Below are 57671 nucleotides of genomic sequence, written 5' to 3'. Positions count from 1 at the left end.
TAAAGTATTCATATTCGTTATGTTTTAAGTTTAATTTTAAAAATTAAGGTTTCTCAAAAGTAAGACCATAATTGGGTACTGACATATGATTAAAGTCATAGAAAATTTACTTTTTCAGCCCTTATTTTGTGGTTACTTAAGTAAAAGGCATGGAAAATTTAAAAGAGAAGATTCTCCAACTAAAAAAGGAGAAGAACGCCGTGATTTTGGCTCATTATTACCAACAACCCGAGATACAGGAAATCGCCGATTATGTTGGAGACAGCTTAGGATTATCGCAAGAAGCCGAAAAGGTAAATGCTAATATTATCGTATTTGCCGGTGTTCATTTTATGGCTGAAACCGCCAAGCTACTTAATCCAAAGAAAAAGGTTTTATTACCCGATTTAGAAGCAGGTTGTTCTTTGGCGGAATCTTGTCCACCGGAGATTTTTAAAAAATTTATCGAAGCACATCCCAATCATATTGTAATTACATATGTAAATTGTTCGGTCGAAATTAAAGCCTTAAGTCATTTGGTTTGTACTTCTTCCAATGCGGAAAAAATTGTGAATTCAGTTCCCGAAAACATTCCTATAATCTTTGCGCCGGATAAAAACTTAGGGAACTATATCAATAAAAAAACAGGCAGAAAAATGTTGCTTTGGGATGGAAGTTGTGTTGTTCACGAGGCCTTTTCTTTAGACAAATTAATTGCATTACACAAAGAACATCCGGACGCTGCCATCATTGCACATCCGGAATCGGAAGCACATATTTTGGAAACGGCGAGTTATATCGGTTCTACCTCAGGCATGATTGCGTATGCGAAGCAAAGTCCGAAAAACAAATTCATAGTCGCCACCGAAGCCGGAATTTTATACAAAATGCAGGATGAAGTACCGAATAAAATACTAATTGCTGCGCCGTCAATAGAGGACAATACATGTGCTTGCAGTGAATGTGCCTACATGAAACTCAATACGCTTCGCAAAGTTTACGATTGTTTGCTCACAGAATCTCCGGAAATTAAAGTGCCCAAAAAAATTGCAGACAAAGCCATTATTCCTATTAAACGAATGCTTGAATTGTCCAAATAATGAAGATAACAACTGATTATCTGATATTAGGTTCGGGTATAGCCGGATTGACGGTAGCCATCAAACTGGCGGAACAATTTCCGGATCGAAAAGTGTTGGTTGTCACCAAATCCAATGAAGACGAATCGAATACTAAATATGCACAAGGTGGCATAGCCGTAGTGATTGACAGCGTAACCGATGATTTTGAAAAACACATCAACGATACGTTACTTTGCGGAGACGGTTTATGTGATCGAAACATAGTTGAAATGGTAGTAAAAGAAGGGCCAAAACGTTTAGCAGAATTAATCCAATGGGGAACACAATTCGATAAAACTGCCGACGGAACATTTGATTTAGGCAAAGAAGGCGGTCATTCCAATAATCGTGTGGTCCATTTTAAAGACCAAACCGGACTGGAGATAGAAAGAGCTATTTTGGTAAAAGCCCATCAGGGAAAAAATATCGAAATTCTTGATTTTCATTTTGCGATTGATTTAATGATGCGTGCTGATGTTTGTCACGGTGCTTATGTTTTGGACGAAAAAAGCAATGAAATTATCACGATTCGTTCTCGTTTTACCGTTTTGGCTACCGGCGGTATAGGTCAGGTTTACCAACAAACGACCAATCCGAAAGTTGCCACCGGCGATGGTATTGCGATGGCGATTCGGGCTAAAGCGATTATCAAAGATATGGAGTTCATTCAATTTCATCCTACAGCTTTGTATGCGCCCAATTCGGTTTCAACTTTCTTGATATCGGAAGCGGTTCGCGGTTTTGGAGCACATTTGAAAACCAAAAATGGTCATCGTTTTATGTTTGATTATGACGTTCGAGGCGAATTAGCTTCACGCGATATTGTCTCGAGAAGCATTGAAACCGAATTAAAAAAATCAGCGGACAATTGTGTTTACTTGGATTGTACGCATTTAGACAGAATTGAATTCCAAAAACATTTCCCAACTATTTATCAGAACTGTTTATTAGAAGGCTTTGATGTAGCAAAAGATTGGATTCCGGTGATTCCGACCCAACATTATTTGTGTGGAGGTGTTGTGGTAAATCGTCATGGGCAAACCTCAATCGAAGATTTATTGGCTTGTGGTGAATGTTCCCGAACCGGTTTACATGGTGCCAATCGATTGGCTTCCAATTCACTTTTAGAAGCGTTAGTTTATGCACATCAAATTTTCAACTATTTAAGCGAAATGGAGGTTAATCTAAAAGAAACTAAAGTTGATTTCCAAGATTTTTTTTATCGAAAAGGAAATTTGTTAGCGTCCGATTTTACCAAAATAATTAGAGAAAAGTTGCAAAATGTCATGCAACAAAATGCCGGGATTGTTCGAAATGACACCGATTTAAAAAATACTTTAAAGCAGTTGCTGGCTTGGAAAAATGAATGTCGAAAAATAGAACAAGAGCATTCTGTCACTAAAGATTTTTTGGAACTGAAAAATTGTATAGAAGTGAGTATTCCGATTGTGGCTTATTCGCTGAAACGAACCCAAAACAGAGGAAGTTTTTTTAAAGAAGGCAAAACTATAAACCTCCAATTCTAACCAAACTACCCAAAACTAACATGACAACACCAATAATGCTAATCGTCACAATTTGAACTGCTACAGGTAACAAATGTTCGGATTTGACTTTTGGAAAGACAAACAGTTGGGCATTAATCGCCATTCCGACTGAAATAAAAAGCAACAATAATTTAAGCGATACAATTTTCTCAATGCCATTGGAAAATGAAAACCATTGGGTAAACGTAACGTCATAATGATACGCCATTGCAATTCCGCTAAATAGTAAAATCACTAAAGAAGGTAAACCAACGGGTTCGAATTTATTTTTAAAATTAATTAAAATTGAAGCGTCTTTCTTTTTCAAAGCTTCGGGTAAATACCGAATAGTCAAAAATAGATGTCCACCAACCCAAACGGTTGCAGCCAATAAGTGAAAAATTAAGATAATCTGGTGTTGCATTAGCTCAACGTTTTAAACATCATGGCGGCTGAAATATTCAGTGCGCGGTTTTTGATTTCTTCGGCTTTTGGTCCTTCAAAAAGCTTGTCAACGGTTTCGGTAAATAATTTGTTCCAATGTCCAAAATGATTAGGGTTCATTGCACTTTTTTGGTGTAACTCTTTGTGTTTCGCCATCGGATTGCCTTCATAATTTCCGGTAAAGAAAAGAATATTTTCCCAAAAGTTATACATTTTGGGCAAATGGGTTTCCCAATTGACATGGGCGACATCGTTGAATAAATAGCCAATTGTATCGTCTGTTTTTACTTTTTCGTAAAAGGTGTTGACCAATTTTTCTATGTCTTTTCTATTTCTGATATCGGTTTTCATGTTACAAATCTTTTTTATTGAATTTTTTAAGCGAAATAAAAAACGGAACAATCGCCCACAGACAGAGCAGTGAGAATGAAACTGCCAAACCAACATTTGTGCCGAAGAAGTCTTTGAAAATCGCGCCGGTGTAACCCATCATAGCCGATACATCCAAGTGCATCAAAATCTGAATTCGGGCCAAGTCTATCGGACTCAAAGCGGTTATAGCTACCATTGCATTTTCAATAGGGTAATCGGCCAATTGGAACAACAAAAACAAAACAATACCGTCAAAAAGCAAGGCAAAAAACAGCCAAGTCATAATGGCAATGCCGATGCCTTTCGCTTTGTCGCGTGTGAGTATCGAACTCAAAAATGCCAAAGCCACAAAAATGACCGAAATCAAACAGCCGATAGCTATCATCATCAGTCCAACACTGTCGGGTGCATTAACCAGTAACGGAATTCCGGCACCAATACCAAATGCTAAAACCATGGAAAGTGATAAACCAAGAAACAAACTCGTCCAAATTTTGCGGCGTTTGATGGGTTGGCTCAGTAATAATTCGATGAATTCTGAACAGTTGTACAGGTAAATGGTGGAAAACAAAATGGAAACCAACGGCACGGTGAATAAAATCACGTTGAGTATGGTCAATAACCCTTTGGCAGCATTGTCTTCTAAGGCGAAAGAACTCCAAGAAAGTGCGGCCAAAATCAAAGTATAAGCCAACACGATTTTGTTCTTCAGTATGTCGAGTAAGACGATTTTAATGATTCGGTTCATGTTGGTTGTTTTTTAAGATTTTAGCAATCGCTCTGGAGATTTTATCCTCTTTAGTAGAAGCTTTTAAGTCTTCTATTTTTTGGTGGAAATGTACTTTGCCTTCTTGCATAAAAATGATTTCGGTAATCAAATCGTCTAATTCGCTGAGCAAATGCGACGTGATGAGAATTAGTTTTCCTTTTTCTTTTTCTCGGATGATTTTTTCTTTCAGAATTTCGGAAGCCAATGGATCTAAACCGGCTGTTGGTTCATCCAGAATTAACACCTCTGGATTAAAGAGAAAAGCCAAAACTGCGCTGACCTTTTGTGTAGTTCCGCCTGAAAGAGTTCGCATTTGTTTGTCGAACATTTTGTCCAATTCAAAAGCGTGAATTAAATCTTCGTCTAATGTGGTAGAAGTGTTTCGCACTTTTTTAATCATATCGATAATTTGACCGATGGTCATATTGTCGGGATAGCGTCCTATTTGCGGCATGTAGCCGATATTTTCTCGGTACAAATATTCCCCGAGGATGGATTTTCCGTTGACTATTATCGAACCGTTATCGGGTAAAACCATGCCTAAAATGGCCTTGATTAAAGTTGTTTTTCCGCAACCGTTTGGGCCGATTAGTGCAATGCATTGACCTTTTTGAAACGATAGGTTGATGTCTTGGAGTACGGCTAACTTGCCGAATTTTTTATCGATGTTTTGTATGTCAATCATAATGGAAGTGACTTCATTAATGGCTTATTGTCTATAAAATTATCAGGGGTTATGCTCGGTAAAACTTTTTCAGATTTGTCTAAAAGCGTAATCATAAAACTTCGGAATAAAATCATGGCCGATGGATTGTTTTCGGTGAGAACGGCAAACAAACTTAGCGGATGATAGGGCACATCACCAATTCCGTCTTTGTTTAAATCATAGCCTTCATATTTGTCCCAATAATTGCCGTTGAAGGTGTTGAGCACTAAACTTCCGTTGGTGCTGATGTCAAAAGTGTTGCCAATATAATTGTTGTTTACTATTTCATTTTCCATGCAACTGGCTTGGATTTTCATGCCCCAACCATTGGCTTCAAAGAGGTTTTTTTCGACTTTAACTCGGGAAGTACCTTCCATGTATATTCCTGAAGTGTTTCGTGCAAAACGATTGTTGAAAATATAACTGTCGGCAATCTCTTTGAGTAATAAACCGTAAGCAGAATCACCCCAATTTTCCTCAAAATAATTATTGAACATCTTTACGTTTTTGGTAAACATTACGGCAACTCCGGCACCGTTTCCTTTGAAAACATTGGTGATGTAAGAATCATCATTGGAAAACATAAAATGCAAACCGTAGCGAATGTTATAGTTGGCAATATTTCTCCAAATGACGGATTGGGTTACAAACTCAAAATAAATGCCGTCGCGATGACCAGAGATTCTGTTGCCTATGATTTGCAAGTGCTCACTTTTCCAGCAATGAATGCCGTTTCCAATGAGTTGTTCTTGTTTACCATAAGCTTTAACTGTATTGTTTTTGATGACACTATTTTTGCAGTTTTGCAGGTAAATACCAAAAAAATTGTTGTCAAGTATATTATTTTCTATTCTAACAAAACTTCGGTCGTAGACTTTAATCCCACATGGGTCGTCTAAAGCGGCGTGGCCTGAATTAATGATTTTGAATCCTTTTACAATGACACTATCGGCGGTAATCGAAAGGACTTCTGCTTTGTTTTGTCCATCGAGTGTCGGATAGTTTTTGCCTAAAAAAGCAATTTTTTTGGTGATGATAATATTACCTTCTTTATAAACTCCTTGGGTAACGATGATGGTGTCGCCATCGTTAGCCAATGCCAAAGCTTGTTTGATAGTTTTGACAGGATAGGTTTTCCCTACGGTAATGGTTTTGGCATTACTGATTAGGCAAAAAAAGAATAATATATAAATTAAATTTTTCATTTATTAGCGTTGTACACTTCAGACCAAGTGGTGGTTTGGGCTTCGAGTTTTTTGCCAAATTCGTTTTGTTCTTGCGCTGAACGGAAGGCAGCTATGTTACCTCTCATGGGCGAATTAATTTTTCCGCCTATGATGAAATGAGCGGTTTCGGCAGGAATGAGTGTGTTGTCTTTCAAATAATCATTGACAAAGAAAGACTGGTAAGGAACAACGGTATTAGATTTGGCGAATTGCACCATGCAAGTCAAGTCATCAAACTTGTAATACCTACCTTTTTTGGTGATTAATTCAGCTCCGAATTTACCATTTGAAATCGTCATCTTGCAGAAATCGCAAGTATCTGTATTGATTTTGATAGGCTTTGGTTCATTGGAACTGCATGAAATCAAGGTTAATAATGTGATACATGCAAAGGCTATATTTTTCATGATTTTTTGTTTTTATTAAACTTATATTCTTTTAGTACCACCAATAATAATAAAACGCCTGCTGCGGTCAGCATCCAACCACCTGTGTCGGGGATGGAGTAGGCACCGAAGTTTAGCAGTTGTTTATAACCAATAAGTGGTGGTTGATAAGCCATTCCCGGTACTCTGATAGCGGCATTTGGGTCGAGGTTGTGGCCGTACTCGTAATTCCATCGGTAGAAATCTACTGCGGCTAAGGCAATAAAAACTATGTATGAAATTAGGAAAGCCAGCACCGCTTTTCTTTTGGCTATAAAAATCAACAAGATTGAAATAAGGGCAAAAGCACTAAAGATGTAAGGCAAAACCTTAAACTCAAAAAAGTTTTCGGTGTGCAAAGTTGCCATGCCGATGTAGTGATTCAATCCGTTGATGATATCTACATCACCGCCTATTTTATTGGCGTGTAATTTGAGAACGAGTCCTTCAGGATATTGTGGTGCTTCGAGTTGGATTTGCCACATTGGAACAAATAATGCGCCCGTAAATAATAGTCCTGTTATCAAAAGCAATGTTTTGGACAAACCAGAAATTTTTAAATTTTTCATAGCATTGGAGAAAAAAAGGGAACAAATAAAATCTGTTCCCTTTGGTTAATTTTATTTGGTAGCCTTTGGTATGTTGGTTCCAACACTATAGGTGATGGGAACATTACTTCCGGCTGGAGAAACCCTAATGTATCCTGACATTTCTTGGTGTAATGCGCTACAGAAATCGGTACAATACATAGGCCATATCCCCGTTTTTTTAGGAATCCATTTCAGGGTTGCGGTCTCACCCGGCATAATCAACAACTCTCCGTTGTCGGCTCCTTTGATGGCAAATCCGTGTGGGACATCCCAGTCTTGTTCTAAGTTGGTTACGTGAAAATACACTTCGTCACCCAGTTTAATACCTTCAATATTGTCGGGTGCAAAGTGAGAACGTATTGAAGTCATCCAAACATCGACTCTGTTGCCTTTGCGAACTACTTTGGCTTCTTTTTCACCTTTGGCTACAAAAGGATGGTTGTTGTCGGCAATTTTATAGAATTTCAATTGACCGTTATTTCGAATCAAATCGGCTGGTGCGGCTTGTGCATAGTGTGGCTCACCGATGGTGGGAAAGTCTAAGATTAACTTCATCTTATCGCCACTGATGTCATAAATTTGAGCCGATTGAGCTAATTCAGGACCAGTTGGTAAATAGCGGTCTTTGGTAATTTTGTTGTAAGCGATTAAGTATTTTCCAAATGGTTTTTTACTGTCACCACCAGGGATGCACAAGTGTCCTACAGAATAGTAAGTCGGTACTCGGTCTAAAACTTTAAGTGTTTTAATATCCCATTTGACTACTTCAGAAGAGACAAAGAAAGTAGTATAAGCATTTCCTTTTCCGTCAAATTCAGTGTGTAATGGTCCTAAACCGGGTTTTTGAACTTCACCGTGTAACGCAGCTTCGTATTTTACTACCGGAATTCCACCATAGTCACCTTCGAATTGTTTGTTTTTGATGGCGCCCATCAATTTATCGAAACTGAATACCGGAATCAAAGCGGCCAATTTACCGGAACCTACGATATATTCTCCTGTTGGATCTACGTCACAACCGTGTGGTGATTTCGGGCAAGGAATCATGTAACAAATATCTTTTAAGGCAGCGGCATCTAGCACCAATACTTCATTTTTCATTACAGAGGTAGCGGTATGGGTTTTATCATCCCATTTGTTGTGAACATATTTTACCGACTGTTTTTTCCCTTTTCCGGCTTTGATGTATTCTTCAGCTTTTTTCCAATTTACAGCCATAATAAAGTCTTTATCACGTTGCGAAGCATTTACTTCTAGCAAAGTATTGGCTTGTTCAGTGTTGTAGCAAGAGAAGAAGAACCAACCATGTGATTTTCCCTTCCCTGCGTGAGAAAGGTCAAAGTTTACCCCTGGCGTTACGATTTGGAAAGCTAAGTCCATTTCGCCCTCTTTTCCCACTTTGACAAAACTGATATGACCTTTGAAGTTTTCTTTGTAAGTATTAATAGCTACATCTCCATTAACATAATCCGGTGGCACACTAAATCGAGTTCCTGCTACCACATATTCGGTGTTTTCCGTGATGAATGGAGAAGAGTGATTTCCGGCACTATTAGGTAGCTCAATGATTTCTGCAGTTTTGAATGTTTTCAAATCAATACGAGCAATACGCGGGGTATTATTGGCATTACCAAAAACCCAACGACCATCAACTTCACCATTAGTTTGTGACATTTCGGTATGGTGTAAATCGTCCCAAGGCACAAATCCGTTGGAAGTATTTAACATTGGTTTGGTTTCTTCGCTGTATCCCCAACCTTTTTCAGGGTCAACGGAGAACACCGGAATTACTCTGAACAATCTTCCACTTGGAAGGCCATAGACACTCAGCTGTCCGCTAAAGCCACCGGAAACGAAGTTATAAAATTCATCATATTTCCCGGGCGCTACGTAGGCTTTTTGAGCAGCATCACCACTCACAGCATCTCCCGAGTTTTTTGGCTTACAGGAAGTGAACAAAGCACTTCCCAGAGCAATTGCAAAAATTGCTTTCACAAACTTATTTTTCATTATAATTGATTTTAATAAGATTGGTCAGAACTTTCACGGGTTAACCAATCTTTGGTTTTGGTTTATTTTACACCATCATTTTTACGCATGTACTCTAAGATGTGTCTGGCATCATCATCAGTAAGGGCTTGATTTGGCATACGCACCAAACAAATTTCTAATTGCGCCTGAACTTCGGGGTCTTTGTCAATCATTGGGTCAGGATTGGTAATGAAGTTCATAATCCATTCCGGTTTTCTTCTTTCGGTTACCCCTTTCCATCCCGGACCAACTAATCTTTCATCGGTCATTTTGTGACAAGAAGTACATTTAACTCCGGCAACTTCTTCACCTTTGGTAGCCATAGCCTCATCTAATGCAGCGCCTAGTTCTACAGTTGTAAATTTACCCTCGCCTCTTTTTGGGTCATAAGTTGATGGGTCAGTAGCGGTTGTCTCAGTTGCACTTGGGTCAGCTGCCGGATTATACTCTTCTGTTTCTTTTTCCTTTTTCCCACAAGCTATTAGAAGGGAAAAGGCGAGCGGAATTAAAAATAATTTTTTCATGATAGGTATATTAAAATTTCTTAAACAAATTTCGACATTAAACAACTGTTAATTTTATGATTACAGTCATAGTTGGGAAGAAACTTTTTTTGATGATTTTATAAGGGAGTTATTAAAGATAAGAGTGAAAAAAAAGCGAATTTGCACTCAGAAAGTATAGAAACAAGTTGACTTTTTAAAAATATTCTACATAAATACTATCTTTACTTTTCAAATCACTATCATGCTTACCCAAGACATTAAAATACTTCATATCGATAGCAATCACCCCTTATTATGGGAACAATTGGAACAAGCAGGTTTTCAAAATGAAGCCGATTTTTCCTCTTCTAAAGCTGAAATTGAAGCCAAAATTCATCACTATCATGGCGTTGTCATTCGCAGTCGATTTAAAATTGACAAGGCTTTTTTAGACAAAGCCACTAATCTCAAATTCATAGCTAGAGTTGGGGCCGGATTAGAAAGCATTGATTGTGATTATGCAATTTCTAAAAACATTAATTTGATAGCAGCTCCGGAAGGCAATCGAAATGCGGTTGGCGAACATGCTTTGGGAATGCTTTTATCTGTAATGAACAAACTCAATCGCGCGGATAAATTAGTGCGCGAAGGCAAATGGATACGCGAAGGCAATCGTGGGTATGAACTTGAAGGCAAAACTGTTGGACTCATCGGTTATGGCAATATGGGAAAATCATTTGCGAAAAAACTAAGAGGTTTTGATGTAGAAGTGCTATGTTATGATATTCTTCTCAATGTAGGAGATGTCTATGCCAGGCAAGTTTCCCTTTCTGAATTGCAAGCCCAAGCCGATGTTTTGAGTTTGCACATTCCATGGACGCCGGAAACCGATAAAATCGTTAATGCCAATTTCATTAATGCTTTTGCGAAGCCTTTATGGTTTATCAATACTTCACGAGGTAAAAATGTAGTGACCGATGATTTGGTTGCGGCTTTAGCATCAGGCAAAATTTTGGGTGCCGGATTGGATGTGTTAGAATACGAAAAGTTGTCGTTTGAAAATCTTTTCATCGATAGTGAAAAGCCTAAAGCTTTTGAGTATTTATTACAAGCAGAAAATGTTTTATTAACCCCACATATCGCCGGTTGGACCTTTGAAAGCCATGAGAAATTGGCGCAAACTATCGTGGATAAAATTATTCAATTACGAATTACGAATTAAAAATTACGACTCGTTTTTGAAGAAAAGAAAATAATAAACTAATCCCTTTTGATTATGAATAAAGCTAGTTATTACTTGGTGTTGATTGTTGGAATTCTAACTTTCATTCAATTTTTCCCTCATGCGTTTATGGGAATGCCGGCCGTTTTAGAGCACATCAAAAAAGGAGAAATTCAGCCTGTTGCCGCACAAGGGATGCAAATGATTTGGCTGTATTCTTCGATTATGATGTTGCTTTCCAGTATTTGGTTGTTCTTTTTGGCAAAGCCAATAAAAGACGGCAAACACGTGGCAAGATTGCAAGTATTGTACATGAGCATCGGCTTTTTAGCCTTTGGACTGGGCTGTAGTTATATAGCGCAGGAAGTTTTTAACCCTTTGTTTTTCTTTACGGTGGAAGGGATTTTACTTTTATTAGCAGTCACTATTTTTTATAAAAGAGAAGCAAATGAGTAAGGATGATTTTAAAAGAGTAACGGGTTTGGGTGGGTTTTTCTTTAAAAGTGAGAATCCAAACGAAATCAAAGATTGGTATAAAAATCATCTCGGCATACCAACTGACCAGTACGGCTGGACGTTTTGGTGGAAAGACAAAGACGGGAATGATTGTTCAACGCAATGGTCGCCTTTTGAGGCCAAGACTAACTATTTCAATCCCAGCGAAAAACCATTCATGATGAACTTTCGTGTACATGATTTAGAGGCTTTGCTGAAAATTTTAAAAGAAGAAGGTGTAACAATTGTAGGCGAAATGGAGACTTATGATTATGGAAAATTCGGCTGGATATTAGATCCTGAAGGCAACAAGATTGAGCTTTGGGAACCTATCGATACCGCCTTTTTATAATAGTTTTTCTAGGGATAGTATTATTTTATAAGAATTTTATATATTAGACCCATCAATTAACATAACCAACAAAACAATATTATGGAAGCACAGAAAGTGGACATGTTTATGATGATGAACGCAAAGTATTTTGAAAGCCATCATTTGAACGCTGTTAGAGAAAAATTATTAAGCCTTGACGAATCAAAATGGGGTTTAGTGCAAACACTTCAGTTTAAAGAGCCAACTACGTCATTAATTGTATCGCTTTTAGGCGGACAATTAGGCATTGACCGTTTTATGATTGGTGATACCGGAATGGGAGTGGCCAAGCTTTTAACGTGTGGAGGTTTGGGAATTTGGGCGATTGTAGACTGGTTTTTAATCATGGGTGCTACTCGTGAGAAAAACATGGAAGCTTTCCAAAATACATTCTATTAATAAATGACCCGGAATAAGTTATATTCTTTGTTGCTTATAGCTTGTTTAGCGGGATTTATTTATCTTTTTTACTCCATTCAAAAGGAACAACAAGAAACAGTTGGAGTGTGTATCATTAAAAATGTGACCGGTTATGCTTGTCCGTCTTGTGGTACCACTCGAGCTGTAACTTTGCTTTTGGAAGGTAAAATAACAGAATCTTTAGTACTCAATCCCTTTGGAATAATTGTTGCATTTATCATGACAGTTTTACCAGTTTGGGTATTCACCGATATTGTTTTAAAAAAAGAAACTTTTTTTTCAGCATACAAAAAAACAGAAGTTATTATCAGAAAACCATGGATTGCCATTGTTTTAATGCTGTTAGTATTGCTCAATTGGATTTGGAATTTATATAAAAATCTATGATACAAGAAACCACTTTTGCCTATAAACCGGGCGAACACGAATGCGAAAAATCATCGAATAGTTACTTGATGTCTTTAGTAGCTTTAATCGCCGGATTGCCTTTGCCGATAATCAACTTGTTGGCCACTTTCTTTTTCTTTTTAGCGAATAGAAAAGGTACATATTTTGTGCGTTGGCATTGTACGCAAGCCTTATTGTCACAATTAGCCTTATTGGGAATTAACAGCGCCAGCTTTTGGTGGACTGTTTCTATTTTGTTTTCCGATGAAAAAGCCAGCAATGAGTACTTTGCTTATATTTTTACCGTAATCCTATTTAACTTATTGGAGATTTTTTCAACGATTTACGCTGCAGTACAAACCCGAAAAGGGAAACATGTACAGTTTTTGTTCTTTGGCAATATTACTAACTTAATTTGTAGACCATAATGATAAAGAAAACCATTTTTCAGGGATTAATTATAGTAATGGGATTTACCGCAGTATGGTTTGGGTTTTCCCAACTCGATTTCATGAAGTTTTTTGAAGTGAGAGAAAGGACGACTAATCTTGAAAACAAATTAGGCGATATGATTTGGAGTGAGATTTCTTATACTGAAGAGATTGTCACCAATGATACCATCGTAAAAACATTAGACAGTTTGATTATTCCGTTATGCAAAGCCAATGACATCGAACGCGATTCATTGAAAGTTCACATCATAAAGAAAGATGAAATCAATGCTTTTGCGTTACCCAATAACCATTTGGTAGTCTATACGGGTTTGATTGAAGATTGTAAAAGACAAGAAGCATTACAAGGTGTTTTAGGTCATGAAATTGCTCACATCGAGAAAAACCACGTGATGAAAAAACTCTCTAAAGAATTAGGATATTCTGTTTTAATTGGAGCCAAAGGCGGAGCAGTGGCCAGAGAAATTTTAAAAACCTTAACGTCTTCAGCTTATGACAGAACTTTGGAAAAAGAAGCCGATATTACTAGTGTGGACTATATGATAAAAGCGAATATTAATCCAAAGCCCATGGCCGATTTTATGTACCAAATGGCTATGGACAGTAATGTAAACAAAGCCATGTATTGGATTTCAGATCATCCGGAATCAGAAGAACGCGCCAAGTATATTTTGGAATACATCAAAGGCAAAAAGCTTAAAAGTAAAGCCACACTTTCTGATAAAGATTGGAAAGCTTTTCAAGAACAGGTAAGATTAGAATAACAAAAAAGGCAACTCATTGAGTTGCCTTTTTTTATCACTATTTATAATTCTTCTCTTTTCGCTCCAACTCTGCTTGGAATTCTTCCATAACCGGTTTTACCGTGCTTTCGGGTAAATCGGCGATTCTTATGTACATTAATCCGTCAACCGCATTGTTGAATAATGGGTCAACATTGAAGGCTACTACGCGTGCATTCTGCTTGATGTATTTTTTAATTAATACAGGCAATCTTAAACTTCCCGGTTCTACTTCGTCAATGATTTTGTCGAATTTGTTTAAATCGGATTCTGTTTCATTGAAGACAAAATCTTTGTCGGCATCTTTTAGTTTTACCTTAAATTCTTTCTTCGGGTGAATGTATTGCGCCACATAAGGATCGTAATAATGCGACTTCATAAATTCAATCATCAGCGATTTCGAAAATTCTGTAAATTGGTTACTGATACTCACGCCGCCAATCAAATATTTATGTTCCGGATAACGCAATGTTGTGTGTACAATGCCTTTCCAAAGCAGGAATAGCGGCATTGGTTTTTGTTGGTAATCATTCACAATAAAGGCTCTTCCCATTTCGATAGATTGCTCCATCATGCCATACAATTCCGGTTCAAAACGGAACAAGTCTTGCAGATAAAATCCTTCGATGCCATATTTAGGAAATATTTCAGAACCCAATCCCATGCGATACGCGCCCGCAATTTGCTGGTGTTCATCATCCCAAAGAAACATGTGATGGTAATAATTGTCGTATTGGTCTAAGTCGATGGATTCATTGGTTCCTTCACCAACCGCTCTAAAAGTGATTTCGCGCAAACGCCCGATTTCGTGTAAAATATTTGGAATTTTATCGGCGGTTACCAAGAAAACCATGTAGTTTTTACTGTGTAACAAACGATAATCACCTTGTTTCAACACTTCAACTTCTTCTAAAATTTTGTCGTGATTGGCTGGTTTTACAATCTGTTTCGGACTCTTAGGCGTTTTTAAATTCAGGTTTAAATTTAAGTTTTGCGAACTCAATAATTTAGATTCTTCATTAAAAGAATTGGCCAACATATAAGTCTTTCGACGTAAAAATTCTGAATATTCTTCTATGGTTTTGTGTTCGTTTTGTTCGGCTACTGAAATCGGTTTTCCGATACGAACTTTAATCACACGGTCTTTTTGGGTCAATAATTCTGAAGGCAATTTAGCTGTTCTGAGCGTCGGATTTATTTTAGACAAGAAGTAAAAGAAGCGACTGTTCTTTGCATGAAAATAGATCGGAACTACCGGAACTTGAGCTTTTCTGATTACTTTAATCGCGCCTTCTTCCCAATCTTTATCAACCACCAATTGTCCGTCTTTATAAGTCGAAACTTCTCCGGCAGGAAACATACCTAGTGGTTTTCCATCACTCAAATGACGTAAAGTTTCCTTAATTCCAATCACACTAGATTTAGCATCTTTGTGATTTTCAAAAGGATTGACCGGCATGATATAAGGTTTCATTGGTTCGATACGATGCAAAAGGAAATTGGCGATGATTTTAAAATTCGGTTCTCTTTCGAGCATTAATTTCAATAACAAAATACCATCAATGCCACCAAGCGGATGATTGGAAATCGTAATGTAAGCACCGTCTTTAGGCAATCTTTTTAAGTCATCTTCCGGAATTTCGAACTTGATTTGGAACTCGTCCAAAATAGCATTCAAAAATTCCACTTCGCTCAAATGTTTGTTTCGGTCGTAGATTTTGTTTAAGGTTGAAATCTTCAAAGCTTTCATTAGTAGCCAGCCACAAAAAGTGCCGAAAACCCCATATTTATCAGCGTTTATTGCTTTTGCAACTTCTTTAGCAGTAACTAAACCCATGTATACCTTTCGTTTTTGAGTAAGAAACAAAGATAGTAATTCTGCTGAAATAGCTTCGAGAAAAAACAGAAAACAGCCGTTAAACTTTAATTTTTTATTATGCTTTTTGGGTTTCAAATGTTTGTGTTTTTAGCTACTTTTGACCCAAGGCCTTTTTGCCGAATTGAATGAAGTTAAAAACTAATGTAAAGCTTAATGAGAATTATTTCTTATAACGTAAACGGCATTCGTGCAGCTATTTCAAAAGGATTTTTGAACTGGTTGCAACAAGCCAATCCCGACATCATTTGTCTGCAAGAAATAAAAGCAACACCGGAACAAATTCCGTTAATAGATTTTGAAATTTCAGGATATCCTTATCACTACTGGTTTCCTGCGACTAAAAAAGGCTATAGCGGTGTGGCCATTTTATCTAAAATAAAACCGAATAATGTCGTTTTCGGCACCGGAATAGCGCACATGGATTTTGAAGGTAGAAACCTTCGTGTTGATTTTGATGATTTTTCGGTGATGAGTTTGTATTTGCCTTCCGGAACCAATTTCGAAAGATTGGATCACAAATTCATGTACATGGATGACTTCCAAAATTATGTAGACGAATTAAAAAAGGAGATTCCGAATTTGATTATTTGTGGCGATTACAATATTTGTCACGAAGCGATTGATATTCATGACCCAATTCGCAACAAAACCGTTTCCGGATTTTTACCGGAAGAACGTGCTTGGTTAGACAAATTTATGAAAAGTGGATTTATAGACACCTTCAGATTTTTCAATAAAGAACCTAATCATTACAGTTGGTGGAGCTATCGTGCCAATGCTAGAGCCAATAACAAAGGATGGAGAATTGATTATTGTTTGGCTAGCGAGCCGATGAGAAATAGGTTGAAAAGAGCTGTGATTTTGCCCGAAGCCAAGCATTCAGACCATTGTCCGGTTTTAGTAGAAATTGATTAAGAATAAAGAAAACAGACTTAAAAATAGTAGCATGATAAAAAAAATAGTTTTAGGAGTAGCCGCATTGACTTTGATGTCTTCCTGTGTTTCCAAAAAAATCTACAATGATTTAGAGAACAAATACACCGATTTAAAGAAAGAGAATCGTTCATTAGCGGATGAAGTAGATGAATTGCACAAAGCAAATGCGGAGTTTGATTCGGTAAACAAATCGTTGACCGCAGAGTTGACAAAGCTCAAAGCCGATAGAGATAAATTGCAAGCAGATTGTACAGCGACTGCTAATAATTTAAAGACTTTGCAAGAATCTTATTCAGCGTTGGAGAAAAACAGTAATGATGCTTTGGAAACCAATATGAGCAAAAACCGTGAATTGTTAGCGCAATTGGAAGCCAAAGAAAAAGCGCTGGCTGCCGAGCAAGACCGTTTGAATAAATTGAGAGACGAATTGGCTTCCAGCACGCAACGCTTAAACGAATTGGAAAGCATGATTGCCGCTAAAGACGCCAGTATGAGAAAACTAAAGGAAACTTTGTCGAAAGCCTTGAATGCTTTTGAAGGTAAAGGTTTGACGGTGGAACAGAAAAACGGAAAGGTTTATGTTTCGATGGAAAACAAATTGTTGTTCCAAACCGGAAGTTGGGCTGTAGGTTCAGAAGGTAGAAGAGCAGTAGTTGAAGTGGGTAAAGTATTGGCACAAAATCCTGATATCACCGTGTTGATTGAAGGTCATACCGATAATGATAAAATCCTTGGAAGCATTGGTGGCGGAATCGAAAGCAATTGGGATTTATCGACTAAAAGAGCTACAGCGATAGTGAATATTTTAGGTGAAAATACCGGAATTCAGAAGAAGAATTTAACTGCTGCCGGTCGTGGTGAATATGCACCGATTATGACAAATGATTCACCGGAAGGTAAAGCCAAAAACAGAAGAATAGAAATTATTTTGACACCAAAATTGGATGAGATTTCCAAAATGTTGAATGAGTTTTAAAATAAAGGTGCGGAAGTGCTAAGAAACTAAGGTTCTGAGATTTTCTCGGAACCTTTTTTTGTTGTAAACGTTTCCAAAAAATGTGTTAAGCGCGCCAAATTAACGAGTCTAATATTTTACTTTTGCCCTGCGAAAAATCTATACGAATGAATTACACTACATTACCGAATACCGATATAAAAGTCAGCAAAATATGTTTAGGAACGATGACTTTTGGCGAGCAAAACAGTGAAAGTGATGCTCATGCTCAATTGGATTATGCTGTCGAAAAAGGCATTAATTTTATAGACACAGCCGAAATGTATCCGATTGCAGCTCGTCAAGCGACTCTTGGTTTAACAGAAAAATATATTGGCACTTGGTTAAAGAAATCAGGAAAGCGTGATGATTTGGTTATAGCCACCAAAATTGCCGGACCGAATCGTGGGATGGAATACATTCGAAAACCATTGAATTTTTCCAAGCAAAATATTCACGAAGCGGTAGACTTAAGTTTAAAAAATCTGCAAACGGATTATATCGATTTGTATCAAATGCACTGGCCGGAGCGTGTGATGAACATGTTTGGTCAACGCGGTCTTTCAAAAACAGACAATCAATGGCAAGATAATTTCTTTGAAGTGTTGAGCGTTTATGATGGTTTAATCAAAGAAGGGAAAATCAAACATATTGGAGTTTCTAATGAGAATCCGTATGGTGTCATGAAGTTTATAAGTGAAAGCGAAAAACACAACTTACCAAGAATCGCTACCATTCAAAACCCTTATTCATTGTTGAATCGGTTGTTTGAAGTGGGTTTGTCTGAAATTTGTTTGCGTGAAAATGTAGGTTTGATGGCTTACTCGCCATTGGGATTTAGCTTTTTAACCGGTAAGCATTTGAACGGGATTCAACCGGATTCCAGATTAGGTTTGTTTCCTCAATTCAGTCGGTATTCTAATGAAAATTGTCACAAAGCCACGAAGCTTTATCAAGAATTAGCGCAAGACAACGGATTAACTTTGACCCAAATGGCTTTGGCTTTTGTGAACCAACAGGATTTTGTGATGTCAACAATTATTGGTGCTACAACAATGGAACAACTTCAGGAGAATATTGCTTCTTTTGAAGTACAATTATCTCCTGAAGTTGTTGCCGGTATAAACAAAATTCAAGCGGTAATTCCTGATCCGGCGCCTTGATTATTTAATTGTTTCATGAGCATAAATATATTATTAGGACAATAATATTTTTTAGTTTCAGTCTTATTATTCAACTGCTATTTGATGGCTTTCTATTTGATCATTTATATAAATTTTTAAAATGTAAATGCCTTTAATCAGCCCATTAACAGAAAAGGTTGCTTTATTTTCTTTGATTTCAACTTTTGATTTTGAAATCCCTAAAACGTCAAACAATTCCCCCGAAATTATCGCTCCATTTTCTGGTTGGATCTCTTTGGTTCTTAAATCGATATTTACAATATCTTTTGAGGGATTTGGATAAATCTTGTAAACGGATTGACCTTGTTTATGATAAAAAGGAAGTTCAACGATTTCAAAAGGAAATTCAACCCATTCGCTCCAACCACAAGCATTTTTTGCTCGGAATCTTAAACCGGTTTGGCCAGTGCCCATAGGACAAATTTCGCGGGAGTCTTTGGTTCCGGTAAGCATTATTAAATTGTTTAAGGGAGCCCATTCCCAATTTGAATTGGTGTTAATTTCCGAGGAGGTTAAGCCCCCAAATACAGCTTTAATCTTGTTAGAATCGTTTAATTCAGGAATTGAATAACTGTAGTCGCCTCCGGGACTTAAGCAAAGAGTTTGAATGGTATTGGCAGTTCCATAGACAATTTCATTGAATGTTGGAGATCCAACCCAAATTGTTTTGTTTAAGATTTGTCCATTTTGAAAAACAGCGGTTATGGTACCTTGACCGTTCTCCGTTCCTTTGACAACAATATTATAATCTGATTGGCTAATCAATTCTAAATTTGGACTAATCGACCAATTAATTACTGCACTCGGAACAGCGCAAGGATTTGTAAAACTATAGGTAGTGGTGGTATTTAAACAAATTTTGTCCAAACCAACCAATATATTGGGCTCTACTGGGAAATACGGCACTTGAGGTTGACCCGCTAATTCTTTAAGAAGCCAATTGACACTTTCTTTTGTAAATGAGGTATGTTGGGTATTTTTGCTTAAACCAAAATAACTATCAAAAGGGGTTAGGTTATTTGTCGGACATTTTAAGTTTGTATTCAAAGGGTTCGCCCAATTTTGATTAGGTTGTAAATGACCCAGAGCTGAAAAAGAAGGTATAAAAGAATGGATTGGATTAAATTCGTGTAAATACCATTCTGATCCTCCTAACATTTGGCTGATACTATAAATAAAATTGTTGATGGATAAATTGTTTAAAGACCAATTAGTCAACGGATAAGTTCCCGGGACCGGATTTGTATTCTGAGTCGGATTAGCAATTTCACTTTGAGCACCAAAATGTCCTCCAGGAACGTTATCCATATTGCCTCTTGGGTTATAATTTGGTGCTTTTGTAGTTCTATCATTAAATAGCTTTTTGAATCTTGCTATTTTTGAATCTGCGCTACCGCTTGTTGGAAGAAAGTTAGCTTCCAAGGAAGCAATATGAATTCTGAAAGTTATTGAACCAAATGGCGAACTTATGTTAACTCTTTGAAAGCCTCTTAAGTTTAAAACCTTTTCATTATCATTGGCAAAATTATAAAATGGTTGTCCGTTAGATGTGATAGTTTCTTTAGATCCTGAAAGCGATCCATTAACCAAAGATATTTTTCTCAAATTCATTGGCCAACCATTTGAATTAGTGAGACCGTTTGAAAATTGATTGTTATAATGTCTTTGAAAAAATGAATTCCCTCTGTTGTTAGGCATTCCTTGAGAAGTTGTTTGCGCATTTAAAAAATTCTGATTTACCAGATGATAGCTTGATCCTTCTCTGTGGAATTCGATTAATTGTTGCTGTGCTGCCGGTGAAGACAAATCTTTTTCATAAAAAGCTTTAGCTTCGTGACTACTGTTTTTTACTAAATTTAATAATGCTTGATCTCCTAAAGGTATGTTAGCTCCAAGATGTGGGCTGTCAATGCTTACCCATAAATAAGTGTTGTGGGGGATATTGTTTTTCTCCATATATGCTAATGCATATCTTGAAATTTGTCCTCCCATGCTAGGACCAATAACAGCAATATTGTTAGTGCTACCATTATTGATTAATAATTGTTTTGTTTGAATTAATAGTTTTACTAATGCCATTGCATTGCTTTCTATATAGTAGGCTCCACCATCAATTGAAACTGTTTGACCATTTTGTAAATTGGTTGTAGTGTATTTTGGGTGATTGACCATGATTACGTCATATCCTAAAAGGCGTAACTCAGGGAGTAGGAGCTTTTTAGATGGGCCGTTATAATACTCCATTAAATCAACCATAGCTCTATGTTTCTCTGAATCAAATACACCATTGGTAGTGTTTCTTGCAGCACAATCGGGAATATTTTCACAATCACAGTCTTCAATCTTGCGTTTGTCTCCGGGATCAAAACCATCAATAATGATTATTGGTTTTCTTATTTTTTTATCCGTATTGGTATTGCCATAAAATACACGATAATCAATCTTTGCCTTTATTGTTGGATCTCCGGCAACATAACCGGTAAATGGAATATCAGCTTGTAATTGAAAGTCTTGTTTGTAAGGATCAGTGGCGAAACAGCCTGCCGTGGCATCTCTTGAAGTACTATCAACAAATTGAAAGAAAATTTTACCATATGTTGTGAGAGTCGTATTATCAGAATAGGTAATAGTGAACGTGCTTATTTTTTCACCACTACTCGTGTAGTTCACCGTTATGTTTTGATTGGTTAGTAGTTGAGAGCTAATTAAAGTTCTATTTATGCCATCACCAAAATTAGCCACTAAAGTTTTGATGTTTTTAGTTCCATTCTTGAAGTATAAATCATTCCTGATTTTATAAATTACAGAGGTACCGGAAACATAATCTTTGGTTGGCGCTATAATACTGGTGTTTAGCATGTAAAAAGGAACCTTACCACTAATTTGGACAAATTTGTTTGTTGAAGTATTGAATGTTAAACCTCCTTGACTAGGATTGTCTTCATTATAATTCAAGATGTGATACTGAGTATTCAATATGGATAAATCAACTTGATTTTCGGCAGTAGTTGTGGCAATTAGATTTTTGAAATTATCGAGTGTCGTGAATTTTGTGCCATTACTTGCGCGATTCATTTCATCAAGCGCTTGTTGGAAATAATTAAAGTTTGCAGTATTAAAGTTTGTTGTAGAATTAAAGTTATAAATATTAGCTATTTGTATAACTCTTTCGTAAATGATACCACTAGTTACACTAGTTTGATTGATGTTCGACAGTTGCTGGTCTAAACTTATGTTTTCTCCGGCAGGAATAGTTTGAGAATTAGCTTCAAGAAATAGAAATGAAGCTAGCAGAAAATAATAGAATTTTTTCATACTTTTGTTTGCTTTTGGGTTAGTAAAATTGTTTTATTAATCTAATTTCGGGTTGCTATTCCACTAGCAACCCTTTTTTTATGGGAAAACTATATTTGGTAAAGTGTAGCCATTTATATCGAATCGACCATTGGTTATTTCTATAATATCTTCCGGATTACTAGAGTTTTTAACACGACAACTGAATGTGCCTGAGACTATTCCGTTTGTAAAATCATATCGTGTGATTTTAATTGTTCCTGAGTTTTCAAAAGACCGGTAATATTGATAACTATTTGTTGATTTATTAAATACTTTACAATGTAAATAAGTGTGATTTAATCCGTCAACATTACTCATTCCGTTTGATTCGTTAATAATATAATCTGCTACTCCAATCTGATATAAATTATGAAGGTGTATTAACATACGAGTTGTTTTTTCACTCTTGTAATCTCTTATATCGATTTCATTATAAGCACCCTCAGGATAACCTCCTAAGTAACTTAGCCCAGGATCATTTCCAGACCAAGTTCCGGTGCCATCTCTCGGAATAAATAGTTTGCCGTCTATTAAGCATCCAAACGTATTGGCGCCTGTTTGGGTAATTGCAGGTAGTAGTGATTCTGGATTACTGTTTGAATCCTCATTGGAGCATCCCGCTACAATAGTGAGTAATAATAAGGTTATTAATTTTTTCATAGGTATTGTTTAAATGTTAATAATGATTTATTCTGTTATCAAAATAAGTTTATGTGAGCGAAATGATTTCATTCACTCAAACGATAAGATTTTGTTTTAAACAAAATTCTAATCTCTATCATTAAATGAATTCTAGTTTAGAGTAAACAATCTTATCGTATTATCTATAAGTATGATAGATCTATATAAGACTAAAGTGGTAAACGTCTTAAAAGGACTGAATTGAAATTTTGTATTTCAAATATAGTAGAAAATTATTACAAATAAAATAAATTTCTTATATTTTTCATTCTTTAGATTTGTATCCTTCAATAAGATAACAAGTTGTGCAAAGAAAAATAAAAATACACCTATATATATTTTATGATTTAACAAATTAAATCACTCAAAATTATTTATATTTGTAGTAAATTTCTATTTAATTTTAAATAATTTTAAACCGAAAATGAATAAATTATGGAAATTGGAATTAAGATTAAGCGGTTAAGAGAACGTGCCAAAATTTCTCAAATGGAGCTTTCAACGGTTTTGGGGATTTCACAAACTAAACTTTGTAATATTGAAAGCAATGAAGATAAATCGATTGATTTTATCTTGATGAATAAAGTTTGCCACTATTTCAAGGTAGGATTCAATTATTTTTTGGAAGAGATATCAGAGTTTGAGGATCAAAAGAAAAATGGATTATCGAATAGTGATTGGCAAAACAATTTTCCGGAACGTATAATTGAGCAAATTAATGCTTTGATAGTGGACAATAAAGTAAAGGAAAAACAAATTGAAGAATTGTTGGCGAAAATTGCTGAATTGCAAAGCAAAAAATGACTGCTCGAAAAGCAATTCTCTTTAATAATAGATGCTCAAAAGAACTTTCTTCTCTGAACCATCCAATATTTTTTCAAGTCGGTTGAAGAATTTTTCATTCACCATTGGACAACCTAAACTATTACAAATAGGTTCCAAAGATTGTTCATAAGGCACTTTACTGTAGTAATGTAAGACGATATAACGGTCAAAAGCCTTGCTGTTGGTTTTGTCTAAACCATATAATTTATAAGCCTTCCCAAACTTCCCAACATAATGATGTCCAATGGAATATTTACCTAAAGAAGTAGTATTTGAATCGGGAACATTACTAAATTTCAGTTGACCTTCGATTCCGGTTTCTGAACCTGAACCATGCGCAACCAAACCTTGGTCTACAATCGTGCTTTCTTTTAAATTATAAATAAAAAAGCGATTTTTTCCCGAATTAATTTTCATGTCGATAAAGAAGGCAACTTCCTGATTGTACTGAGTGTTTTTTGAAACAAAAGCCTTGATGCTGTCAACTTGTTTTTTCAATCTTTCATTAGTGAGGTTACTTTTAATATGATTTGATGTAGTCATACTGACCTTCTTTTTAAGTCCAAAATGATATCCAAAACAAAGCACCATAATTGTAAAACAGCCCAGAAATATTTTCTTCATACCAAATTTATTCGACTACCAATTTAGATTGAAAATAGTTTCCATTTAGACTTTTCACTTCCACCAAATACATTCCTTTGGCTATACTTGAAATATTTATGGAATTGATTTCGCTGTCAATAAGATCTTGACTTAAAATGGTTTTGCCTGATAAATCGATTATTTTTACTGATTTTAGTCCGATAGTGCTATCATTTTTCAGAAACAAATCTGTTTTAGCAGGATTAGGATAAAGGCGAATATTATTTTGAGTAAAAGTATCCGTGTCTAATGAAGTATCAATCAATTTATAAATGGTACCACCATTCGCGACATATAATTCTCCGTCTTTGTCTTCTCCAAAAGTGGTAATGGTACTAGGAGCATTGTAAGCCCAAGTGAGGTTGCCCAAAGCATCAATCCATCCTATTTCTGCAGTACAATAATCAGCAAAGAAATATTTATTGGCAAAATTCGGATAAGTAGCTCCGGTATAAAAATAACCACCGGTTATCGAACACCTGCCGGTTGAACCATGTGTGTAAACTGAAATAGGTGCTACGGTATTGGCATAAGTCGGACAGCTTCCTGAATTGTTGTATGCAACGTTGCCTTCATAACAACGCCATCCATAATTTAAAGCCGTATTGGGTAAAGGTGAAGCGGTTTTATTAACTTCTTCTATGGCATTTTGTCCTACATCTGCAATCCATAAATCACCATTCAAACGGTTAAAAGAAAACTTCCAGGGATTGCGCAAACCTATTGCCCAAATTTCATCGTTACCGGCAATACCAACATAAGGATTGGTTGGCGGAATTCCATAAGGAGAAGCCGAATCGACATCGATTCGCAACATTTTCCCTAAATTTTCATTGATGTTTTGTGATCTATTTCCCGGATCGCCACCACTACCGCCGTCACCCGTTCCTATATATAAATAACCGTCGGAACCAAATTTTACAGAACCACCATTATGATTACCGAAAGGTTGTGATATGGTCAATAAAACCGTTCCACTGGAAGCATCCGCTATGTTTGGATCAGTTGAAACCGTATAACGAGCAATTACGGTAGCGCCATCACTGGCACGAGTATAATTCACATAAAAGTAACCATTAGTAGCATAATTGGGATGAAAGGCTAAACCTAATAAACCTTGCTCGAAACCGCTACTGTTTATTATAGTGGATAGATTGATAAAGGGCGTTGCATTAACCGTTCCATTGGCATTTATAATTCGGATTAAACCGCCTTGTTGCACCACAAACAATCGAGCATCATTGGCCGGATGAGCGATTTCAACCGGTGAAGAAAACCCTGTGGCAAAACTTTGAAGCCCTATAGTTTGGGCGAAAGAACAAATGGTCAGAAGACCAAAAAAGAAAAGGAATAGCTTTTTCATAGTAGGTTGTTTTTTATTTCATACAGTTCGACCTTCGGTCTCGAGTGGTAAAGTTAGAAATAAAACCATTACAATCAAAAGGTTATAAAAAACGCAACCGGAAATGACTGCGTTTAAGATGAAAAATATTAATTGAGTTGTTGTAATACAGTTTTAAATTCTGCTACAGATGTCTTTTTGAGTTCTAAACCAATAGTAGCATCTTTATCAATTACAATTTCTTTGGTGGCAAAATACACTTCGTTTTCTACACAACTAAAAGCCATGAGTGTGGCTTTTCTGCCAACGGGAATTCCACCTAAAATTAGTTTGTTGTTTTTGTCTATGTAACCCGACATGATAGAATTAATGTCTTTAAAAACCAATCTGATTTCAGGTTTGTATTTTAAATCGATGTCGACCAATAAATCGGTTTTGTCTTTTATTTCATAGAAACGATCGCAGTTGATCCAGCCTAATTTTGTTGAGGTTAAAATGGTTGTGCTTATCGCTTTTACTTTTTCTGTGTCGGTTGTGGCTCTATTAAAAGATTTTTTTTTAGGGCTTTCTCCATATACAGTATCTCTTTGAGTTCTGCCATCCGAATAGAAAACAGCATAAGTTGACCAATTTTCTTCTTCTGTTGTTACAAAGTTATCGTTTGTATTCCAATCAACTGTCTTGTCCTCTTTGGGGTAACCATAAAATGTTTGCATGTCATTCGGATTGTCTTTAGAAGCAAACTCAAGGGTTATTTCAGCACCTTTTTTAAGTTGCAATTCATCGCCTTTGGAAGTAGCTTTGATGTAAACCATTCCGCCACTTTCGAGCATTATACCGTTTGACATTGTATGTAAATTTGCCGCTACAGCATCCGATTTTTTGTAAAATTCTTGAAGCTCAATATCGATTTTACCAATGGCAAATTTCCCGTTGGCTTTTTTTAATGAATTTTTAGGAATGGTAATTTTTGTACCTTCTTTACCGGTAATCGTAATGACTTCGTTCGATTTTCCTGTGAAAAATTGACTTTCCTTTTCGAATTGGTTAAAAATAGTATTGGTGTATTCTTTTTCAGTGAAGACAAAAGTGATTTCCACTCTTCGGTTTTGCTGTTTGCCGGTTTCGTTTGCATTTTCGGCTATAGGTTTGTTTTCTCCATCAAATTTTAATTGGATTTTTTCCCCAGGAATACCTTGGGATACCAAATAATTCAAGACTTCATTCGCTCTGTTTTTCGACAAAGTGATATTGTATTTCGAATGACCATCAGCATCAGTATTGCCGTTTAGCTCAACCGATTTTAATTGGCTGACCTCCAGTTTTGAAACGACAGCTTCCAATTTTGACTTTGCATTATCGGTTAAAAAGAATTTATCATAATCAAAAAGTACGGTTTCTTTAAGGTTTTGTGCAAAGCCAACGGCAGAAACCAAGAAGGCTAATAAGACTAGTCTTTTCATGATAATTAAATTATGGTCATATTACTGAGAGCAATTATAACGCAAAAAGGTTGGAATTAGTATTGTAATTTTTAAAAATCAAAATCGTCTACGCTCAAACTATCATTTTGAACGGCAATGGGTTTTTGTTTGAGGTACATTCTTGCCGGTCCTGAGATATCTAAGGCAAAATTGCCAATGGTATCGCTGACCGTAATAAGATTTCGTTTAAACATCAATCGCATCAGAAAATCGTTTTGCTGTTGGGCATAAGGTTTGAGTTTTTCGGTATTCTCTAAACGCGACATGAAGCCTTTAGGTTTTGGGATAATACTGGCCAAGAACAAGCACTGGTTCACATTTAAATCCTGAGGCATTTTGTTAAAATAAAAACGGGAAGCTTCACCAATACCATAGATATTTGGTCCCCATTCGATAATGTTGAAATACACTTCAAGCATGCGTTCTTTGGAACTGATGCGGTTGTTTTCCAGGATGTAAACCAATAAGATTTCTTCCAGTTTTCGAGACAAGGTTTTTTCACGAGTTAGGAATACATTTTTGACCAATTGCATGCTAATCGTACTTGCGCCACGGGTGAATTTTTTGGTTTTAATGTTCTTCACAATCGACTGTTTGAAAGCTGAATTGATGAACCCGCGATGCTCAAAAAAAGATGGGTCTTCACTAGTCAACACGCATTTTCTAAGGTAAGGCGAAATGGCCGACAACGGCGTATAATTGTAGTTGGCGTTCCCAACAACGATTGGTCTTTGCGCCACGCCTTTGTCAATGGCACGATAGGTAAATTCGCCATTGATTTTATTTAAATCGGCTTCGCCATATTTGATAATTTTCAAACCTTCGGGTTTTAGACGGCTGTCAAAAATGATATCGTTCGGTTTGTGATCATTGTATTCAAAATTCAGTGCATAACTGAAATTGCCTTGCGCTTCCATGCCTTCAAAATGGCGAAATAAACCAGTGGGTAAAGAAGTAATAAAGTCATTCGCTTTCATTTTCGGAATGGTCAATTTGAACGCATAGACTTTGTCTTTTTCATTGGTGTACGAAATATAAGGCTGGCATTTAATACTGTTCAATTGCACAATCGAAGTACTATCCAAAGCCATAAATCGAGGACCAACAATCCAACGATAATCGAATCGTGCGTTTTGAATTACTACATCTTTGCTGGCAATTTTGGGATGATTGACCATCAAATTCTGGATAGAGGAATAACCGTCAATGTGTAACTCACCACTGTCCATTGAAAGATTTTCCAAGTTGAAATGAATCGATTTAAAACCGGCTTTCAGGTTGAATTTTTTGTCTAAGTAAGGAATGCGTATCGTGTCACTTTTTGGATTGAAAAACGCTAAATCGGCTTTTCGGTCTCTCGGATCGGCAAAACCGTTAATCGCCCATTGTTGTGAAAAACCATCAGAAGTCACTTGAATCAAAGTGTTGAGTTTTTTATCGGCTAAAGCCAATTGATTGAAATCAAAAATTACTTTATTGCCCTTATCATCAATCTTAAAAGCAAATCCTTTAACATGCATGTCCGTTGGCACCAAATCCATTAAATTAGAGGATATTCTGTTTAAAAGTTTGGCATAATTGACTTCCGAATTGACACTTTTCTCTTTTTTGGAACGCAGAAAAGCGTCAAAGTTGTTACCGTTTTTGGTTTTCACCAATTGAACATACCCTTTATTGATTTCGAGTTTGCCCAGCTGAATATCGCCGACCAATAATTTCCAAAAACTAACACTCGTTTTCAATTCGTCTATGCGAACCAAAGTGTCTGCGTCTTTTGGCACTAAAGTAATTCGTTGGAATTCGAGATTCGTTAAACCGTGAAATTCGGCTTTGGCAATGTTTAAACGGCATTGATAATCGCGTTCCATTTTAGCATCAATGCGATGAATGACTTTCTCTAAAAGGGTATTTCGAAAAGCAAAAACCAAAGCAACTCCCAGCAGTATAAGAATACCACATATTTTAAGAAAAAGGAATACTTTTTGTTTTTTTGTTTTCATTACTCAGCTTTGTCAACTTCTAAACCAATACCAAGGACATTCGGCAAATAAGGGCCTTTAAAACGGTTCGAAACAGTAATTTTATAGTTTCCTTTTAGGAGTTTTATCTTTTCTTTAATCTTATAAATCAAGTCGCAAATATCACCGCTACAATTCGCCAATTGTTCTCCTTTGTCATTTTTGATAGCCAAATCGATAGCGATATTTTCCTTTTTTCCATCCGGACTTTCAATACTGAAATTAATGGGAACATTGGCAAATTGATAATCATACACATGACTAAAATGAAATTTTATATCATACAAAAGGGTATCGTTGTCAACGGTAAATTCGTAAGTCTTAGTCTCGGATTGAGGCCATCGGTTGTTTTCCGCTGATTTGTCAAATTTACTGTAAATGCCTGATGGTTCACAAGATATTAACATAACAAATAGAAAACAGAAGAGTAAAAGTTTGGTTTTCATAAGCGATAGATTACTTTACTTATAAACGTGTTTTCTATTATTTTAGTATAATTTTGAATAATTAATTACCCAAACAACTGCTCAACGACTTCTTCAATTTTAGAGACTAAAACCACTTTGATTCCCGGAAATTTAGTGGCAATTTTATTGTATTTAGACACAAAAATGGTCGAAAAGCCTAATTTTTCCGCTTCTTGAATGCGTTGTTCAACACGATTCACCGGACGAATTTCGCCCGACAAACCCACTTCTCCCGCAAAGCAAACATCCTTGCCCACAGCGATATCTTCATTGGAAGATAAAATTGCCGCTACAACCGCTAAATCTATCGCAGGATCATCGACGGAAATGCCACCGGTAACGTTTAAAAAAACGTCTTTAGTTCCGAGTCGGAAACCGGCGCGTTTTTCTAATACGGCCAAAATCATATTTAATCGTTTGGCATTGTAACCTGTCGTACTTCGTTGTGGCGTTCCATATACTGCTGTCGAAACCAAGGCTTGAATTTCTATCATCAACGGTCGCATGCCTTCTAAAGTGGATGCAATGGCCGTTCCGGACAATTCTTCCTCACGGTGCGAAATTAATATTTCTGACGGATTGGAAACTTCTCTTAGACCTGAACCTTGCATTTCATAGATTCCTAATTCGGCTGTAGAACCAAATCGGTTTTTGAGCGAACGTAATATTCGGTACACGTGATTTCTATCGCCTTCAAATTGCAAAACGGTATCGACCATGTGTTCCAAAATCTTGGGTCCGGCGATGTTGCCGTCTTTGGTAATGTGACCAATTAAGATTACCGGAATATTGGTTTCTTTGGCGAATTTTATCAGTTCAGCAGTAGTTTCTCTGATTTGAGAAATACTTCCGGCGGTCGATTCAATATAATCCGTGTGCAAGGTTTGAATTGAATCGATGATGACAATATCGGGTTCGGTTTCTACGATGTGACGGAATATATTTTGGGTTTTGGTTTCGGTTAAGATGTAGCAATTGTCACTGTTCGGATTGATTCTTTCCGCACGCATTTTGATTTGCTTCTGACTTTCTTCGCCCGACACATATAAAGTTTTATAAGGTAGTTTTAGAGAAATTTGAAGCAGTAATGTGCTTTTTCCGATGCCCGGTTCACCACCTAAAAGGATCAACGAACCCGGAACAATGCCGCCACCGAGTACGCGATTTAATTCGCCGTCAGTCGTGTCCATTCGCACTTCTTGCGTCGAATCGATTTCTTTGATTCTAAGCGGTTTTGAAACTCTTTTTGAGTCGGAAGTATCGGGTTTCCAGCTCGATTTTTCTTCTTTTTGAATAATCTCTTCTGCTATGGTATTCCATTCTTTACAGGAATTGCATTGGCCTTGCCATTTGGCGTATTGGGTACCACAATTTTGACAAAAAAATGTAGTTTTGAGTTTCGACATTTAGGCTATATTTATTCTGATTTTTTCTCTTCGGTTGGTGTTTCTGCCGGAGCATCTGTTGGCACTTCTTCTGTTGGAGGAGTTTCTTCAATTACTTCTTCTTTTTTGTTTTTCAAAGCGCCTTTCAAAGCATCGGCTCTTTCTAGCATCATGTCTTTGGTCAAATCACCGATTTCTTCTTTTTGGAAAGCGGCTTGGTAACTTTTTATCGCTCTTTTGGAATCGCCCGTTTTTTCATATTGTTGTGCCAAATGGTAATCCGCTAACATCGATTTCGGGTAATTTTTTCGGGCCAATTGAGCCAATTCATCAAACTCGACATACGCTTTGTTTTTTAAAATAGCCGCTTCAATGGCTTTGAAATCATTGATCCTGATTTGTAATTTTAGACCTAAAGATTGTTCCAAAACCGCATATTTGTCAGCTAAATATTTGACATAACCCGAAGGCAATACGGCAATTTTCTCCTGAAATTCAACCGTAGAAATCGGTTGGTAAACCGCAAAAATTTGGTACAAAGCACTCGGAATGGCATGCAAAACTAAAGAGTAATGCGAAGCGCCTTTGAACTCTTCATAAAGATAATTTAGTTTTGGATTCTTTACCAATTTGGCAGCAGCATCTAAAGCTTGAATACGGGTTTTCATTTTTTTCATATCACCTTCGGCTGTACAGTGGTAATAGAAAGTCGTTTGTTGCATCGCTGCCAATCGTTCCGGAATTTGTTCTTCCATTCCGGCCGGAAGTTCAGGGCTCATAGAGATGTAAGCGTTAAATATGGGTTGGTCTTTGTATAAATAACAATTCAAAAAGGCTGCCGTCGTGTCTAAACCGGCTACGATTCTGAATGGCGCAGTGCGGAAGTTTTTTTGGATACTCGGAATCAATTCCATCCCGACAAATTCAAAGAAATCAGCTCCTTTTTCAGAAGGCAACCCGGTAGTTTCATCGAAAGTACAATCGGTTTCGCGTTCGTTATTTTTGTTTTGGCTAATAGCAACAACAATCACTTCAGGCAAATCATCCCAATAGTAGCCATAACTCAAAGCACCTTGAAAAGCATCAAAAAGAAATTCACCGTCAAAAAGGATTAGCAAAGGATATTTTTGCGTTTTGTTTTGGTCATAAGATGGTGGAAGTCCGATTTTTATTTCGCGGTCTTCGTTTAATTTTTGGGAAGTTATGGTGTCTGTGATTGTTCTTTGTGCAAATAAATTGCCCGAACAAACAAACAGTAATAGAAAAAACAGTTGTTTCATGAAAATGGTTTTTTTGGTTGAATAGAAATCGTTGCTAAAATGATTAGCAAGATAGTAAATTATTTTTTTCTATTGAACACCGGAAGTAAAACATAGGAAATCAGTCCGAGAAGAATGGCTAGGATAGTTTGCGATGTCCAAACCAGCCAACCAAAGGCAATTCCAATATCATTTGAAATACCGTAAAGCGAGAAAATTAAAGCGATAGAAAAAGGATAAGCACCCAATCCACCATTGGAAAAACCAACAGCCAAACTCCCAAAAATGAAGCCCATAATAACGATGTCAAAGCTGATTTCAGAAGTTTCGGGTAAAGCAAATATGGCAATGTAGAACATCGTCAGGTAGGAAATCCAGATAAAAAAAGAGTGAAAAAGGTATTCCCATTTTGATTTCATTTTTACCACAGTTGTCATGCCTTCAATCAATCCCGATAGTTTCTTCTTTAGTTTTAGGATGATTGGCCATTCAGCATAAATCCAAATCAGCAAAAAAATGATGCCTAAAATTACAGCCGCAACACCGTAATAGATTAACGATTGTAATGAGACATTTTTACTTAATAGGAACTTATAAATTTCGTCAAACTGAGAAACAAATCCAATAAAGACAAACAATAAGAAAATCAACAAATCAACAATTCTCTCGGCAACAATGGTTCCAAAAGCTTTGTCAAAAGGTACATTTTCATATTTTTTCAAAAGAGCGGCACGAGAGATTTCGCCTGAACGCGGTACCGTTAAGTTGACCAAATAAGAAACACTTACGGTAAAGAAATTGTTGTAAAATTTGGTGTGGTAGCCCAAATGATTCAAGGCAAATTTCCAGCGATAAGCTCTTGACCAGTAGCCAACACAGGCAACCAATAATGACAGAAAAATATAAGAGTAATTCGCTTTCTGAAAACTCTCTTTTATTTTGTCAATTTCGTCAGGTTTTAACGTGGTGTATTGATAGTAAATAATAGCGACTCCTATGAAAAGAGGAATAAGAATAGTCAGCCATTTACGAATTTGATTTTTCAAGTGATTTAGGTCAAAGAATTGTCTTTTTCATTGGGAAAAACCAACCAAGGTTTGAAGGTTTTGGCTTCTTCGAAATCCATTAAAGCATACGACATGATGATGATGATGTCGCCTTTGTGTACTCTTCTGGCGGCCGGACCATTGAGTGTAATATCACCTGAATTTTTAGCTCCCGGTATAACATAAGTATCAAAACGTTCGCCATTGTTGACGTTTACAATGGATACTTTTTCACCTTCAATCAGGTTAGAAGCTTCCATTAAAGTTTGGTCAATGGTGATGCTTCCGACGTAATTCAAGTCGGCTCCGGTAACTTTTACACGATGAATTTTCGATTTTACTACTTCAATTTGCATGGGGCAAAGTTAAATTAATTTAGTGATATGGTGTCAATCAATCTAATATTGTTGATAAAAACTGCGATAAAAGCGCGGTATTTTTTGGTTTTGTTTTTTCGAATACATGGTAACAAAGTGGCTTCATCCGCTATTTGGAAATACTCTAAGGCAAAGTTTTGGTTTTTCTCAAAGGTGTTTTTGACCCAAATTGTTACTTCGGTTGCTGATTTTGTAGCGAATAGTTTTTTGGCATGCGAAATGGTTTTAAAGATGATTGCTGCTTCCTTTTTCTCGGTTTCGGATAATCTTTCGTTTCTTGAACTCATGGCTAATCCGTTCGCTTCTCTGTAAATAGGACAACCAATAACTTGTACTGGCATTTGTGCTTTCTCAACCATTTTTTTGACAATCTGCAGCTGCTGAAAATCCTTTTCGCCAAAATAAGCATTTGTTGGTTTTACAATTTCGAAAAGTCTTTTTACGATGGTTCCAACGCCATTAAAATGACCTGGACGAAATTGGCCTTCCATTTGGTTTTCCAAACCATCAAAATCAAAAGGTTGGGAAACGGTATTGCCTTTGTAAATGTCATCTACACTTGGTGCGTAAACGATTATTTTATCTGAAACGGTTTTTATTTTTTCGATGTCAGCGTCTAAAGTTCTGGGATATTTGGCTAAATCTTCCGGATTGTTGAACTGCGTCGGATTGACAAAAATACTGATCACCGTGATTGAATTGTTGGTCACGGCTTCGGACAGCAAAGACAAATGTCCTTGATGAAGTGCGCCCATAGTAGGTACAAAACCAATGGTGGTTGCTGTGTTTGAAACAGAAGCTAAGTGAGCAACTAATTCATTTTGATTGTTAAAAATGAGCATTGGCTTTCGGTAAATGAGTTGCAAACTTACTATTTTCATAAATAACTGCATAAATTTTTGTACTTTTGCCTGTTTTTTATTGCCAATAAATAAAGTAAAATAGATTATGGAAGATAAGAGGATATTGTATGTATCATCTGAAGTGGTGCCTTATCTGGCTGAGAATGAGGTTTCTTTAATGTCGTATGACGTTCCTAAAATGGTTAATGATCAAGGCGGGCAAATAAGAATATTTATGCCAAGATATGGAAATATCAATGAAAGAAGGCATCAATTACACGAGGTTATCCGATTGTCAGGAATGAATTTAGTAGTTAATGATTTGGATATGCCCTTGATTATTAAAGTGGCTTCTATCCCGAAAGAGAGAATTCAGGTTTATTTTATTGATAATGATGAGTATTTCAAACGCAAAGCAACTTTCAGCGATGAAGATGGCGTGATGTATCCTGATAATGACGAAAGAGCTATTTTCTTTGCCAAAGGCGTAGTGGAAACCGTTAAAAAACTAAATTGGGTTCCCGATATTATTCACGTTCACGGTTGGATGGCCGGTTTGTTGCCGGTTTACATGAAGCACTACTATAAAGATGAAGCTTTGTTTTCGGATACTAAAATTGTGACTTCGGTTTATGGTCAGTCTTTTGACGGCACTTTAAATACGGAAATGATTAACAAAATTAAGTTTGATAACATTCCGCATGACGCTATCCAAGATTTAGAATTGCCTAACTATGAAAACCTAATCAAGTCTTCTGTGATGCACTCGGACGCCGTTATTATTGCCTCTGAAAACCTGTCTTCAAGTTTAACAAAATTTATAGAATCTTCAGGAAAACCTTTTTTACCTTTCGCCTCGAAAGACAAATTTTCAGAAGCCTATACCAATTTCTATAAGGAGATGCTTCCTTAAAAATAATTATTAAGATTTATGTTTAAAAAATCCTATTTACAACAGATTTTATTTGGCTTTGCAGCCGTTTTGCTTTTTGCTTCCTGTGACAAAGACTTTAACGAATTAGGAACAGATATTGTTGGTGATGATCATTTTCTTTTTGAAAGATACACCGATGCGTCTGTGAAAGCTTACAATCAAAAATTGGGGCCGATTTCGTCTAATAATTTACCCATAAATCCACTTGGGTTTTATAATAATCCTGCTTTTGGGACAACCCAGGCCAATTTTGTGACCCAAGTTGAATTAGACAGCGAAAACCCAACCTTTAACAATGTTGATTCTGAAAATTATGATATTGACCCGACAGTAATTGACAGTATCATTTTAAATATTCCTTATTACAGTAAGGTGGAAGAAGTAGAAGAAGTTGAAGTTGATGGTGAAACAGAAATACATACTACCTATAAATTGGATTCAATTTACGGTCCGGAAAATTCTAAATTCAAATTAAGTATTTATCAATCTAATTATTTTCTAAGAGATTTAGATCCTAGTCAATCCCTTGGTGAGCGTCAGCTTTATTATACGGATATGGATAGTGACATAGACAACAATAAGATTCCGATTTTATTGAATGACGCACCTCTTTCAGGCAATAATGCTAATGGGCATGAGAATACTCAGTTTTATTTTGACAAAAGAGAGCACAAAACTTCAGCTTTGAATAACGCAGAACCGCCCGTGTCAGTAGATACGAGGTTCGCGCCTTCTATGCGTTTGCACCTAAACAAAACCGTTTTCACTAATTTACTTTTGAATGCCCCAAGCGGACAGTTGGTTAACAATGCCGTGTTTAAAAATTATTTTAGAGGATTGTATTTCAAGGTGGAGAATGGAAATCCGGGACAAATGGCTATGATGAACTTCCAAGGTGGGAAAATCACGGTTTACTATAATGAGGACCTTAAAAAGACAGTTGACAATGTCACTACATTTGAAAGACAATTCAAAACACTCACTATGAGTATGACCGGGAATACCGTTAGTTTGCTTAATAATTCTAATGAAAATGTTGATTATTTAACAGCGGCCAATAGTAGTCAAGAAGCTTCTAAACTTTATTTAAAAGGAGGACAAGGTTCTGTAGCTGTTATTGATGTATTTGGAGCTGATGCTGATAACAACGGAATTGCAGATGAAATAGAAGCTATTAAAGCGAATGGCTGGTTGATTAATGAAGCCAATCTTACTTTTTACATTGATAGAACAGCCATGTTAGATGCCAGATCAGTAGAGCCTGATCGTATCTTTTTGTATGATTTAAACAACAGAAAAACATTGGTTGATTATATCTTTGATTCTTCTTCCAGTTCTTTTAATCCTAAACTTAGTAAGATAGTTCATGGAGGACTTATTGAAAGAGAAGATGTTGAAAATGGTAGAGGAATTAAATATAAAGTCAGAATTACTAATCATCTGAGAAATATGATTGCAAATGATTCGACTAATGTAAGGTTAGGGCTTTCGGTAACGGAAACCATTAATAATATTGGTTTTTCTAAGTTGAGAACGGCTAACGTTACTACTGGATACGCTCCAAGTATGTCTGTTTTGAGTCCGACAGGAACCATATTATATGGTACTAACATTCCTGTTGGGGATCCAAATTATGACAAGAGATTAAAAATAGAAATTTATTATACAAAACCTGATTAATACTTAAAGTTATGTGTGGAATTGTTGGCTATATTGGTTACAGAGAAGCGTACCCAATAGTAATAAAAGGTTTGAAAAGATTAGAATATCGTGGCTATGACAGTGCCGGGATTATGCTTTGTGACGGTAAAGATGTCAGCATAGCTAAAACCAAAGGAAAAGTTTCTGATCTTGAAGAAAAATCAAAAGGATTAGCAACGTCTAAAGCCACAATCGGAATGGGTCACACCCGTTGGGCAACCCATGGTGTTCCAAATGATGTTAACTCTCACCCACATGTTTCCAATTCGGGCAATTTGGTAATTATCCACAATGGAATCATAGAAAACTATGAGCCGTTAAAAAAAGAATTGCTGAAAAGAGGTTGCTCTTTTACCTCTGACACTGACACAGAGGTGTTAATCAATTTAATTGAAGAGGTTAAGAAAAAGGAAAACATTAAATTGGGGAAAGCAGTACAGATAGCCTTAAACCAAGTAGTTGGCGCTTATGCCATCTGTGTTTTTGATAAAGAAAAGCCGGATGAAATTGTTGTAGCCCGATTGGGAAGTCCATTGGCTATTGGCGTTGGACAAGATGAATTTTTTATCGCTTCTGATGCTTCACCATTTATTGAATACACTTCTAATGCCATTTATTTAGAAGATGAAGAAATGGCAATTGTAAGATTGAACAAGCCTTTAAAAATCAGAAAAATTAAAGACGATACATTAGTAGATCCTTATATTCAAGAACTTCAAATGAATTTGGAGCAAATTGAAAAAGGCGGTTACGATCATTTCATGCTAAAAGAAATCTACGAACAACCTAATGTAATCAAAGATACTTACCGTGGAAGATTATTAGCCAATCAAGGGATCATCCAAATGGCGGGTGTAGAAGATAATCTTGAAAAATTCCTTCACGCCCAAAGAATATTAATCGTAGCCTGCGGAACTTCATGGCATGCCGGACTGGTAGCGGAATATATTTTTGAAGAGTTCACTAGAATTCCTGTTGAAGTAGAATATGCTTCCGAATTTAGATACAGAAATCCAATCATAAATCCTACAGATGTAGTAATCGCAATTTCACAATCCGGAGAAACAGCCGATACTTTAGCAGCGATTAAGTTGGCCAAAGAAAAAGGTGCCTTTGTTTTCGGAGTTTGTAATGTGGTTGGTTCTTCTATTTCACGAGAAACGCATGCCGGAGCTTATACCCATGCAGGCCCGGAAATTGGGGTGGCTTCTACCAAAGCATTTACCACACAAATTACGGTGCTGACAATGATTGCTTTGCGTTTGGCTAAAGCCAAAGGAACGCTTTCTAATTCAGATTTCCACCGTTATTTACAAGAATTAGAAGTCATTCCGGACAAAGTAAAAGAAGCATTGGAAACCAATGATAGAGCGAAAGAAATTGCAGCGATATTCAAAGATGCACCCAATTGTCTTTACTTAGGAAGAGGCTATAATTTCCCGGTAGCTTTGGAAGGTGCGTTGAAATTAAAAGAGATATCATATATTCACGCCGAGGGTTATCCAGCAGCAGAAATGAAGCATGGTCCGATTGCGCTGATTGATGAGCAAATGCCGGTTGTAGTGATTGCACCAAAGCAAGGACATTATGATAAAGTAGTTAGTAACATTCAAGAGATAAAATCAAGAAGCGGTAAAATTATTGCCGTGGTGACTAAAGGAGATACACAAGTAAAAGAATTAGCGGATCACGTAATCGAAATTCCTGAAACTTCGGATGCTTTATCGCCTTTAATTACAACTATTCCATTGCAATTATTGTCTTATCACATTGCGGTAATGAGAGGTTGTAATGTTGACCAGCCAAGAAATTTGGCAAAATCAGTAACAGTTGAATAATTTTTTTACTACAAAAAACACAAAAAGGCGAGATTTATTCTCGCCTTTTTTTTGCTAATTATTTGTGATTAATTTAAAAGAATCTTCGTTTTGTATGTATGCATAGTATTTTTTTTAGCAATAGTGTCAAAAAGTTAATAAAACCTTAAAAAAGCCGGATGTTGTTGAATTATCAATATTCAAACCAAATAATTGATTATTGCTAAAATGATGACTATTTTTTTGAGGATGTAAAAAAAATATTTGTACTTTGGCTACATAAACCAACAAAATTTAAAACCAAATGAAGATTTATTTATTTATCCTTTCATTGTTTTTTTGCGGCATTACTTATTCGCAAACGTCAATATCTGGTTCGGTAAAAGACAGCAAAAACCAACCAATTCCTGGAGCCAATGTTAAAGTATCCGGTGAAAGTGCAGGAACAGTTACTGACAGTGATGGAAATTTCAGCTTAACCACTACCAAAAAACCGCCGTTTGACATTGAAGTGTCGAGTGTTGGTTATGGTTCTTCAACGGTTAGTGTAACTTCCAACAACCAAAAAGTAAGTGTTTCATTGTCAGAACAAGAAACACAATTAGATGAAATTGTAGTTTCTGCCTCGAGAACACCTGAGAAGGTAAGAGAATCTCCGGTAACTATCGAGAGAATGACTATCAGAGATATCAAAAAAACAGCATCGCCTACATTCTACGATGGCTTGGAAAATTTGAAAGAAGTTCAAATGAATACCAGTAGTATGTCGTTCAAATCAATCAATACTCGTGGATTTGCAACGGTAGCCAATACGCGTTTTATGCAATTGGTTGATGGTATGGATAACTCTTCACCATTGTTGAACTTCGTTTTAGGTAACCTTATAGGGGTTTCAGATATAGATGTGGCCAGCGTGGAATTGCTTCCGGGTGCGTCTTCTGCCTTATATGGTGCTAATGCCTTTAACGGAATTTTATTTATGAATAGTAAAAGTCCATTCAAATACCAAGGTATTTCTGCTTATGTTAAATATGGAGCCACCAGTCAAAAAGCGGCCGGTTCTAACGATTATAGAGATTATGGGGTAAGAGTAGCACATGCTTTTTCTAAGCATTTTGCGGCCAAAGCCAATTTCACTTACATGAAAGGTACCGAGTGGTGGGCAACAGATTACGATGACAGAACAGTTGACGGAAGAGACAGAAGTCACCACAATTATAATGGTATCAATGTTTATGGAGATGAAGCGTCAACCAATATCAAGAGTGTTGGACAAACATTGGTTGGATTAGGTTTACTTCCTGCCTCAGCTTTAAACTTACTCCCAAATGAAAACGTTTCAAGAACAGGTTATAACGAAGTAGATTTAACGGATAACGAAGTTAGAAATGCTAAAATTGATTTTTCTTTACACTTAAGACCTTTCGGAAACGAAAATCTTGAAGTAATTTGGCAAAGTAAATTCGGTTTCGGAAATTCTGTTTATCAAGGGGCGAACCGTTACTATTTGAATGGATTTTCCATGCAACAACACAAATTAGAACTTACCGGGAAAAACTTTTTCGTAAGAGGTTATTTCACGACAGAAGATGGTGGAAGTTCTTATGATATGCTTTTCACCGGACTTAATATCAACAGAGCATGGAAGCCTGATGCTACTTGGTTTGGACAATATGCTGGTGCATATGTGCAATCTACTTTAGGTGGAGCAACACCATCTCAAGCTCACGCCAATGCAAGAAACGTTGCTGATACCGGAAGATTTTTACCGGGCACTCCTGAATTCCGAAATGCATTCAATCAAGTAACATCTAATCCTGACGTGTTATCCGGTTCAAAATTGGTGGACAATTCAAAAATTTACCATTCAGATGCTAATTACAACTTTAAAGATTTAATCAAAGTAGCTGAAATTCAAGTTGGTGGTTCTTACAGAAGATATGAGTTAAACTCTTTCGGAAGAATTTATACGGACACACCACAATTTGGCGGAATTAAGTATGATGAGTATGGTGTTTATACTCAGGTTCAGAAAAAATTAATGGAAGACCGTTTGAAATTTACAGGTTCTGTTCGTTATGACAAAGCTGAAAATTTTGACGGAAATTATTCGCCAAGAATTTCCTTAGTATACAGCGCGGGAGAAGCTAAAAATCATATTTTCAGAGGTTCATTCCAAACAGGTTTCCGTAACCCAACAACCCAAGACCAATATATTGGATTCAACGTAGGGAATGCTATTTTACTAGGTTCTGCACCGGATAACTTAACAAGATATATTGAAACACTTCCGGTAACTTCTCCTTTAGGACAAGCATTAGTTGGAGGAACAACAACAACAATTGATGGGAATGATGCTTATTTTAATTCTTACACAGCGCAATCTGCTCAAGCATTTGCTGCATTAGCACCAACTGATCCAATTGCAGCATCTGCATTATTGGTAAGAACTAATGTAGACTTAGTAAAACCTGAAACCGTAAAAGCATTTGAATTAGGATACAGAGGCGAAGTAAAAGGTTTTACTTATGATATCAATGGTTACTATAATATCTATAATGATTTTATCGGAAACTTAACCGTAGTGGCACCATTATACGGAACTGCACAAGACGCTCCTAATCCTTTATTAGGGCCAACAGATCCGGGAGCTCAATCAGTAGATGCCTTAGCTACAGGAAATACCAGAGCTTTTCAATTGTATACTAATACCGATATTGAAATCAAATCCTTGGGATTTGGAGTTGGAATATCAAAAAAATTACCAAAAAATTTCGAGGTTTCTGCTAACTACAACTACGCAGAGTTTGATTTTGATCAAGCGCAAGATCCAAGTTTCGAAGCCGGATTTAATACTCCTAAACACAGAGTTAAAGCCAGCTTCAGTAACGATAATTTATTCAAAAACTTTGGATTCAATGTAAGTGGAAGATGGAGTGATGAGTATTATTGGGAATCAACTTTCGCTGATGGGATGATAGATGCAGTAACTGTTATTGATGCACAAATCAGTTATGGTCTTCCGAGTTTAAAATCAGTTATAAAAGCTGGAGCAACGAACTTAGGTGGAAAAGAATACAGACAACTTATCGGGCCTGGATTAATTGGTCAACAATATTTCTTGTCTTTAACAATCAATCCATAATTCAAACCAAATTATTAAATTATAATAGTTATGATAAAAAATTTTAAATGGCTACTCTTGGTTTCCTTAACCTTTGTGGCATGTAATAGTGATGATGAATTTGTTGCTGATCCAAATTCAACAGACGGAACACCGCTTACGGCAGGAACAGCTGATTTCTCTAAATATGTTGCACTTGGGGATTCCTTTGCGGCAGGATTTTCAGATAATGCTTTATTTATGGAAGGACAAAAAAATTCATATCCAAATATTATTGCTTCACAATTTGCTTTAGTAGGAGGAGGTGAGTTTACTAATCCTTTTATGAATGATAACATTGGAGGATTTAGTTCTGGAGGGGCGCAAATATCAGCATATGGACCAAGATTGTGGTTCAATGCAGTTACTAGTAGTCCACTGCCGGTTTCCGGAGTTTCATCTACTGATATCTCTACGCATTTGTCGGGAAGTTTTAACAATATGGGAATTCCCGGTGCCAAAAGTTTCCACTTGACTTTTTCAGGTTATGGTAGCGTTGCAGGGAACCCTTATTTTGCTAGGTTTGCGTCGTCACCTACCGCTACAGTTTTAGAGGATGCCTTAGCTCAAGATCCAACCTTCTTTTCTCTTTGGATTGGAGGGAATGATGTCCTTGGTTATGCTACTTCAGGAGGGGTAAATCCTGCGGATATCACTGCTCCGGCTACATTTAATGCGGTATACAATTCAATTGTTGGTCAATTAGTTGCCGGCGGAAGAAAAGGCGTTGTGGCCAATTTACCTTACGTAAGTACTTTGCCTTATTTTACAACTGTACCACATAATCCGGTTCCGTTAAACGCCACTTCAGCTGCTCAGTTGAATGCTGGATTTGCTACGTACAATAACGGATTGTTGTTTGCGCAATCCAATGGATTATTGACTGCCGCCGAAGTGGCACAAAGAACCATTTCGTTCTCTGCTTCAAGCACTAACAGAGTTGTGATTGTTGATGAGTATTTAACCAATCTAACCGGTTTTGGTATTCCATCTTACCGTCAAGCTACCAATGAAGATTTAATCGTTTTACCGGCAAGAGCTTTTATTGGATCACTTGTAGGCGGGAATCCTGCTCAAATTAATGGGGTTTCGGTTCCTTTAGCAGACCAATGGGTGCTGTCTAAAAGTGAAATTTTAGAAGTTAAAACAGCAACAGATGCCTATAACCAAACAATACAATCTGCAGCCACAGCAAACGGATTAGCATTCGTTGACGCAAAAGTAGTTATGGATCAATTAAGCACTACAGGAATTGTTGCTAATAATTATACACTAACCTCGGCGTATGTTACCGGAGCAACTTTTTCTCTTGATGGAGTGCACCCAAGTCCTAGAGGTTATGCTTACATAGCTAACATCTTCCTGAAAGCGATTAACACAACTTATGGTTCTAATTTTAAAGGCGTAGATGTAGGGACTTACCGAATTTTATACCCACAAGATCCGGCTAATTTCTAATCAAGAATACTATAGAATATTCAAAACCACTGGCTTTCGCTAGTGGTTTTTTATTTTGATGAAGGCTTACTTTGCGTTTAATTGCTAATTCGTCAAAAAAATAAACAAAAAAACTCTACATAAATATTGATTTTTCGAAATAGAAATTTTACCTTTGCGCTCTGAAAAAAGAGGTGTTTTTCTCAAACCTAAATAGCTATTTAATAAATACATAAACAATGTCTAAAGCAATAGGAAAAGTTTCGCAAATCATCGGTCCGGTAGTTGACGTAGTATTTGATACTAAAGATGTTGAGTTGCCAAAAATTTACGACTCATTAGAAATCATTAACAAGAATGGTTCAATTTTAGTTCTGGAAGTTCAATCACACATTGGTGAAAACACAGTTCGTACGATTTCCATGGACTCAACCGACGGTTTGAGCAGAGGAACAGAAGTAAAAGCTACTGGTGCGCCAATTCAAATGCCAATCGGTCCAGATGTTTACGGACGTTTGTTCAACGTTATTGGTGATGCTATCGATGGATTAGGAGATTTGCCAAAAGCAGGAAAAGATGGAATTTCTATCCACAGACCAGCTCCGAAATTTGAAGATTTATCAACCTCTACAGAAGTTTTATTCACCGGTATTAAAGTAATCGATTTGATCGAGCCTTATGCAAAAGGGGGTAAAATTGGATTATTCGGTGGTGCCGGAGTAGGTAAAACGGTTTTGATTCAAGAATTAATTAACAATATCGCCAAAGGTCACGGTGGTCTTTCTGTATTCGCAGGAGTAGGAGAAAGAACCCGTGAAGGAAATGACTTGCTTCGTGAGATGTTGGAGTCAGGCATTATCAAATATGGAGAAGATTTCATGCACTCTATGGAAAATGGAGGATGGGATTTATCTAAAGTAGACAAACCGGGGATGAGAGAGTCAAAAGCTACTTTCGTATTCGGACAAATGAATGAGCCACCTGGAGCTCGTGCTCGTGTAGCTTTATCAGGATTATCTATCGCTGAGTATTTCCGTGATGGTGCTGGTTCTGATCAAGGAAAAGATGTATTATTCTTCGTGGATAACATCTTCCGTTTTACACAAGCAGGTTCTGAGGTATCCGCGTTATTAGGACGTATGCCATCTGCGGTAGGTTACCAACCAACATTGGCCACTGAAATGGGTGCGATGCAAGAGCGTATTACTTCTACTAACAAAGGTTCGATTACTTCTGTACAAGCGGTTTACGTTCCTGCGGATGACTTAACGGATCCGGCACCGGCAACAACCTTTGCTCACTTAGATGCCACAACGGTATTGTCTCGTAAAATTGCTGAGTTAGGTATCTATCCTGCGGTTGACCCATTAGATTCTACTTCAAGAATCTTGACTGCTCAAATCTTAGGTGACGAACACTACAACTGTGCGCAAAGAGTAAAAGAGATTTTACAGAAATACAAACAATTACAAGATATTATCGCGATCTTAGGGATGGAAGAATTGTCTGAAGAAGATAAACTTTCTGTATCAAGAGCGCGTCGTGTGCAACGTTTCTTGTCTCAACCTTTCCACGTAGCGGAGCAGTTTACCGGTATTCCTGGAGTATTGGTTGACATCAAAGAAACCATCAAAGGATTTAACATGATCATTGATGGTGAGCTAGATCACCTTCCGGAAGCGGCTTTCAACTTGAAAGGAACTATCGAAGAGGCAATCGAAGCGGGACAAAAAATGTTAGCAGAAGCGTAATATAATTATGAATTATGAGTTATAAATTATGAGTTTCAACTCACTTATAACTCATAACTTATAACTCATAACTAAATAAGTATGATTTTAGAAATAGTATCACCGGAAGCTACCTTATTCAAAGGCGAAGTTACTTCGGTTTCTTTACCGGGTGTGAATGGTTCTTTTCAAGTATTGAACAACCACGCGCCTATAGTTTCTATCTTAAAACAAGGTACCGTGAAAATCGTTGCCGATAGTTTTAAATTGGGCAAAGAAGTAGCCGAGAAGTTTACCAAAGTAAACGACCAAAACTACACTTTGGAAATCAATTCAGGAACTATTGAAATGAAAGACAACAAAGTAATTGTATTAGCCGACTAATATAATTCAGCATAAACGAAGAAGCCCGATAGTAATATCGGGCTTTTTTATTAGGAGCCAATCCGGCTGTCCGTTATATTCCCGATAAATCGGGAGATGCCACTGCCATCCGGGCTAAAAATCATTCAGCTTTCCTATATTTGTATTGATGAAACTCCCAAAATCACTTCAAGCCAAACTAGAGCAACGCCAAGCCAACAACGCTTTGCGCCAATTGCCGGCAGCCAAGAATTTGGTAGATTTTGCATCCAATGATTATATCGGGTTTGCGCATAGTGAAGCTATCTTTCATCAAACCCATCAATACCTTCTAGATCAGAATATCAAAACCAACGGCGCCACCGGTTCGCGTTTGATTTCCGGAAACCATAACTTATATGAAATAGCAGAAAGTTTCATCGCCAACTTCCACCAATCCGAAACCGCTTTAATTTTCAACTCCGGCTATGATGCCAATGTTGGTTTTTTCAGCGCCGTACCACAACGAAACGATGTGATTCTGTATGACGAACTCTGTCATGCTTCCATCCGAGACGGTATCCAAATGAGCCATGCTAAAGCCTATAAATTCCAACACAACGACTTGGAGGATTTGCAGCAAAAACTCATAACTTATAACTCAAAACTCATAACTCTTTACATAGTCACAGAATCAGTCTTCTCCATGGACGGCGATTGTCCTAACATAGAACAACTTGTTGCCTTGACCCAAAAACACAACGCTTACTTAGTCATCGACGAAGCCCATGCGCTTGGTGTTTTCGGAGAACAAGGCGAAGGATTAATGCAGAGTGTAGGCCTACAAGACAAAGTCTTTGCCCGAATTATGACGTTCGGAAAAGGATTAGGTTGCCACGGTGCGGCGATTTTAGGCAGTACCGAATTGAAAAGTTATCTGGTCAATTTCGCAAGAAGTTTTATTTATACCACTGGTTTATCACCTCATAGTGTTGCTACGATTTTAGTAGCTTACCAACATTTGGCACAGGAAAAAGAAACATTGAAAGCGTTAAGAAACAACATCCTGTTCTTCAATCAAGAGAAACTCCGATTAGGATTAAAACCGATGTTTGTCTATTCCAAATCAGCAATACAATGCGCCATCATTCCGGGAAATTCTACCGTGAAGAAAATCGCAACGCAATTACAACAAAAAGGTTTTGATGTAAAACCCATTTTATCTCCAACCGTTCCCGAAGGACAAGAACGCCTCCGTTTTTGCTTGCACAGTTACAATTCAGAGGCGGAAATTTCAAATGTGTTGGAATTGTTAGCTACTTTTGTGTTTTAATAATATAAGAGATTTTAATTACACAGAGATACACAAAGTAAAAAGAGATACACAGAGAAAATAACTCTGTGAATCTCAGAAAAACTCTGTGAATCTCTGTGAAACGGACAACCATGAAAATATTCATCACAGGAATCGGCACCGATGTAGGCAAAACTGTCGCATCCGCAATAGTAACTCAAGCCCTAGAAGCCGATTATTGGAAACCAATACAAGCCGGAGATTTAGACCATTCCGATAGTCATAAAGTAAGAACGTTGGTGTCTAATGACAAATCTGTTTTTCATCCGAACGCCTATGCGCTCCAAACGCCTGCGAGTCCACATTTGGCTGCAGCCAAAGACGGCGTGCGCATCGATATCAGTAAAATTGTCGAAACCAATCCCGATAGCTATCGGGAGAAAAACTATTTGGTTATCGAAGGCGCGGGCGGAGTTCTCGTGCCATTAAATGAAACAGAATGCGTCATCGATTTAATCCAAAAAGAGTATAAGGTGATTGTTGTTTCCCGACATTATTTAGGCAGTATTAATCATACGTTACTAACGCTTGAAGCACTGCAAAATAGAAAGATAAAAGTAGCCGGAATCATTTTTTCAGGAGATGAAAACAAAGCTACTGAAGACATTATCCTAAACAAAACCGGTGTCAAATGTATCGGCAGAATTGACAACGAACCCTATTTTGATGCGAATGTGGTTTCTTATTACGCTGACAAGTTTCGGGACAACCTTTTAAGTTTATAGCATATGACACTTTCTGAGAAAGACCAGCTCTACAACTGGCATCCTTATACCCAACACAAAACCATGGGCTTGTTGCCTGCCATTGTCAAAGGCGAAGGCGCTTTGCTTTGGGACGACAACGGTAAAGAATTCATCGACGCCATTGCGTCTTGGTGGGTCAATCCTTTCGGGCATTCCAATAAAGTGATAGCCGATGCGATTTACGAACAGTTAACAACCTTAGAACACGTTTTATTCGGTGGTTTTACACATAACAAAGCGGTCGAATTGTCGGAGAAACTGATTTCTATTTTGCCTTCCAACCAAAAGAAAATCTTCTATTCAGATAACGGTTCGACCGCGGTAGAAGTCGCGCTCAAAGGCACTTTGCAATATTATTACAACAAAGGCGAAAAACGCACCAAAGTCATCGCTTTTGAAGATGCTTTCCACGGTGATACGTTTGGCGCCATGGCAGCGAGCGGCATTTCTTTTTATACTGAAGCGTTTCAGGGTTCTTTGTTAGAAGTGGTTCGCATTCCGGTGCCAACGATGGGCAATGAGGAACGCAGTTTGAAAGCTTTGCAGGAATTGGTGGTCACCAAAGAATACACTGCGTTTATCTTCGAACCTTTAGTACAAGGTGCCGCCGGAATGGTAATGTATGAAGCCGAAGTGCTAGACAAAATGATTGCCCTTTGTCAACAACACCAAGTCTTTACGATAGCCGATGAAGTCATGACGGGTTTTGGGAAAACCGGAAAAACATTCGCCACCGATTATTTGGTCAACAAACCCGATATCATGTGTTTGTCAAAAGCCTTAACCGGCGGAACGATTCCGATGGCGATTACGACTTTCACTCAAGAAGTCTTTGATGGTTTTTATAATGACGATGTCAATAAAGCATTATTCCACGGTCATACTTTTACCGCAAATCCAACGGGTTGCGCGGCCGCTTTGGCGAGTATCGGATTGTTAGAAACAACAGAAATGCAAAACAACATTGCGCGCATCAATACCCAACATTTGGCTTTCGCCCAAAAAATAAAAACCCATCCTAAAGTCAAAACGACTCGGGTACTCGGAGTGATTTTTGCGTTAGAAATCAAAACCGACGACGCCGAAAGTTACTACGGAACCATGCGAACCAAACTCTACAATTTCTTTATCGAAAACGGTGTGATATTGCGACCAGTGGGAAATATCGTTTACATCTTACCGCCGTATGTGATGACCGACGAGCAATTAGCAAAAGTGTACCAAGTAGTTGAGCAAGCAGTTGAGGTGGTTTAAATTTTAGCACACAGATGCCACAGATTAAACAGATTTTAACGGATTTTTTTATCTGTGTCCATCAGTAGTATCCGTTTTATCCGTGTCCCAATGGGCTAGTCGGTTCGGTGGTTTGATTTTTAACCACAAAGCCCTTCGACACCAGATAAGTATCGGGAGTCGAAGACTTTTTCTTTGAGCAAGCGGTTGAGATGGTTTAAATTTTAGCACACAGATGCCACAGATTAAACAGATATTAATAGATTTTTTTGTCTGTGTTCATCAGTAGTATCCGTTTTATCCGTGTTCCAATGCGCTAGCTAGAAAGAGGGTTTAGTTTTTAACCGCAAAGAGCGCAAAGTTTTTACGCAAAGGTCCCAAAGGCTTAGCGTTCTTAGCGCCTTTTTAGCGTACTTAGCGGTTAAACTTTTTACTCCAAACTCCCAACTCCAAACGCCCAACTTTTTCCAAAGAATAACTACCTTTGCACTTCAGAATACTACCATGTTGAAAACCAAAATTGCCATTACTGCTCTAGCTTCTGTTTCGCCTTTAGGGAAGAACTCTGAATCGATTTGGAACAATTATCTTTCCCCAAAAACGCTAATTGCTACCCAAGAGTTTAATGGTAAAAGCCAATGGGTCGCAACGATTCCTGCGGAGATTAAAGCTGAGATGGATGACTTGCGAAAAGAAGACATCAAGTACAAAGCCTTAGACGAAACGGTTTTACTGGCGATATTGGCTTCGCGCCAAGCGATTGCAACTGCAGGTTGGCAACAAGGAGATGAGTTCGGAATCAACATTGGTTCGTCACGTGGCGCAACCCAATTGTTTGAAAAATACCACCAAGAGTTTTTAGAAACAGGCAAAACAGCCACACTAACTTCGCCCACCACTACGTTGGGAAATATCTCTTCATGGGTGGCGCATGATTTAAAAAGTGCCGGCCCTGAAATTTCCCATTCGATTACTTGTTCTACCGCTTTGCATGCGGTGTTAAATGCTGTGGCTTGGTTGCAATCGGGATTAGCAACTAAGTTTTTAGTGGGTGGAAGCGAAGCACCTTTGACCGCTTTTACTTTGGCACAAATGCAAGCTTTGAAGATTTATGCGAATCCAAATGATTGTCAGCCTGAGCTTACCGAATGGCCTTGTCGCGCTTTCGATTTTACCAAAACCAAAAACTCCATGGTTCTCGGAGAAGCGGCTTCAATAGCATGTTTAGAATTAGGCGAAAGCCCAAAAGCCTTAGGCTACATCACCGGTATTGGCTATGCGACGGACGATTTAGAACATAATATTTCAATCTCAGAAGAAGCCAAGTGTTTTCAGAAATCGATGGCAATGGCTTTGGGAAATACTCCATTAGCCGAAGTCGATGCGATTGTAATGCACGCACCGGGAACGTTAAAAGGTGATACTTCTGAATACAAAGCCATCCAAAAAATCTTTGGCAATAACTTGCCGATGCTCACCACCAACAAATGGAAAATCGGACATACTTTTGGGGCTTCCGGTATGCTGAATATTGAACTGGCATTGTTGATGATGCAACACCAAACGTTTATCGAAATTCCGTATGTCGGTGAACCTAATCCACGCAAAACCATTCGTAAAGTGTTGATTAACGCGGTTGGTTTTGGGGGTAATGCGGTGAGTGTGTTGGTGAGTAAAGAGTAGCCCTTCAACTCCCGATAACTATTGGGAAGTCGAAGACTCCAACTCCTTCATCTTCTCATAAACCAACTGACTTTCCCAACCCCTGCGCAATAAATAATCACAGAATTTTTTGTTCTTTTTTACGCCTTTTCTTTCGGTTAGGCTGTTCCAATGGCGTTCGGCTAATTGGTGAAAAGTTTCCTGATATTGTGCCTCGGAGATTTCCGTTAGTGCGGCTTTGATATTGGGTGCCGAAATATGCCTTTGCTTAAGTTCATTGACGATTCTGATTTTGCCCCAAGATTTGATGCGGTGTTTGCCTCGGGCAAAACTGCGGGCAAAGCGTTCTTCGTTGAGGAAATTGTGTTGCAGCAAATGCACGACTATCACATCAATCTCATCGCTTTTTAGGCCGAGTTGGTACAATTTATCGACCACTTCCTGATGACAACGCTCTTGGTAGGAACAGTAATATTCCAGTTTGAGTTGGGCTTCGGCTAGGGTTGGTTTTTCGGTCATGTTTGGCGGTGAATGAAAGGCAAAAGTAAGGGTTTTTGAGGGAATGGAGAAAAGGGAAGAGGGATAAGGGAAGAGGGATAAGGGATAAGGGATAAGGGAAGAGGGATAAGGGAAGAGGGATAAGGGATAAGGGAAGAGGGATAAGGGAAGAGGGATAAGGGATAAGGGATAAGGGAAGAGGGATAAGGGAAGAGGGAAAAAGGGATAAGACTTTTTTAGGGTACCGTTTCAATGCTGCGTAGCACAATTCTAGTGCAGAGCAGTACAATTCTTGATCGGGAAAGCACAATTCTTAGTAAGGAAAGCACAGTTTTTATGCAGGAAAGCACGATTCTTAATCAGGAAAGCACAGTTTTTAGTTAGGAAAGCACAGTTTTTAGTTAGGAAAGCACGATTCTTAGTAAGGAAAGCACAGTTTTTAGTTAGGAAAGTACAATTCTTAATTAGGAAAGTGCAATTCTGGATAAGAGCAGTACTTTTTTAACTCTCGCATTACTGCTTCAAGGTGCTACACCGGCGTTCAGGATTCTTTTGTGAACCAACTGATTTTGGGGTACAATGACCGATAAAAAGAAGCTTTATAATGCCGGTCATTATTTTTCGATTCTTATATTTAAATTATTGTTTGTCAAACTATTGCGGTTCTTTTTTTGTAAAAGTTCTACAGGTTTTAAGGGCTTTGTAGGACTTAGATTTAATTAACCGATAAAATTACAATTTGTTAATCTTTTCTTGGGGGAAATAGCTTGTGAATTAATATTTTAGCAGTAGTTTTGTATGCCCTTTTTTCTACTTGTTCAGGCTTGACTTTTTTTCTAAGTCAAAACCAAACAGATAACTATGAAACTATTTGATTAAAATTGTATGAAATTTAAATTATTACTCGTTGCCTTTTTTGTTTTGGTACTGAACTCTGTTAGTTCGTATGGGCAACTTTTGCAATGGAATACTTTTGGAAATGCCGGAACTGAAACGACAGAGCCTAGTGTTGCCAATGATGCTAATGTGGCAGCCGCTAGTTTAACGCAAGGAACGATATCTGCTCTTGCTAATGGTAACCGTTTTGGTGGAGGTGATTGGTGGAATACAGGTAATTCAACTAATAATACTTTAGCAGAAGCTATTGCAGGGAATGATTACATCCAATTTATAGTTACGCCTAACGTAGGTTTTTCTTTTACACCGACTTCCCTTGTTTTTTATTGGGACAGGTCGGGGACAGGCCCTTCTAATGTAACCCTTCGTTCTTCTTCCGATGGTTATGCTACAGATTTAGGAACAGTTACAGGAATGACAAGTGGTGGTGCCTCTACAACTACGGCAAGAACAATCACAATTTCAGGCTTAACCAATATTACCACAGCAACCACTTTCAGACTTTATGGATATGGCGCTACAGCAACAGGAGGAACAGGTGGATTTGACAGCTCTTCATCTTTTAATAACGTAGTTTTAAACGGTACTACTGTTGCCACCGGACCTTGTAGTGATCCAAGTGCACAAGACACTTCGATATTGCTTACCAACAGAACCGTTGGCGGTATTGATATTGCTTGGACAGAGTCAGCCTCGGCGACCGGTTCCTTAGTAGTCATCAGACCTACCGCTGCTACGGCTACCGCACCAACAGATAATACCGATTACATTCCAGATTTAGCTTGGGCAACCGCCGGGCAGATAGATACCAACAACCGAGTAGTGTATAGGGGAACCGGTGCTTCAGTGACCAACATTACCGGTTTGGCTCCCGAAACACAATATACCGTAATGATTTATGCCTACAATACCGGTGGAGGAGGTACTATTTGTTACCGACAGGCTACACCTTTGACGGCTACTTTTAGAACATTGGCTACAGAGCCTACAGCTCAGGCGGCTTCTGTTACTTGCGGTGTTTCAACTTTAAACGCCATAACATTAAATTTTCCACGTGCCAATCTTATAGGGGGTGATGGTTATCTTATTTTATACCGAGTAGGAGGAGCTTCAACCGGTGCTCCTGTAGATGGGACTAATTATACCGGAGGAACACCTGTAGGGAACTATCTAGTTCATGGTTTTACGCCCAATTCAGGAACCACGTTAACCTATAATGCAAACGGTTTAAGTCCGGGCACTACTTATCATTTTTTATTGGTGCCTTATAATATGTCGTCAGATGCTGATACCACTACTTTAAACTATAGAATATCCGGTACAATAGCGGCAACCAGTTGTACCACCTTATCACTCAGTACTGCTTCTGATATTATAGCGGTTGGAAGTTCAGAAGCGGGTACTATTTCCAGTACGGTTAATGGGGTCACCATTGCCAATGTTTCCAATGGGGTTCAAGTATGGCAAATCACGGTTAGAGACGGCGGCGCTTCAGCAGATGCCGATTCTAGTCCAACGATTTTAAACGCATTTACCATCGCGCAAGCGGCAGGTAACGAAGTAGGGACTTGGTCTGATGCTATATTTTCTATAGGATTGTTTGACGGCGCTACTTTTATTGCTAATGGCACCGTTACCGGAACGCAAATAACCTTTAGTGGTTTAAATGTTTCCGTGGCCGATAATACCTCAAAAACACTATCGTTGCGACTGTCTTTAAAATGTCCTTTAGGCGCAGATGCTTTGGATGGTGAAGATATTGTTTTTTCTATTTCTAATGCTAATACTACATTCTCGGCTACGGGTTCCGGAAAGTCGGCATTCACGGCAGCCGTTTCTACCAATGGCACTAATGTTATTGATGTACAAGCTACCAAATTGGTGTTTTCAACCCAGCCTACCACAACCGGATTAGATCTTGGTATGTCAACGGTAGAGGTAAGAGCATATGATGCTTGTAACAACTTAGATACCGGTTTTACTAATGCGGTTTCTTTGACCAGTTCGGGAACGATGAATGCTGTTACGCCGGTTGCGGCAGTAGGAGGTATTGCAACATTCTCGGGAATTGTTCATACGGTTATTGGAACTAATTTGACACTAACCGCTTCTTCAACTGTTACCGGGGCTACCAGTACCAATTTTGATATTATTGAAGTTACAATTTTTAATACCGGAGAGTTGCTTTTCGTTGGTTATGACGGACAAGTTGCTACCGGTTCCGACGATGAATATTTAATAGCCACTATGGTTGATATTAAACCGGGGACTCAGTTTTCTATAGTGAACTCTCGCTATGAAGCCGGTGCAGTGGCCAACGACAGAACAGATAAATGGGGCGGCGGCGGCGATAATGCCTCAGAGGCACCTTATACGGCTTTGATTACTTACAATGGAACTTCGGATATACCGGCTGGATCTGTTTTAGTAATTACCACAGATAATTCTGCGAATTGGTTTGGGAGTGTAGCGGTAATCACCGGTACTACGACTACTACAAGGACAGCTGATTTTAGTGGTTCTTTGGTTTTTGGGACTACTTTTAATCCTAACATTTCTGTCAATGATTCCGATCAGATGTATTTAATTCAAGGGAATTTTGTGTCAGATGGTTCTATTGATGTTGACCAAGCCAACTATATCCTTTCGGGAAGATTGTTGCATGGTTTAACCAATAGAGCGGCGTGGGTGCCATTAACAAATGCTTGTAATGGAGATTCCTCAGGAGGAAATACCAGAGAATCAAGATTACCGGCGGCTTTGACGTGTTTTAATGTTGAAAGTGTGTTGGTAAATGGGGAGTCAGGGTTTTATGAAAATGATAAAGAACACGGTTTGGCTACCATTAGACAAATCATTACTGCAGTTAGCAATGTGGCATCCAATTGGACTTTAAGTAACGGCGGTTATACCAAAGACCCTACGTCATCTTTGACCACTCGTGCGGCAAAGACATTCCTTATCGGGCCTAGTAATCCGGCAGGTTCATGGGTTGGTAATGTTGACACAAATTGGTTCAATTGTGCGAATTGGGAAGGGCTTAAAGTGCCTGACAATGATACCGATGTAGTATTGAGTGCTTCCTCTGTTAATGATGCAGTAGTGGATGCTACAGCAGTTTATTCAGATGATTACAATGACATTGCTACTTGTAATAATTTGAGTATTACCGACCTGAAAGTTCAAGTGGAAGCGAGCACCAACAATATTCTTGAAGTGCATGGTAATTTGAGTATTAGTGCTTCGGGCGTATTAGATATGGATGAAGGCAATTCGAGTAATGCTGATGGAATCATTAAACTAACCGGTAATTGGACCAATAGTGTTGGTACCGCCGCTTTCTTAGAAGGAAACGGAACCGTTGAGTTTCTTGGTACAACACCACAATTAATTAGTAGTGCTGACATAGTAGGAACAGAAACTTTTCACCATGTTATTTTAGACAATGATTTTGATACCGCGGTTTCTAACAACTTAATCGCAACAGGCAATTTAACGGTAAGAACCGGTAGAGCCGTTTCTATAGATACAAACGGATTTATAAAAGCTTATAAAACATTGGATCATAGTGGTACTATGACTATTGAAAGTGGTGGTCAATTGATTCAGGTTGATGATATCGATACCAATACAGGAACCTACACCGGGACAAGTTTTGTGATAAGAAGAAACTACACCGCCAAAGACATTGATTATGTGTATTGGAGTGCGCCGACGAAGTTGTTTAATGTTGCCAATTTACCCAATGGTTACCGATATGTTTGGAATCCGCTTTTTAATAATTTCAATTTAACGCAAGGCAACTGGGTAGCTCCTCCAACACTTCAAATGCAAACCGGAACCGGATATATCGCCCGAACCTTTAATGGTTCAGACACAGCGATTACGCTTCCTTTTAGTTTTAACGGTCAGCCCAACAATGGTTCGATTACGAGTGTGAACGTTTCCAGAGGAACTTATTTTGGGGATGGTATTACTACCGGATTGCCTTATGATGCAGAACCGTCCAATCCTAATAATATCAATACAACAAGATGGGACGACAACTGGAATTTGGTAGGGAATCCATATCCATCTCCCTTAAATGCAGAAGCGTTTTTAGATGAAAATACTAATTTAGAAGGTTTTATCAACCTTTGGACGCACGACAGTGAGCCAACCTTGATAAATGACCCTTTTTATGCTGACTTTGCTTATAATTATGACACTGATGATTATATCACTTATAATGGGACAGCTACCATCAATGGGCCTACCGGTTTCAATGGAAATATTGCTTCGGGTCAAGGATTTTTTGTCTTAATGGCCGATGGTCCTGCCGCCACGCAGTCCATTGAATTCAATAATGCCATGAGAAGTGATTTGGTTAATAATTTGGTTTACGACAATTCTCAGTTTTACAGAACAACCAATGGAGTAAATCAAGCTACTGATGTTGTTGAAAAAAGTAGAATTTGGTTAGACATTGTTTCTGCTCAAGGTCAAGTTAGCAGAACAGTGGTTGGTTATGTGACAGAAGCAACCAATAATAAGGATAGATTATATGATGCCGTTACTGGTGCAAAAGGGTTAAAGCTTTATTCCTTCACAGAGGATTATGAGTTGCAAGAATTTTGTATTCAAGGTAGAGCATTGCCATTTGTCAATACAGATACAGTAAGATTAGGTTTTAATGTCACAGCATCCGGTAGTTATTCGGTCGCTATTTCAACAGTTGATGGATTGTTCGTAAATGACCAAAATATTTATTTAGAAGATAAGTTTTTGAATATTATTCATGATTTAAAATTATCGCCTTACACTTTTACTACAGAAAGAGGAAGATTTGACAACAGATTTGTATTGCGCTATACAGATGGTTCGGCTTTGGGCAATCACGATTTTGATACTTTAAACAATAGTGTTGTGGTCGCTAGTAATAAGGGTCAAATGACGATAAAATCATATTTACAAACGCTGGAAGAAGTAACGGTTTATGATATATTGGGAAGACAATTGTTCAACCAAAAAGGAATTGGGACAAATGATTTAATGACGTCTAACATCTCCATGAGTCAACAATCGGTAATCGTTAAGATTAAATTGGAAAGTGGAATAGTAGTAACCAAAAAGGTACTCCTATAAAGCTATATAATTATAAAAGAAAAGTCCCAAGCTAAATTAGTTTGGGACTTTTTTTATGTGGCTTAGGAATTATTTTCCTTTAGTTGACGCTTCTAAATTGCGTTCAATTTGATGACCCGGACGCGTCCATTTTGGTTTTTCGCCAAGGGCTTGGAATTGCGAATCTTCTGCTTCAACAGTGGTTGGTTGCATGATTTTGATAAATGGTTTTTGAGGAACTAAACCAAGAGTTTCAAACATTTTCATGTCTTCATTCACATCAGGGTTTGGCGTAGTCAATAGTTTATCGCCTGCAAAAATTGAATTGGCACCGGCAAAGAAGCACATGGCTTGACCTTCGCGAGACATTTCGGTTCTTCCGGCAGACAAACGCACTTGGGTTTCCGGCATCACGATACGCGTGGTAGCTACCATACGAATCATTTCCCAAATTTCAACCGGTTTTTCGTTTTCCATCGGTGTTCCTTCAACGGCTACTAAGGCATTAATCGGCACAGATTCCGGTTGCGGATTTAAAGTAGATAAAGC

Annotated in this window: 49 protein-coding genes and 1 pseudogene (1 of these 50 running past the window's edge); 25 read left to right on the top strand and 25 right to left on the bottom strand. The window is 37.7% G+C overall.

The window, feature by feature from the left end; genetic code table 11:
- On the bottom strand, positions 1-12 hold the 5' end (the start) of the coding sequence (ric, locus tag B3C16_RS06550; protein ID WP_291130066.1) for an iron-sulfur cluster repair di-iron protein. The gene continues 717 nt to the left of window position 1, outside the view; only the first 12 of its 729 coding nucleotides appear in the window; the start codon lies at positions 10-12; its stop codon lies beyond the left edge, outside the window.
- Positions 13-149: 137 nt separating this feature from the next.
- Here ric and nadA point away from each other — a divergent pair, with 137 nt between their 5' ends.
- Complete coding sequence (gene nadA, locus B3C16_RS06545; protein WP_121312355.1) at positions 150-1079, top strand: quinolinate synthase NadA; 930 nt, start codon at positions 150-152, stop codon at positions 1077-1079.
- A complete protein-coding gene (gene nadB / locus B3C16_RS06540) occupies positions 1079-2626 on the top strand; it encodes an L-aspartate oxidase (protein WP_291130061.1) in 1548 nt (515 codons plus the stop codon). Before nadA ends, nadB begins: the two co-directional genes overlap by 1 nt.
- On the opposite strand, the gene B3C16_RS06535 is transcribed toward nadB, so the two are convergent.
- The 9 genes from B3C16_RS06535 to B3C16_RS06495 form a co-directional block, all read right to left on the bottom strand.
- Complete coding sequence (locus B3C16_RS06535; protein ID WP_291130058.1) at positions 2607-3050, bottom strand: copper resistance protein CopD; 444 nt, start codon at positions 3048-3050, stop codon at positions 2607-2609. The two genes, nadB and B3C16_RS06535, sit on opposite strands and share 20 nt — an antisense overlap.
- Complete coding sequence (locus B3C16_RS06530; protein WP_291130055.1) at positions 3050-3421, bottom strand: group III truncated hemoglobin; 372 nt, start codon at positions 3419-3421, stop codon at positions 3050-3052. Before B3C16_RS06530 ends, B3C16_RS06535 begins: the two co-directional genes overlap by 1 nt.
- A 1-nt stretch (position 3422) precedes the next feature.
- Complete coding sequence (locus tag B3C16_RS06525; protein ID WP_121312359.1) at positions 3423-4190, bottom strand: ABC transporter permease subunit; 768 nt, start codon at positions 4188-4190, stop codon at positions 3423-3425.
- Positions 4174-4896 (bottom strand): ABC transporter ATP-binding protein, encoded by a 723-nt coding sequence (locus tag B3C16_RS06520; RefSeq protein ID WP_121312360.1) that lies wholly within the window; start codon positions 4894-4896, stop codon positions 4174-4176. The genes B3C16_RS06525 and B3C16_RS06520 overlap by 17 nt, the downstream gene beginning before the upstream one ends.
- Positions 4893-6122 (bottom strand): nitrous oxide reductase family maturation protein NosD, encoded by a 1230-nt coding sequence (locus B3C16_RS06515; RefSeq protein ID WP_291130049.1) that lies wholly within the window; start codon positions 6120-6122, stop codon positions 4893-4895. Before B3C16_RS06515 ends, B3C16_RS06520 begins: the two co-directional genes overlap by 4 nt.
- The gene (locus tag B3C16_RS06510; RefSeq protein WP_121312362.1) at positions 6119-6550 is read right to left on the bottom strand and encodes a nitrous oxide reductase accessory protein NosL; all 432 of its coding nucleotides are present in this window, start codon (positions 6548-6550) and stop codon (positions 6119-6121) included. The genes B3C16_RS06515 and B3C16_RS06510 overlap by 4 nt, the downstream gene beginning before the upstream one ends.
- Positions 6547-7137: a hypothetical protein gene (locus tag B3C16_RS06505; protein ID WP_291130045.1), complete on the bottom strand. Its 591-nt coding sequence runs from the start codon at positions 7135-7137 to the stop codon at positions 6547-6549. Before B3C16_RS06505 ends, B3C16_RS06510 begins: the two co-directional genes overlap by 4 nt.
- 51 nt (positions 7138-7188) lie before the next feature.
- Positions 7189-9168, bottom strand: a complete 1980-nt coding sequence (gene nosZ / locus B3C16_RS06500; protein ID WP_291130042.1) for a Sec-dependent nitrous-oxide reductase — start codon at positions 9166-9168, stop codon at positions 7189-7191.
- A 62-nt stretch (positions 9169-9230) separates the two neighbouring features.
- On the bottom strand, positions 9231-9713 hold the full coding sequence (locus tag B3C16_RS06495; protein ID WP_291130039.1) for a c-type cytochrome: 483 nt from the start codon (positions 9711-9713) through the stop codon (positions 9231-9233).
- Positions 9714-9936: 223 nt separating this feature from the next.
- Here B3C16_RS06495 and B3C16_RS06490 point away from each other — a divergent pair, with 223 nt between their 5' ends.
- The 7 genes from B3C16_RS06490 to B3C16_RS06460 all read left to right on the top strand — a co-directional run bounded on the left by B3C16_RS06490 (position 9937) and on the right by B3C16_RS06460 (position 13787).
- Positions 9937-10896, top strand: a complete 960-nt coding sequence (locus B3C16_RS06490; RefSeq protein ID WP_291130036.1) for a 2-hydroxyacid dehydrogenase — start codon at positions 9937-9939, stop codon at positions 10894-10896.
- 54 nt (positions 10897-10950) lie between these two features.
- A complete protein-coding gene (locus tag B3C16_RS06485) occupies positions 10951-11352 on the top strand; it encodes a hypothetical protein (RefSeq protein ID WP_121312367.1) in 402 nt (133 codons plus the stop codon).
- Positions 11345-11743 (top strand): VOC family protein, encoded by a 399-nt coding sequence (locus B3C16_RS06480; protein WP_291130033.1) that lies wholly within the window; start codon positions 11345-11347, stop codon positions 11741-11743. The genes B3C16_RS06485 and B3C16_RS06480 overlap by 8 nt, the downstream gene beginning before the upstream one ends.
- A gap of 81 nt (positions 11744-11824) precedes the next feature.
- Positions 11825-12163, top strand: a complete 339-nt coding sequence (locus B3C16_RS06475; RefSeq protein WP_121312368.1) for a TM2 domain-containing protein — start codon at positions 11825-11827, stop codon at positions 12161-12163.
- 3 nt (positions 12164-12166) lie between these two features.
- Positions 12167-12571 carry a DUF2752 domain-containing protein gene (locus B3C16_RS06470; protein WP_291130027.1) on the top strand — a complete coding sequence of 135 codons (405 nt, stop codon included), beginning with the start codon at positions 12167-12169 and terminating at the stop codon, positions 12569-12571.
- Positions 12568-12999, top strand: a complete 432-nt coding sequence (locus B3C16_RS06465) for a DUF4870 domain-containing protein (RefSeq protein WP_121312370.1) — start codon at positions 12568-12570, stop codon at positions 12997-12999. The genes B3C16_RS06470 and B3C16_RS06465 overlap by 4 nt, the downstream gene beginning before the upstream one ends.
- Positions 12999-13787 carry a M48 family metallopeptidase gene (locus B3C16_RS06460; RefSeq protein ID WP_291130023.1) on the top strand — a complete coding sequence of 263 codons (789 nt, stop codon included), beginning with the start codon at positions 12999-13001 and terminating at the stop codon, positions 13785-13787. The genes B3C16_RS06465 and B3C16_RS06460 overlap by 1 nt, the downstream gene beginning before the upstream one ends.
- 37 nt (positions 13788-13824) lie before the next feature.
- Here B3C16_RS06460 and B3C16_RS06455 read toward each other — a convergent pair whose 3' ends face one another.
- Positions 13825-15642 carry a GNAT family N-acyltransferase gene (locus tag B3C16_RS06455; protein ID WP_121312372.1) on the bottom strand — a complete coding sequence of 606 codons (1818 nt, stop codon included), beginning with the start codon at positions 15640-15642 and terminating at the stop codon, positions 13825-13827.
- A gap of 195 nt (positions 15643-15837) precedes the next feature.
- On the opposite strand from B3C16_RS06455, the gene B3C16_RS06450 reads away from it, so the two are divergent.
- From B3C16_RS06450 to B3C16_RS06440, 3 genes are all read left to right on the top strand, one after another.
- Entirely contained in the window at positions 15838-16599 is a 762-nt protein-coding gene (locus tag B3C16_RS06450; RefSeq protein WP_291130018.1) for an exodeoxyribonuclease III, read from the top strand.
- A 31-nt stretch (positions 16600-16630) separates the two neighbouring features.
- The gene (locus B3C16_RS06445; protein WP_121314966.1) at positions 16631-17596 is read left to right on the top strand and encodes an OmpA/MotB family protein; all 966 of its coding nucleotides are present in this window, start codon (positions 16631-16633) and stop codon (positions 17594-17596) included.
- Between the two features lie 146 nt (positions 17597-17742).
- Positions 17743-18777 carry an NADP(H)-dependent aldo-keto reductase gene (locus B3C16_RS06440; RefSeq protein WP_291130014.1) on the top strand — a complete coding sequence of 345 codons (1035 nt, stop codon included), beginning with the start codon at positions 17743-17745 and terminating at the stop codon, positions 18775-18777.
- A gap of 66 nt (positions 18778-18843) precedes the next feature.
- Here B3C16_RS06440 and B3C16_RS06435 read toward each other — a convergent pair whose 3' ends face one another.
- Positions 18844-22113: a T9SS type A sorting domain-containing protein gene (locus B3C16_RS06435; RefSeq protein ID WP_291130012.1), complete on the bottom strand. Its 3270-nt coding sequence runs from the start codon at positions 22111-22113 to the stop codon at positions 18844-18846.
- Positions 22114-22191: 78 nt separating this feature from the next.
- Positions 22192-22794, bottom strand: coding sequence for a hypothetical protein (locus B3C16_RS06430; protein WP_291130009.1), 603 nt, complete (start codon positions 22792-22794; stop codon positions 22192-22194).
- 456 nt (positions 22795-23250) lie between these two features.
- Here B3C16_RS06430 and B3C16_RS06425 point away from each other — a divergent pair, with 456 nt between their 5' ends.
- On the top strand, positions 23251-23619 hold the full coding sequence (locus tag B3C16_RS06425) for a helix-turn-helix domain-containing protein (RefSeq protein ID WP_121312377.1): 369 nt from the start codon (positions 23251-23253) through the stop codon (positions 23617-23619).
- Positions 23620-23640: 21 nt separating this feature from the next.
- Here B3C16_RS06425 and B3C16_RS06420 read toward each other — a convergent pair whose 3' ends face one another.
- The 10 genes from B3C16_RS06420 to panC form a co-directional block, all read right to left on the bottom strand.
- Positions 23641-24183: a murein L,D-transpeptidase catalytic domain-containing protein gene (locus B3C16_RS06420; protein WP_233549726.1), complete on the bottom strand. Its 543-nt coding sequence runs from the start codon at positions 24181-24183 to the stop codon at positions 23641-23643.
- Between the two features lie 88 nt (positions 24184-24271).
- Entirely contained in the window at positions 24272-25648 is a 1377-nt protein-coding gene (locus B3C16_RS06415; RefSeq protein WP_291130002.1) for a PQQ-dependent sugar dehydrogenase, read from the bottom strand.
- A gap of 128 nt (positions 25649-25776) precedes the next feature.
- Positions 25777-27090 carry an OmpA family protein gene (locus tag B3C16_RS06410; RefSeq protein WP_291129999.1) on the bottom strand — a complete coding sequence of 438 codons (1314 nt, stop codon included), beginning with the start codon at positions 27088-27090 and terminating at the stop codon, positions 25777-25779.
- Between the two features lie 71 nt (positions 27091-27161).
- Entirely contained in the window at positions 27162-29111 is a 1950-nt protein-coding gene (locus B3C16_RS06405; protein WP_291129996.1) for a transglycosylase domain-containing protein, read from the bottom strand.
- A complete protein-coding gene (locus tag B3C16_RS06400) occupies positions 29111-29575 on the bottom strand; it encodes a hypothetical protein (RefSeq protein ID WP_291129993.1) in 465 nt (154 codons plus the stop codon). Before B3C16_RS06400 ends, B3C16_RS06405 begins: the two co-directional genes overlap by 1 nt.
- Positions 29576-29640: 65 nt before the next feature.
- On the bottom strand, positions 29641-31002 hold the full coding sequence (radA, locus tag B3C16_RS06395; protein WP_121312383.1) for a DNA repair protein RadA: 1362 nt from the start codon (positions 31000-31002) through the stop codon (positions 29641-29643).
- Between the two features lie 11 nt (positions 31003-31013).
- Positions 31014-32261 (bottom strand): alpha/beta hydrolase-fold protein, encoded by a 1248-nt coding sequence (locus tag B3C16_RS06390; RefSeq protein ID WP_291129990.1) that lies wholly within the window; start codon positions 32259-32261, stop codon positions 31014-31016.
- A gap of 59 nt (positions 32262-32320) precedes the next feature.
- Positions 32321-33286, bottom strand: coding sequence for a lysylphosphatidylglycerol synthase transmembrane domain-containing protein (locus B3C16_RS06385; RefSeq protein ID WP_121312385.1), 966 nt, complete (start codon positions 33284-33286; stop codon positions 32321-32323).
- 5 nt (positions 33287-33291) lie between these two features.
- Positions 33292-33642 (bottom strand): aspartate 1-decarboxylase, encoded by a 351-nt coding sequence (gene panD / locus B3C16_RS06380; protein ID WP_121312386.1) that lies wholly within the window; start codon positions 33640-33642, stop codon positions 33292-33294.
- Between the two features lie 14 nt (positions 33643-33656).
- Positions 33657-34505 (bottom strand): pantoate--beta-alanine ligase, encoded by an 849-nt coding sequence (gene panC, locus B3C16_RS06375; RefSeq protein WP_291130558.1) that lies wholly within the window; start codon positions 34503-34505, stop codon positions 33657-33659.
- Positions 34506-34611: 106 nt separating this feature from the next.
- On the opposite strand from panC, the gene B3C16_RS06370 reads away from it, so the two are divergent.
- From B3C16_RS06370 to B3C16_RS06320, 11 genes are all read left to right on the top strand, one after another.
- Complete coding sequence (locus tag B3C16_RS06370) at positions 34612-35418, top strand: glycogen/starch synthase (RefSeq protein WP_121312388.1); 807 nt, start codon at positions 34612-34614, stop codon at positions 35416-35418.
- Between the two features lie 18 nt (positions 35419-35436).
- Positions 35437-37119: a DUF4270 domain-containing protein gene (locus tag B3C16_RS06365; RefSeq protein ID WP_291129982.1), complete on the top strand. Its 1683-nt coding sequence runs from the start codon at positions 35437-35439 to the stop codon at positions 37117-37119.
- A gap of 11 nt (positions 37120-37130) precedes the next feature.
- Complete coding sequence (glmS, locus tag B3C16_RS06360) at positions 37131-38978, top strand: glutamine--fructose-6-phosphate transaminase (isomerizing) (protein ID WP_291129981.1); 1848 nt, start codon at positions 37131-37133, stop codon at positions 38976-38978.
- A 283-nt stretch (positions 38979-39261) separates the two neighbouring features.
- On the top strand, positions 39262-42102 hold the full coding sequence (locus B3C16_RS06355; protein ID WP_291129978.1) for a TonB-dependent receptor: 2841 nt from the start codon (positions 39262-39264) through the stop codon (positions 42100-42102).
- Between the two features lie 30 nt (positions 42103-42132).
- Positions 42133-43578, top strand: coding sequence for an SGNH/GDSL hydrolase family protein (locus tag B3C16_RS06350; RefSeq protein WP_121312392.1), 1446 nt, complete (start codon positions 42133-42135; stop codon positions 43576-43578).
- A 218-nt stretch (positions 43579-43796) separates the two neighbouring features.
- On the top strand, positions 43797-45308 hold the full coding sequence (atpD, locus tag B3C16_RS06345; RefSeq protein ID WP_121312393.1) for a F0F1 ATP synthase subunit beta: 1512 nt from the start codon (positions 43797-43799) through the stop codon (positions 45306-45308).
- 81 nt (positions 45309-45389) lie between these two features.
- Entirely contained in the window at positions 45390-45671 is a 282-nt protein-coding gene (locus B3C16_RS06340) for a F0F1 ATP synthase subunit epsilon (RefSeq protein WP_121312394.1), read from the top strand.
- 148 nt (positions 45672-45819) lie between these two features.
- Positions 45820-46962: an aminotransferase class I/II-fold pyridoxal phosphate-dependent enzyme gene (locus B3C16_RS06335; protein WP_291129972.1), complete on the top strand. Its 1143-nt coding sequence runs from the start codon at positions 45820-45822 to the stop codon at positions 46960-46962.
- A 113-nt stretch (positions 46963-47075) separates the two neighbouring features.
- Complete coding sequence (bioD, locus tag B3C16_RS06330; protein WP_291129969.1) at positions 47076-47708, top strand: dethiobiotin synthase; 633 nt, start codon at positions 47076-47078, stop codon at positions 47706-47708.
- Positions 47709-47711: 3 nt separating this feature from the next.
- Positions 47712-48983 (top strand): adenosylmethionine--8-amino-7-oxononanoate transaminase, encoded by a 1272-nt coding sequence (gene bioA / locus B3C16_RS06325; protein ID WP_291129966.1) that lies wholly within the window; start codon positions 47712-47714, stop codon positions 48981-48983.
- Between the two features lie 486 nt (positions 48984-49469).
- Positions 49470-50645: a beta-ketoacyl synthase N-terminal-like domain-containing protein gene (locus B3C16_RS06320; protein WP_291130555.1), complete on the top strand. Its 1176-nt coding sequence runs from the start codon at positions 49470-49472 to the stop codon at positions 50643-50645.
- Positions 50646-50663: 18 nt separating this feature from the next.
- Here B3C16_RS06320 and B3C16_RS06315 read toward each other — a convergent pair whose 3' ends face one another.
- Positions 50664-51143, bottom strand: coding sequence for a regulatory protein RecX (locus B3C16_RS06315; RefSeq protein WP_291129963.1), 480 nt, complete (start codon positions 51141-51143; stop codon positions 50664-50666).
- A gap of 864 nt (positions 51144-52007) precedes the next feature.
- Here B3C16_RS06315 and B3C16_RS06310 point away from each other — a divergent pair.
- On the top strand, positions 52008-57143 hold the full coding sequence (locus tag B3C16_RS06310; RefSeq protein ID WP_291129960.1) for a T9SS sorting signal type C domain-containing protein: 5136 nt from the start codon (positions 52008-52010) through the stop codon (positions 57141-57143).
- Positions 57144-57212: 69 nt separating this feature from the next.
- On the opposite strand, the pseudogene B3C16_RS06305 reads toward B3C16_RS06310, so the two are convergent.
- Positions 57213-57671, bottom strand: a pseudogene (locus B3C16_RS06305) (biotin synthase); the annotation flags it as partial.

Origin of the sequence: Flavobacterium sp. UBA7682 (genome assembly GCF_002482945.1) — a bacterium.
Classification (GTDB): domain Bacteria; phylum Bacteroidota; class Bacteroidia; order Flavobacteriales; family Flavobacteriaceae; genus Flavobacterium.
Note: the sequence above shows the minus strand (reverse complement) of the source record. Positions and strands in the feature narration are given on the sequence as shown.

Bases quoted from the DNA above. Each gene is read 5' to 3' on its own strand.
- bioD (WP_291129969.1), top strand. From the start codon at position 47,076: ATGAAAATATTCATCACAGGAATCGGCACCGATGTAGGCAAAACTGTC.
- B3C16_RS06415 (WP_291130002.1), bottom strand. From the start codon at position 25,648: ATGAAAAAGCTATTCCTTTTCTTTTTTGGTCTTCTGACCATTTGTTCT.
- B3C16_RS06505 (WP_291130045.1), bottom strand. From the start codon at position 7,137: ATGAAAAATTTAAAAATTTCTGGTTTGTCCAAAACATTGCTTTTGATA.
- B3C16_RS06335 (WP_291129972.1), top strand. From the start codon at position 45,820: ATGAAACTCCCAAAATCACTTCAAGCCAAACTAGAGCAACGCCAAGCC.
- B3C16_RS06390 (WP_291129990.1), bottom strand. From the start codon at position 32,261: ATGAAACAACTGTTTTTTCTATTACTGTTTGTTTGTTCGGGCAATTTA.
- B3C16_RS06525 (WP_121312359.1), bottom strand. From the start codon at position 4,190: ATGAACCGAATCATTAAAATCGTCTTACTCGACATACTGAAGAACAAA.
- B3C16_RS06510 (WP_121312362.1), bottom strand. From the start codon at position 6,550: ATGAAAAATATAGCCTTTGCATGTATCACATTATTAACCTTGATTTCA.
- B3C16_RS06315 (WP_291129963.1), bottom strand. From the start codon at position 51,143: ATGACCGAAAAACCAACCCTAGCCGAAGCCCAACTCAAACTGGAATAT.
- glmS (WP_291129981.1), top strand. From the start codon at position 37,131: ATGTGTGGAATTGTTGGCTATATTGGTTACAGAGAAGCGTACCCAATA.
- B3C16_RS06420 (WP_233549726.1), bottom strand. From the start codon at position 24,183: ATGACTACATCAAATCATATTAAAAGTAACCTCACTAATGAAAGATTG.
- B3C16_RS06530 (WP_291130055.1), bottom strand. From the start codon at position 3,421: ATGAAAACCGATATCAGAAATAGAAAAGACATAGAAAAATTGGTCAAC.
- B3C16_RS06310 (WP_291129960.1), top strand. From the start codon at position 52,008: ATGAAATTTAAATTATTACTCGTTGCCTTTTTTGTTTTGGTACTGAAC.
- B3C16_RS06535 (WP_291130058.1), bottom strand. From the start codon at position 3,050: ATGCAACACCAGATTATCTTAATTTTTCACTTATTGGCTGCAACCGTT.
- B3C16_RS06465 (WP_121312370.1), top strand. From the start codon at position 12,568: ATGATACAAGAAACCACTTTTGCCTATAAACCGGGCGAACACGAATGC.
- radA (WP_121312383.1), bottom strand. From the start codon at position 31,002: ATGTCGAAACTCAAAACTACATTTTTTTGTCAAAATTGTGGTACCCAA.
- panD (WP_121312386.1), bottom strand. From the start codon at position 33,642: ATGCAAATTGAAGTAGTAAAATCGAAAATTCATCGTGTAAAAGTTACC.
- B3C16_RS06405 (WP_291129996.1), bottom strand. From the start codon at position 29,111: ATGAAAACAAAAAAACAAAAAGTATTCCTTTTTCTTAAAATATGTGGT.
- B3C16_RS06460 (WP_291130023.1), top strand. From the start codon at position 12,999: ATGATAAAGAAAACCATTTTTCAGGGATTAATTATAGTAATGGGATTT.
- B3C16_RS06430 (WP_291130009.1), bottom strand. From the start codon at position 22,794: ATGAAAAAATTAATAACCTTATTATTACTCACTATTGTAGCGGGATGC.
- B3C16_RS06410 (WP_291129999.1), bottom strand. From the start codon at position 27,090: ATGAAAAGACTAGTCTTATTAGCCTTCTTGGTTTCTGCCGTTGGCTTT.
- B3C16_RS06355 (WP_291129978.1), top strand. From the start codon at position 39,262: ATGAAGATTTATTTATTTATCCTTTCATTGTTTTTTTGCGGCATTACT.
- bioA (WP_291129966.1), top strand. From the start codon at position 47,712: ATGACACTTTCTGAGAAAGACCAGCTCTACAACTGGCATCCTTATACC.
- B3C16_RS06365 (WP_291129982.1), top strand. From the start codon at position 35,437: ATGTTTAAAAAATCCTATTTACAACAGATTTTATTTGGCTTTGCAGCC.
- nosZ (WP_291130042.1), bottom strand. From the start codon at position 9,168: ATGAAAAATAAGTTTGTGAAAGCAATTTTTGCAATTGCTCTGGGAAGT.
- B3C16_RS06495 (WP_291130039.1), bottom strand. From the start codon at position 9,713: ATGAAAAAATTATTTTTAATTCCGCTCGCCTTTTCCCTTCTAATAGCT.
- B3C16_RS06470 (WP_291130027.1), top strand. From the start codon at position 12,167: ATGACCCGGAATAAGTTATATTCTTTGTTGCTTATAGCTTGTTTAGCG.
- B3C16_RS06400 (WP_291129993.1), bottom strand. From the start codon at position 29,575: ATGAAAACCAAACTTTTACTCTTCTGTTTTCTATTTGTTATGTTAATA.
- B3C16_RS06475 (WP_121312368.1), top strand. From the start codon at position 11,825: ATGGAAGCACAGAAAGTGGACATGTTTATGATGATGAACGCAAAGTAT.
- B3C16_RS06445 (WP_121314966.1), top strand. From the start codon at position 16,631: ATGATAAAAAAAATAGTTTTAGGAGTAGCCGCATTGACTTTGATGTCT.
- B3C16_RS06425 (WP_121312377.1), top strand. From the start codon at position 23,251: ATGGAAATTGGAATTAAGATTAAGCGGTTAAGAGAACGTGCCAAAATT.
- B3C16_RS06350 (WP_121312392.1), top strand. From the start codon at position 42,133: ATGATAAAAAATTTTAAATGGCTACTCTTGGTTTCCTTAACCTTTGTG.
- nadB (WP_291130061.1), top strand. From the start codon at position 1,079: ATGAAGATAACAACTGATTATCTGATATTAGGTTCGGGTATAGCCGGA.
- B3C16_RS06485 (WP_121312367.1), top strand. From the start codon at position 10,951: ATGAATAAAGCTAGTTATTACTTGGTGTTGATTGTTGGAATTCTAACT.
- B3C16_RS06340 (WP_121312394.1), top strand. From the start codon at position 45,390: ATGATTTTAGAAATAGTATCACCGGAAGCTACCTTATTCAAAGGCGAA.
- panC (WP_291130558.1), bottom strand. From the start codon at position 34,505: ATGCTCATTTTTAACAATCAAAATGAATTAGTTGCTCACTTAGCTTCT.
- B3C16_RS06515 (WP_291130049.1), bottom strand. From the start codon at position 6,122: ATGAAAAATTTAATTTATATATTATTCTTTTTTTGCCTAATCAGTAAT.
- B3C16_RS06480 (WP_291130033.1), top strand. From the start codon at position 11,345: ATGAGTAAGGATGATTTTAAAAGAGTAACGGGTTTGGGTGGGTTTTTC.
- atpD (WP_121312393.1), top strand. From the start codon at position 43,797: ATGTCTAAAGCAATAGGAAAAGTTTCGCAAATCATCGGTCCGGTAGTT.
- nadA (WP_121312355.1), top strand. From the start codon at position 150: ATGGAAAATTTAAAAGAGAAGATTCTCCAACTAAAAAAGGAGAAGAAC.
- B3C16_RS06435 (WP_291130012.1), bottom strand. From the start codon at position 22,113: ATGAAAAAATTCTATTATTTTCTGCTAGCTTCATTTCTATTTCTTGAA.
- B3C16_RS06440 (WP_291130014.1), top strand. From the start codon at position 17,743: ATGAATTACACTACATTACCGAATACCGATATAAAAGTCAGCAAAATA.
- B3C16_RS06520 (WP_121312360.1), bottom strand. From the start codon at position 4,896: ATGATTGACATACAAAACATCGATAAAAAATTCGGCAAGTTAGCCGTA.
- B3C16_RS06450 (WP_291130018.1), top strand. From the start codon at position 15,838: ATGAGAATTATTTCTTATAACGTAAACGGCATTCGTGCAGCTATTTCA.
- B3C16_RS06455 (WP_121312372.1), bottom strand. From the start codon at position 15,642: ATGGGTTTAGTTACTGCTAAAGAAGTTGCAAAAGCAATAAACGCTGAT.
- B3C16_RS06490 (WP_291130036.1), top strand. From the start codon at position 9,937: ATGCTTACCCAAGACATTAAAATACTTCATATCGATAGCAATCACCCC.
- B3C16_RS06370 (WP_121312388.1), top strand. From the start codon at position 34,612: ATGGAAGATAAGAGGATATTGTATGTATCATCTGAAGTGGTGCCTTAT.